The following is a 51,389-nucleotide window of genomic DNA, read 5'->3' as shown; positions in this document are numbered from 1 at the left end:
GCACGACCGCACCGCCGACACGGCCTTCGCCGTGCGCGTGTCCGGCGCTGTCGCCCAGCTTTACGATCATGATCGCCAGGCATGGAGCGCCTACACCGCGGACCTCATCGCCGCCGCGTTCTGAATTGGCTCCGGATCGGTGCGAATACGGCACAAAGGCCGTTTCGGCGGTGCAATTACGGCAACCTTGCCGCCTTCCCTCCGTTTTTGGACTTAAATGGATCAAGCCGCTGCGGCGGCGGAGGATGCAGACGATGACGCGCAACAGGCAGAGCGAGAGGAGCGAGAGGGCGGCAAAGCGCCTCGAGCGCGGCCTCGTTCGCAGCCGCGCCGTCGTCGCCGACTATCGCGCCCGGCTTCTCCTCCTGCGCGAGGCGTTGCAGCGCCGCCCCCAGCCGGCGCTACGGCCGGTACGGAGTTCCAACGGCGATTGACGCCGATACCGGGGACCGTTCCGAACCGTTTCCAGAATTGAGTAACCGCCCTGCCGCGATTCATGCTATCGCACCCGCGGGGGCAGAGTTTTCGAACTCTGGCGCTGGGGTCGAAGGAGAGCGTGGGGGCTCACCTTCGGCTTCCCGCCGGAGCAAGTGGTCAGGGCCGGCGGCGCTTGGGAGCGCCGCCCGCCACGGCGGGCGCGGTGCCGTTCGCGGGCGCGATCGTCACCGTCGCCGTATTTCCAGACATCTGGTTGAGCAGAGCGTCCGCCTCGTTGTCATAGGGCGCGGCCGCCGACTCGGCGCCGTTCTCCGCCTCCGAGTGAAGCTGGTTGTAGCGTTCCTCGAGCGCGCGCGAGGCTTTCTCCGACTGCACCTCGACATTCTCCTCCGGCGTCTTCTTGCAGCCGGCGAGGAGCAGGGCGGCACTGGCCGCGGCGAGGAGGGGCGCGCGCAGGATCATGCACGTGTCATCGCAGGAGCAGGCGCGCGGGAAAAGGGGGAAGGTGAGGGGCTTTCCGCTGCCCGGCGCGGCGGCGCACTGGGCGAGAGGCGCACTGGGCAAGAAAGGTCCGGGGGGTTCTGTTGCCCGGCCCCCCCGGCGGCCGCTGGTGTCTGCTTCTGTTGCCCGGTGCAGCCCGACCGCGCTTTTGTCCTTAGTAACTCAACCCGTGAGGGTCAGGTTACGCGGCAATTGCGAGTGCTACGTTATCGTTGGCACTTGTGTAATGGGCCGTCGCGGTGGTCCCATTCCGGGCGAAAGCTGCGCGTTTCAACACACGTCGATCCTGGTTCGGCCCCATCAGCTGAGCCGCAGGGGCGGCACGCGGTCCACGCGTGTCGCTCTTGCGGCGAAGATGGTGGAGCCGCCGGGTACTGCCCCCGGGTCCGCTGCATCTATTGAACGCAACATTTTATCGCCATAGCCGGCAAGCCGGCAGGGGCTGATATAGGCGCCCCGCCGCGAAAATTGAAGGGGCAACCCGTTGCGGCGGCGGACCGGACCGCCTACCTATGCACGTAATACACCCAAGGGAGGGGACTTCTCGATGAACCGCAAACGCCTTGCCGCCCTGCTGCTCGCCCCCGTCGCCGCCGCGTCGCTGTCGGGCTGCGGGATCAACTCGATCCCCACCGCCGAGGAGAATGTGAAGGCCCGCTGGGCCGACGTCGAGGCCGACTTCCAGCGCCGCGCCAACCTCATTCCGAACATCGTCGCGACGGTCCAGGGCGCAGCCGCGTCCGAAAAGGGCATCCTGGTCGGCGTCACCCAGGCTCGTGCGGACGCGACCAAGATCCAGGTCACCGGCGACCAGCTTTCCGATCCGGCGGCGATGCAGCGTTTCTCCGAGGCGCAGAACCGCCTCACTTTGTCGCTCCAGCGGCTCCAGGAAGCCTATCCGCAGCTCCAGAGCCAGGGCAATTTCAAGGCGCTGATCACCGAGCTCGAGGGCACGGAGAACCGCATCGCCATCGCCATTCGCGATTACAATTCGGCCGTGCAGGGCTACAACACCCGCATCCGCACCTTCCCGGACGTGATCGGCGCGAAGGTCTTCTATGGTGCCAAGCCGAAGGTGACCTACCAGGCGAAGACTCAGAACGCGGAGGTCGCGCCGCCCGTCAGCTTCGACACCAACACGGCTGGTCACTGACCCGCGTGCCGGTGCGCGGCGCCGCTTTCCTTCTCCTGATCGTGCTCCCCGCCGCGCCCGCGGCGGCGGGGGGCGGCGACGCGGTCGACGCCGTGCGCTGCAGGGCGGGAGCCCCGGCGGCGGCGACCGCAAGTGCCGCGTCCATACGCATACCGCGGCTCACGGGCCGCGTCGTCGACGAGGCGCACATCCTCTCGCCGGCAACTCGCGATGCCCTCACGCGCCGCTCGGCGGGGCTGGAGCGCAGGACGCGGGACCAGCTCGTCGTCGTCACGCTGCCGGACCTCAAGGGGCGGGCGATCGAAGCCTGGGGGCTCGCCCTCGGCAACGGCTGGCACATCGGCCAGAAGGGCTTGAACAACGGCGTGCTGCTCGTCGTCGCGCCGAACCAGCGCAAGGTTCGGATCGAGGTCGGCTGCGGCCTCGAAGGCCTGGTGACCAACGCCCGCAGCGCTGCGATTATCCGCGACCCGCTCCTCCCCCTGCTAAAGTCTAAGCGATACAACGCGGCCGCGGAGGCCGGCGTTGCGCGGATCGCGGCCATCCTCGAACGCGACACACGGCGGCCGCAGCCGCGCCGGGAGCCTCAACGATGAAACGAGTCTGGGCCTTCCTGCTTCTCCTCCTCGCGTTCGCCGCTTCGCCCGCGGCCGCGCAGAAATTCCCGCCGCTGACCGGCCGGGTGGTCGATACCGCCGGCCTTCTCAGCCCCGCCCAGCAGCAGGCGCTGACCCAGAAGCTCGCGGCGCTGGAGAAGGCGAGCAGCCGCCAGCTCGTCGTCGCGACGGTGCCGGACCTGCAGGGCTATCCGATCGAGGATTATGGCTACAAGCTCGGCCGCGCCTGGAGCATCGGCCAAAAGGGGGCGAACAATGGCGCGATCCTGCTGGTGTCGAAGGGCGATCGCCGGGTCCGAATCGAATCCGGCTACGGCCTCGAGCCGATCCTCACCGACGCCTTCAACCTCTCGGTGATCGACGAGAAGATCGTCCCCGCCTTCAAGAACAACGATTATCCCGGCGGCATCAATGCCGGCGTCGATGCCCTCATCGAGCAGCTCCAAGCCCCGCAGGAGGCGGCCGAGAAGCGGGCTGCCGCGGCGACGCAGAAGGTCCACCAGGTCCGCCAGCAGAGCCACAGCTTCGTGCCGCTGATCGTCTGGGCCGTGATCATCTTCGCGTTCGTCATCCCGATGTTCCGCAAGCGGCGGAAGGTCTATGGCCGGCGCTACGGCCGCGGCGGCGGCGGCGGCGTGTTCCTCTGGGGTCCGGGCCTGGGCGGCTGGGGCGGCGGCGGCGGCGGCGGCTGGGGAAGCGGCGGCGGCGGCGGCGGCTTCAGCGACGGCGGGGGTTTCTCGGGCGGCGGCGGCTCGTTCGGCGGCGGGGGAGCATCGGGATCATGGTGAGCTTCACGGACGAGGACCGCGCTCGCATCGCCGCGGCGGTGGCGGAAGCCGAGCGCGGCACGGACGCCGAAATCGTCACCATCGTGGCACCCAAGTCCGACGCCTATCACGATGTCGGCCTCCATTATGCCGTGCTGGCGATGCTGCTCGTGCCGGTCGGGCTGGGGCTGGTGCCGCAGGCGTGGATCGACTGGGCGGTGGCGCACATCCTCGGCTGGGGCGCGACGCTGACCCGCGGCGAGGTCATGCTCTACCTCTTCGTCAAGCTCGCGCTGGCCTTCCTGATCGTCCGCTACGCGCTCGCCTGGATGCCGCTCCGCATGGCGCTGACTCCCCACGCGACCAAGACCCGCCGCGTCCGCCGCCGCGCCACCGAATTGTTCAAGGCGGCCTGCCTCGGCCGCACGAACCGCAAGACCGCGATCCTCCTCTATTTGTCGATCGCTGAGCGCCGCGCCGAGATCGTCGCTGACGAGACCATCCATTCGAAAGTCGATCCCTCCCAATGGGGCGAGGCGATGGCCGCGCTCGTCACCGAGGTGAAGGCAGGGCGGCCCGGCGAGGGAATGGCACAGGCCGTCGAACGGATCGGCCGCCTGCTTGCCGAGCATGTCCCGGCGCTTCAGGACAATCCCAACGAGATACCCGACGGAGTCATCGAGCTTTGACCGAGGCAAGCGACGCGCCGAAGGAACAGGTCTGGGAAGGCAAATATATCAAGGTGACGAAGCAGGGAACGTGGGAATATGTCTCCCGCACCCGCGGCGTCGGCGCGGCGGTGATCGTCGCCATCCATGAAGGCCATGTCATCCTCGTCGAGCAATATCGCGTGCCGGTCGGCGCGCGCTGCATCGAGCTTCCCGCCGGCCTGGTCGGCGACGAGACGGCGGGGGAGGGGGTCGAGACCGCCGCCATCCGCGAGCTGGAGGAGGAGACCGGCTATACGGCGGAACGGATGGTCGACCTCGGCCGCTATCATTCGTCGGCGGGCATGTCCTCGGAGGCCTTCACCCTGCTGCGCGCCGAAGGGCTGACCAAGATCGGCGAAGGCGGCGGCGTCGATGCGCACGAGCAGATCGAGGTGCATCGGGTGGCGCTCGCGGCCGTCCCCGCCTTCGTCAAAGCCAAGCGTGCCGAGGGCGCCTGCGTCGATGTGAAGCTCCTGCTGCTGCTCGCCGGGGACCTCTTGCGCTGACGCGGCGCTTGGCGCGCGGCCGGAACTGACATATGTGTCAGTTGTTGCCGCTCAGTCCTCTCGTCAGCGAGTTCCCCCATGTACAAATGCAGTCTCGCCATCGCGCCATCCGACATCGACCACATGGGTCACGTCAACAATGCGGTGTACCTGCGCTGGGTGCAGGATTCGGTGGTGCGCTATTGGGAGGCGATCGCGCCCGCCGAAGCGGTGGCGCGGCACCTGTGGGTCGCGCTGAAGCACGAGATCACCTACCGCCGGCCCGCCTTCCTCGAGGATGGCGTGGTGGCGGAAGTCGTCGCCGAGCACGTCCAGGGCGCGCGCTCCTTCTTCAGCACCGTGTTCCTGCGCGGCGAGGAGGTGCTGGCGGAGGTGAAGAGCTGCTGGTGCTGCCTCGACGCGGCGACCAAGCGGCCGGTGCGGCTGGCCCGCGACGTGGTCGAGCGCTTCCTGCCGCGCTGAGCCGCGGCCGCCGCCGGCGGGTTATTTGAAATTGTCGGCGTAGCTCTGGAGGCGCAGCTTCGCGGCCGGCGCGGCGGGCGTGACGTGGTAGGCGATGCCGTGGCGCTCGGCATAGGCCTTGGCGGCGTCGAGATCGGGAAAGCCTATGGTGACCTGGCTCTGCGTGTCGGCGCCGCCGGACCAGCCGGTGAGCGGATCGGGACTGTGCGGCCGGTGCGATTCGTACTGGAGGATCCACTCCCCCGCCCGCGCCTGGCCGGACTGCATCGCATTTTTCGACCGCTGGAAGATCCGCGCCGCCGCCATCTCACTTGCTCCTCAGGTTCCGCCGCGCCGCTTGCCGGAGGATGCGCCGCAAATCAACGCCTGCGCGCATCGGCGTTCTTGGTGCGCAGCGTCGGATCCGCGCGTGCGGGATCGTCCGGCCACGGATGGCGGGGGTAGCGGCCGCGCATCTCCTTGGCGACCGCCGCCCAGCTTCCGGCCCAGAAGCCCGGTAGATCGCGGGTGGTCTGGATCGGCCGTCCCGCAGGCGAGGTGAGGCTGAGGACGAGCGGGATGGCGCCCCCGCCGACTGTGGGATGCTCGGCGAGGCCGAAAAAGACTTGGGGCCGGGCGGTGACGGTGGGGCCCGCCTCGGCCTCATAGTCGATGGCGTGGCTGCTCCCGGCGGGCGTCTCGAAGGCATGGGGGGCGAGCCGATCCACCGCCTTGCGCCCCTCCCACCCAAGGATCGCGTCCAGCGTGCCGGAGAGGGGCGCGGGATCGACGGCGCGCAGGCTGGCTTTCCCCGCGACGAGGAAGGGGAGCCAGTCGTCCGCCCTCGCCAGCAATGCCTCATCGGAGATGTCCGGCAGCGACGGATCGATGCGGCGGGCGAAGCTCGCCCGGCGGCGCAGGGAACGGGCGCCGTCGCTCCACGGCAGCAGATCAAGTCCGTGGGTGCGCACGCCTTCAACCAAGGCTGCGGCGATCTGTTCGGGAAACGCCTTGGCGTCGCGCCCCTCCGAGAGGGTGATGGCGCCGAGGCGGCGTCCGCTGCGGGCGCGGACGGTGCCGGTCGCAGGATCGAACGTGAGCTGGGCGCCCGTTTCGACGCGATCCGCGAACAGCGCAAGCACGTCCGCTTCGTCGAGAGCGGCGGCGGAAAGGATGCGCGCGCCCGCGGCGGTGCCGGACACCTCCGCCACCGCCAGCCACTCCGCCCGCGCCAGCGGCGACGTCGCGTCGAGCCGGAAGCCGCGCCCTCCCACCGATAGCCACTCCTCCCCGGACGCCGAGCGGCGCCGGGACAGGCGGTCGGGGTATGCAAGGGCGATGCAGGCAGCGATCTCCCTCTCTCCTTCAGAAGAGAGGGGGAGTCCGGAACGCTCCGACTGCCCCTCCCCCAACCCTCTCCCCTGAACGGGAGAGGGCTTTTGGGTGAGTTGCAACCACCGCCGGGCCAGCCCGCGCGCCGCCTCCGCGCGCTTGACCCTGTCGCCGCGCCAGCGCCGCAGCCTGATCTCCAAGTCGGCGTCGTTCCCGCCGAGGCCCCGTTCCGACAGCAAAACCGCCACCTCAGCCGCCGTCCGGCCCCAGCCGCGCGCGGCGGCTTCGATCAGCATGTGCGCAAGCCGCGGCGGGAGGGGGAGGCTGGCGATGGCGCGGCCGTGCCCGGTCGGGCGGCCCTCAGCCTCGATCGCACCCAAGGCGAGCAGGCGCCTCTTCGCCTCGGCAACGGCGGCGGCCGGCGGCGGGTCGAGCCAACGCAGCTGGCGCGGGTCCGTCACACCCCACAAAGCGCAGTCGAGGACGAGCGCCGACAGGTCCGCCTCCAGGATCTCCGGCGGGTCGAAGCGTGGGAGGGCGGCGGTCGCCGCTTCCTCCCATAGCCGGTAGACGATTCCCGGCGCCTGCCGTCCGGCGCGTCCCGCCCGCTGGGTGACGGCCGCCTGGCTGGCGCGCTCGGTGACGAGGCGGGTGATGCCGGCGGCGCGGTCGTAGCGGGGCCGGCGGGCGAGGCCGGAATCCACCACCACGCGCACCCCGTCGAGGGTGAGGCTGGTCTCGGCGATCGACGTCGCCAGCACCAGCTTGCGCACCCCCACCGGCGGCGCCCCGATGGCAGCGCGTTGCTGCCCGAGCTCCAGGCTGCCGTGGAGGCGGTGGAGCTCGGTGCCCGGCGGAAGGGGCTCGACCCGCTCCGCCGTCCGCTCGATCTCCGCCACTCCCGGAAGAAAGGCGAGGATGCTGCCTTCCGTCTCGGCGAGGGCGCGGCGGATCGCCGGCGCCATCTCGTCCTCAATCCGCCGCTCCGCCGCGCGGCCGAGGTGGCGGAGCTCGATCGGATGGGAACGGCCCTCGCTGGCGATGACCGGCGCACCGTCCATCAACGCCGCGAACCGCTCTCCGTCCAGGGTCGCCGACATGGCAAGGAGGCGAAGATCGGGCCGCAGCGCCGCCTGCGCGTCGAGGGCGAGGGCAAGGCCGAAATCGCTGTCGAGGCTGCGCTCGTGCACTTCGTCGAACAGCACGGCGGAAACGCCGGGCAGCTCCGGGTCGGTCTGGATGCGGTTGCGGAAGATGCCCTCGGTGAGAACGAGGATGCGGGTGCGCGCCGACCGCCTGGTATCAAGCCGCGTCGCATAGCCGATCGTCTCCCCCACCCGCTCCCCCGCCAGCTCCGCCATCCGCTCGGCCGCGGCACGGGCGGCAAGGCGGCGCGGCGAGAGGAGGAGGATCTCGCCGGTGCACCATGGTTCGCCGAGCAGGGCGGGGGCGACGGCGGTGGTCTTTCCAGCCCCCGGCGGCGCGACGAGCACCGCCGAGGAGCGCTCCCGCAGCGCGGCGAGGAGGTCGGGGAGGGCGTCGTGGATGGGGAGTTGGGTCACGCGGCGCCGTTTCTCGTCATCCCGGACTTGATCCGGCATCCATCATCGTGTGTCCAACGGGGGAAAACAAAGGTGGACCCCGGATCAAGTCCGGAGTGACGGCTCTCCGGCGCCCGACTCGGGCTCAATAAGCCCGCGCGATGGCGAAGGCGACGGCTTCGGTCAGCGCCGCCTTGGCCTTGCCCGCCGGGAACGGCCCGAGCGCATCGATCGCGCGCTGGCCGTAGGTGCGGGCGCGGGCGAGCGTGTCGGCGAGGGCGCCGCTCTGCTCTATGAGGCGGCCGGCGCGGGCGAGGGCTTCCTCGTCATTCTGCCCTTCCTCGATCGCCTGGCGCCAGAAGCGGCGGTCGGCCTCCGAACCGCGCGCGTAGGCGAGGATGACGGGGAGGGTGACCTTGCCGTCCCGAAAGTCGTCGCCGGCGTCCTTGCCCATCGTCGCTTCGTCGGACGCATAGTCGATCGCGTCGTCGACGAGCTGGAAGGCGATGCCGAGATTGCGCCCATAGCTGTCGAGCGCCTCCTCGACCCCCTCGTCGCGCTCGGCGACCACCGCGGCGATGCGGCAGGCGGCGGCGAACAACGCCGCGGTCTTGGCGCCGATGATCGAGAGATAATGGTCCTCGCCGGTCTCGACCCGGCGTTGGGCGGTGAGCTGGTCGACCTCGCCCTCGGCGATGATCGCCGAGGCGCGCGAGAGAATCTTGAGAACGCGCAAGGAGCCGTCCTCGACCATCAGTTCGAAGGCGCGGGAGAAGAGGAAGTCGCCGACCAGCACGCTCGCCGGATTGCCCCAGATGACGTTGGCGGTGCGGCGCCCACGCCGCAGGCCCGAGCCGTCGACGACGTCGTCGTGGAGGAGGGTCGCGGTGTGGATGAACTCGACGGCCGCGGATAGCTTGTGGTGGCGCGAGCCCGAATAATCGAGCAGCCGCGCCGAGGCGAGCGTCAGCATCGGCCGCATCCGCTTGCCGCCGCCGGCTATGAGATGGCCGGCAAGCTCGGGGATCAAAGCGACCGGGCTCTGCATCCGCTCGAGGATCACCGAATTGACGTGATTGAGGTCGGCGGAGACCAGCTGGATCATCGGCTCGAGCGAAGGCGCACGGGCCGGGCCGACGGCGTGGAGGGTGGCGCTCATGTCGCGCGGGCTGTGCGACGGAGGCGGGCGAAAGGCAAGGGCGCGCTACGTGCCTCTAAGCGCAGAGCGGCAGCTTCAGCCGTGCCAGGAGCCCGCCGAGATCCTCGCTCTCCTCCAGCGTCACCGAGCCGCCGTAAATGTGGGCGACGTCGCGGACGATGGCGAGGCCGAGGCCGGTGCCGGGCTTGCCCGTGTCGAGGCGGGCGCCCCGGTCGAAGATCGAGGCGCGCTCACTCTCGGGGATGCCGCGGCCGTCATCCTCCACCTCGATCTCGACGCATTCAGGCGTGTTGTGAACGGTCACGAACACGCGGCCGCCGCCATATTTCGCAGCATTTTCGATGAGATTGCCGACCATTTCGTCCAGATCCTGCCGCTCGACCCGAACCCAGGCATCCTTGTCGCCGGCCAGGTCCACCGTCGCATTCTCGTACAGCCGCGACACGGCGCGCTCCACCGACTCGAGCGACGGCCAGACCGGTGAGCGCGCCTGTGCCGACGAGCGCCGGCCGATGGCGCGGGCGCGGGCGAGATGATGGTCGACCTGGCGGCGCATCGTCGTCGCCTCTCGGCAGACGGTGTCGGCGAGGTCGGGCGCGTCCGCCGTCGCGGCGTTGGTGATGACGGTGAGCGGTGTCTTCAGCGCATGAGCGAGGTTGCCGGCATGACGCCGCGCCTCCTCGGCCTGGGTCTCGTTATGGGCGAGGAGGTCGTTCAGCTCCTCGGTCAGCGGCTCGATCTCGCGCGGGAAGGCATCCTCGATCCGCGACGCGCGGCCGGACCGGATCGCGGCGATCGCACGGCGGACGCGGCGCAGCGGCCAAAGGCCGTAGAATGCCTGGAGGGCGGCGAGCACGACCAGCCCCAGGCCGAGCACGACGAACGAATAGATCATCGTCCGTTCGATGACCGAAATCTGGGCATCGAGCTCCTCGCGGCTCTGCGCGACCTGGAAGCGCCATCGCACCTTCGATCCGGGCAGCCGCACGTCCCGCTCCATGATGCGCAGCTTCTCGGAGGTACCGAACTCCGTGCTGTCGTAGGAGTGGACGCCGTAATCGTTATGGCCGCCCTGCACCTTCAGCCGCCGGTCCCACAAAGATTGCGACGGGAGATCGAGCTCGGGCCGCGCCTTTTCGCCCCGATTGCGGATCGCGGTGATCTGGAAATAGGCGCCGGAATTGGGCTCGAGGAAGCGCTGGTCGGCGAGCGTGCGGTTGAGATAGGCCCCGCCCTGCGGATCGATCTCCGCCGAGCCGATCAAAGCCGTCATCACATAGCCGATCTGGGCGTCGAAATTGCGGGTGAGGGCGGAGGTCAGGACCCTGTCGAGGGCATAGCCGCCGGCGCCGAGCAACAGCAGAATCCACACCGCCGAGATGAAGATCAGGCGGCCGGTCAGCGAGCCTCCGCCGCGGCGCCGGCGCTTTTGGGGCGGGGCCATTACCCCCGCCGTGGCGGTTCGGCCGCCGCGCTCAACCCCGCGGCTCTTCCAGCGAATAGCCGAGGCCGCGGATGGTGGTGATGACGTCGGGGCCGAGCTTCTTGCGGATGCGGGTGACGAACACTTCGATCGTGTTCGAATCGCGGTCGAAATCCTGGTCGTAAATATGCTCGATCAGCTCGGTGCGGCTGACCACCTTGCCCTTGTGGTGCATCAGGTAGGAGAGCAATTTATATTCCTGCGCAGTGAGCTTCACTGGCTCGCCGTTCAGCGTCACCTTGCCCGAGCGGGTGTCGAGGCGGACGTCGCCCGCGGTCAGCTCCGAAGAGGCGTTGCCCGAGGCGCGGCGGATGAGGGCGCGGAGGCGGGCGATCAACTCCTCCGTCTGGAACGGTTTGGCGAGATAGTCGTCGGCGCCGGCGTCGAGGCCGGCGACCTTGTCCGACCAGCTGTCGCGGGCGGTGAGGACCAGGACGGGCATTGTCTTGCCCTCCTTGCGCCAGCGGTCGAGGACGGTGAGGCCGTCTATCTCCGGGAGACCGAGATCGAGGACGATGGCGTCGTAATTTTCGGTGGAGCCGAGATAATGGCCGTCCTCGCCGTCGGTGGCGAGATCGATGGCGTAGCCGGCGCCTTCCAGCGTCGCGCGGAGCTGGCGTCCGAGGTTGGGCTCGTCTTCGACGATCAGAACGCGCATCCTATTCCCCTCTCGATCTCGCGGGCGATGAATTTAGCGCCCAACCGCCCGCGCGCGCCAATGGTTTCATTGCGCAGCCGTTCTACGGATCGCTCTGCCCGCGGCTCCGCTTGCTGTCAAAAGCCGCTGCGGGCGACGATCTCTCCGGTGCGGGCGTCGACGTCGATCCACACGACCTGCTCGCCGCGCATGAACTTGAGGCGGTAGCGGGCCGCCGCGAAGTTCAATTCGGGGCCGAGATAGTCGAAACCGCGCATCCGCGGCACGATCCGATTCTCGATGGCGCGAAGGGGCATGAACCGGCCCTGCTCGCGGCCGCGGTAGACCTCGTCCTGGACGCGCGCGTGCGGGGGGTGCGCCGCCGCGACCAGCGGCAAGACGCTCCCGCCCGCAAGGGCGGCGAGGAGAAGGCCAAGCTTGTACTCGTTACGCATGCGGCCTGTGATAGGGATCGGCCAATGAATAGGCCATGAAGGCCCTGAGCGGGGGTTCGGAGGCCGTGGGGGCGGGAACTTTCCGCCGCCGGCGGGCTTGCCGGGAAGCGCCGAGAGGAGACACGGATGCGCGGCACAGGATGGTGGGCGGGAAGCGCGGCGCTGCTGCTGGCCGGGTGCGCGACGGCGCCCCGTGCGCCGGCCGTTGCGCCAGCCCCGCCGCCGCCGGCGGTACAGCCCGAACCGGCTCCGCTGCCGCCGCCGCCGCCGCCGACAGGATGGGAGGACAAGGCGCTCACCGCCGGCGACTGGCGCTATGCGCAAGCGCCTACGCCGCAAGCGGATTATGGCAACGGTAATGAAGCCGCCTTCACGCTGCGCTGCGACGTGTCGCAGCGGCGCGTGTCGCTGCTCCGCGCCGGTGCCCCCGCCGGCACCGCGCTAACCCTGCGCACGACCTACGGCGTCCGGCAACTACCGGTGGGGCAGGGGGGCGCCGCATCGCTTGCCGCGTCCGATCCGATCCTCGACGAAATCGCCTTCAGCCGCGGCCGTGTCGCCGTCGAGGCACCGGACGTCCCCACGCTCACCCTTCCCACCTGGCCGGAGCCGGCGCGGGTTATCGAGGAGTGCCGGCCTTAGCCTGTCCGGCCGCCGCGGGGGCAAGCTGGTCGAGCACGTGGCGCACGAACGCCGAGGCAAGCTTCTCCCGCACCCCGCCGCCGCGGACGATGAGGCCGATGAGACCGGGGAAATGCTGGTCGACATCGACATAGAAGCTGCCGAGCGCCTGCCCGGTGCGCGAATCCTCGACGCGCACCTGGCCGGCCAGACGGTCGTGGCGCCCGACGAGCGAGGAGCCGGCGCCCGGCACGTTCAGATGGTCGACCTCGACGGTGAGCGTCAGCGCGCGGCCGTCCTTCATGCCGCGCTGCGCGGCGGCGTCCTTGAGGAGCTGCGGCAGCAAAGTCGCAAACGGCATGCCGACATAGCTCGGCGCCGGCTTCACCTTGGCGTCGGCGGCGGCGACCTCCCGTTTGGCATCGGGCCCCAGGCTCAGGTCCACCGCATGGATGTAGGACGCGCCGCGCAGCGCGGCGGGCGGCGCCTGCATCACCTCGACAGTCCTGGGCGAGCAGCCGCCTGCCAGCAGCAGAAGCAGAGCGAAGAGGAGAAACCGCATCGTCTCAGCCGCCCAACAGGAGGTGGAGGCGCGGCCGCCGGGCCGGCGCGAAGCGGCGAATCTTATCCACAAAAAAGTTGAAAACAAGGCTTGCGGGGGAATTGCGGATGATTCATCTTCCTCCTTGCCAATCAACAAGCGAAAGGAGGTGATCCGATGTCTCATGGTTCAGCGATGAGGTCGGTTCTGCTCGTTCGGGGGATGGAAGGCTAAGCTTTCGGCGGTCTCCCGGGCTGGAGCTTCCGGCCGCTGACCATGTTCGGAGGGTCGTCGCGCGCAGGCGCGGCGGCCCTTCAACGTGTCTGGGATTCGGCTTGCGCGAAGGCTGCAGAGAAGAAAGTATCTGTCTATGCCGATCATGATCCTGATCTTGGCCGTCGCGGCCGCCCAGCAAAGCCTTCCGCTCCATCCGCCGCGCCCCGCGCCGGCGGAGACCCGAACGCCGATCGGCACGCGCCTGCCGCAGCCGATGCCCGAGGAGACTCTCGAGACCCAGCAGCGGGCGGTGGAGGTGCTTCAGAAATTCGCCGGCTGCGTCGTCGATAGCGAGCCTCTCCGCGCAGAGGCCGCCGTCGATCTGCCGCTGGGGACGCCGGGCAATGTTCGTCTCGCCGCCTTTCGCCGCCTGGACGACCGGATGAGCTTCTGCCTGGGCAAGCTCAACGGCGACAGGATGAACGCCGGAATGTCGGCCTTCGTCGGATCCTTTGCCGGGCAGCTCTACCGGCGCAAATGGGCGACGCTGCCCGCGCTCGGCAGGAGCGAAGTGCCGCCCGCAGACGAGTCCGGCGAGCGCGCCGTGCGCACCACTCTCAGTTTCGCCGATTGCCTCATCGACCGGGCCCCTGCCGCGGCGGACGCGCTCGTCCGCTCGAATGCCAGATCGCCTGAGGAGGCGACGGCGCTCGCCCAGCTTGCGCCGCGCTACGGCAGCTGCCTCAACGCCGGAACCACATTGGCGGCGTCGCGCCTAGCGCTTCGCGACGCCCTTTCAGGGCAACTCTACCGCCGCGCCCTCGCCAGCGGCGCCCCGGCCGCGCCGTTCACGCGTTAGCAGCCCGTTGACTCTTAGTTGATCATTCAACTAAGAAGCTGCATGGCGAGAGGCGACACCCGTGAGAAGATCGTCCGGACGGCGATGGAGCTGTTCTGGGCAAAGGGATACGGATCGACCTCAATCGCCGACATCCTGAGCCGCACCCAGCTCAACAGCGGCAGTCTCTACCACTTCTTCCCGGCCAAGCAGGACCTGCTTGTCGCCGTGCTCGACGCCTATCGCGACGGCATCGCGCCGATGCTGCTCGATCCCGCCTGGCGGGGCGTCGACGATCCCGTGGAGCGCGTATTCAGCCTCCTTGCCACCTATCGCGCCGCGCTGGTGAGCACCGACTGCACCTATGGCTGCCCGATCGGCAGCCTCGCTTTGGAGCTGCATGAGGCGGACCCAGTGGTCCGGGAAAGGCTGGCGCAGAATTTCGCGGCGTGGGTCGAGGCGGTGCGCGGCTGCTATGAGGAAGCGGAGGCGAGGTTCCCGGCCGGGACGGACTTCCACGCGCTCGCCGAGCTGACGCTGACGATCATGGAAGGCGGCGTGATGCAGGCGCGGACGCACCGCAACGTCGGCCACTTTGAGCGCGGCGTCGAGCAGCTGCGCCGCCACATCTCGTTACTGACACAGGCCCACTAAGAGAGGAGTGCCGCATGATCCTTGTCCTTGCGCTCGCCACCGCCGCTGCGCCCCAACTCGCGGCGCCGCTCGCGCCGATGGCGCCGCTCGTCGGCCATTGCTGGACCGCCGAGGTCGCCGCCGGCCAGCGCGATACCCATTGCTTCGAGGCGATGTACGACGGCCATTTCGTCCGCGATCGCCACGAGGTCAGTGGCCGCGGGGTGAGCTACAAGGGCGAGACGATCTACGGGATTGAAGGAACGCCCGCGCGGGTGGCCTACACCTATTGGAGCAGCGACGGCGAGACGACGCGCGGTCATGCGCGGCGACGGCAAAAGGCTCGAGTTCGGAGAAACCGTCACCCGCGACGCGGTGGGGCAGGAGGTGCGTTTCGGGGTCGAATGGGCGCTGGCGGACGGCAGCTACGATGCACGGTGGATCAGCCCGAATCCGCGCTTCAGCCGCTCCATGCACTATGTGCGGAACGATCCCGCGCCAGGGAAATAGGGGCGGCCGTCATCGGGCCGCCCCCCGTCCCGTAGATCAGGTGGCGGCGCTGAGGCTCTTGTTGAGCTGCTCCCACTGCATGCGGCCTTCGCGCACGGAGCCGTAGCAAGACTGGATGACTTCGCGGGTCTCCGGCGAAAGCTCGTTGTCGTTGAGCGCCGTCTGCCATTTGTCGTCGAGATAGCTCTCGCCGCGGTCGACTTCGGCGATCACCGCCTGGTCGTCGGTGCCCGTCACCTTGTCGCGGAGCGAGAGGAACTGGCGGTGCATTGCGGCCAGGATGCCGCCGTCATGCTCCGGCGTCCCGCCCAGCGCGCGGACGCGGTCGCGCAGCTTCGTCACCACCTGCTCGCGGTCCTGCGCCCAGCTGCGGAAGGAGTCGCTGAAGCGGCTGTTCGTCGCCTCGTTTGCCGAGTGCCGGTAGCCGTCGACGCTGTCGATCGTCGTTTCGATGAGGCTGTTAAGGACAGAAATATCGTGGCTCTGGTCGAACATGAAAGGCTCCTTACTGGGGGTACGGGGCTGCAACGCGCGGCAAGCCGGAACGGGTACGTAACCCCGGCGCGGGAACGCCTCCGTCCGGCGCGACGTTCAGAAGGCGAGAGGAGCATCGACCATGGACGAGAGCGAGCGCGGCAAGCCCGCAACCTTCGACCGCAAGACCGGCGCGGTGCACGGCAGCGGATCGGGCGCCGGCGGCGGCGGCAACCCGGACGAGGATTACGACCAGGATCCCGAGAATGGCAGCGGCAAGGAGGATTTCGGCCGGCCGCGCCCGTTCGAAAAAGGCGTCGAGCGGCCCATCGACCCGGACGAGGGAGTGTGACCATGGCCGACGCACGCGAAGGCCATCCGCTGCCCGATAGCGACGAAGCGCGGCACAACGAGATCCCCGAGATGCTCGAGGAGGAGAAAGGCCGCGGCGACGATTCCAGGCCGGTGGTCACGCCGGGGCGGGTCGCGGTCAATCCCGACGGGGAACCCTATCGCTACGACGATGCCGGCCGCGGCGAACAGATCGACGAGGAGAGTTCGAAATGACCAAGGACAATTTCGACAAGATGACCGGCAGCGAACTGCAGGAATCGCAGTCCGGCGGCGGCAGCGGCCGCTTCGGCGGCAATATGGACGAGATGCAGCGCTCCGGCCAGGCCGGCGGCGGGGCTGACGCGGCCGACGTCTCCAATGCCGCCGGATCGAGCGGCACCGGCGGCTATGGCTCCTCGCAGAACGTCGCCAACCATCAGGGCCAGCAGCAGAAGGGCGGCGCCCAGAGCGGCCTCGCCGGCTCGGACCGCGAGTCCGCAACCGGGCAGGGCATTTCCCGCGGCGAGCGTTATGACGAGGAAGCGAATGGCGGCCGCGGTGCCGACGATGTCTCGCCCTCGTCCGACGAGCTCGAATTCGCCGAGGACCAGCGCATCCACCAGGACCGCGGCCAGTCAGAAGCCGACGACGACTTCAACCGCGAAGCCTGATCGGCCCCTGAAAGGGGACAGTCACTTTCCCATGACGGTCGGCGGCCTCGCGGTGCCGTGCGTGAAAGTGACTGTCCCCACTCCCGCCGTCCGAAGGGAACCCTTCGCAGCGCCGAACCGTTTCGCCCCAGTTACAACGTCGGAGACGGACATGGCCAAAGAGGGATCGAAATCGGGCGGCCAGGGCGGCTCGAAGAAGAATGAGGGCGGCTTCGCGGGCGCCGTTCCCGACGCGCTGAAGGAAGCCGGCGCCCGCGCCGCCGAGCTCGCGCAGAACCCGATCGCGCGCTCGATGCTGGCGGCCGGGCTGGTCAGCGCAGCCGCGGCGCTCACCGCCAATGCGCGGGTCAGGAAGACGGTCTCCGACGCCAGCCGCGACGCGCTCGACACGGCGGAAGCCGCTGCAAGCAGCGCGGCGACGGTTGGCGCGGCGATCGTCACGGCGGCGACCGACGCTGTGCGCCGCATGCTCGGCGGCGAAGGCGGCGGGGCCGCGGCCTCGTCGGGCGGCGGAACGGGCAGCGGCGCGAAATCCGGCAGCGGTGGGCGCAAGGCAGCCTCGGCCAAGCCGGCCTCTCGCGCCAAAGCCGCCAGCGGCGGTGGCCGTGCGAAGAAGGCGGCCGGCGGATCCCCCGGGCCCAAGCCGGCAACGCGCGCCAAGGCAGCCGCGTCCGGCGGCACCCGTGCCAAGGCAGCATCGACGGGCGGCACCCGCTCGAAAGCGGGCGGCGCGACTTCCGGCGGCCGTGGCCGCTCCGGCGCGAGCGGCTCGACGGGCAGCTCCGGCAAGAGCGCCTCGTCCGGGTCGAAGAGCGGCGGCGCGGCGAAGAAGACCGGCGGCGGCCGCAAGAAGGCCGGCGACGGCGCCGGCGCTTCCGCATCGACGGGGTCGAGCGGCGAAGGCGCCTGATCTGCCTAGCCTCCCCATCCTCGCGGATGGGGAGGCGCTAGAGCGGTCTCCCGGCCTGGCAGGCTTCCAGCTCGACGACGTCGTGGGCGCAGACCATGCGCACCTCGCCGGCCCGCTCCAGCGACAGCTTGCGCAGCCGCGCCTGGTTCGAAAGGCGCGCGGCGCGGTCTACCTCCATCATGTTCTGATAGCCCCGGAGGCCGGGCGTGCACTGGCGCTTCGCTTGGCGGACCTCATTGCGGTAGAAATAGGCGTCGCCGGCATGGAGCATCCACCCGCTTCCTGTGTCGATGGCGACGCCGGCATGGCCCCAGGTGTGGCCGGGAAGCGGAACCAGCAGGATCTCCGGCGGCAGGCCCTCCAGGCCGCGCACGGCGGGGAAGCCCATCCAGCTCTCTCCCCGGCCGGTGTAGCGTTTCCAGGCGTGGACCTCGTCGAACTGGCTTGGCCGGTAGCGGTTGCGCGGCACGAACCCGTTGCGGGGGCCGGTGGCGGCGCTGAATTCGGCGTCCATCAGGTGGACGGTGGCCTGCGGGAAATCCTCGAGCCCCCCGGCATGGTCGAAATCGAGGTGGGTGAGGACGATGTGGCGCACGTCCGCCGCGCGGAAGCCAAGTGCCTCGATCTGCCGCACAGCCGTCTCCTCCTCGCACAGGCGGATGTTGAGCATCGTGCGCATCGCCTTGGTGATCCGCGGCTGCGGGCGGCGGTGGGGGTGGTCGACGTCGCGCAGGCCATAACCGGTGTCGACCAGCACCAGCCCCTCGTTCGTCTCGAGGAGCCAGCAATGGCAGACGAGATGGCCGAGCGGCCCCTTGCTGCGCCCGTCGAACAGCGCGCCGCCCAGGGGGCAGTCGGTTCCGCAGTTGAGATGATGGATCCGCATTGGCTCGCCTCCTGGTCGAAGCCAGCCAACGCGGCGATGCCGCCTCGGCTCCGGCGGCAACTCCCTTTGCTGATCCAGATCAGGAACTTAGCGCGGCGCCGGCAGCCTCGTCATGCGTTCACGGGACAAAGGAGACGAGGCATGAGCAACAAGCACCCCCGCCCCGACGAGCAGCCGGTCAAGCTCCAGGACGATCTCGAACTCAACCCGGGCATCGGCAGCTCCAAGGGGCTGTTCGCCCGCACCGATTCGTCGGACGCCGAGCTGATCGAGGGCGAAAGCACCTTCGAAGGCGACACCGACAATGACGGCGGCAATGCCGGCGGCGTCAACCCGGAGTTCGGGCGGGATCATTGAAGTGCCTTCTGCCTCCCCATCGCAAGATGGGGAGGGGGACCAAGCTCTGCTTGGTGGAGGGGTATTCTCCATGCCCGTCAGGAGGGCGCGAATACCCCTCCACCAGCTAAGCTGGTCCTCCCCGCTGCCCGCGGGGAGGCAGAATTACAGCACGTACTTGGAGAGGTCGGTGTCCCGGGCGATGCTCGCCAGTTGCGCTTCGACGTAGGCGGCGTCCACCGTCACCGTCTCGCCGCGCCGGTCCTCGGCGTCGAAGCTGACGTCCTCGAGCAATTTCTCCATCACCGTCTGGAGGCGGCGGGCGCCGATATTCTCGAGCTGGCCGTTCACCTCCGCGGCAATGCGGGCGACGGCGCGGATGCCGTCGTCGGTGAAATTCACCTCGACCCCTTCGGTGGCGATGAGGGCGCGATACTGGTCGGTGAGGCTGGCGCGGGTGTCGGAGAGGATGCGGACGAAATCCTCCTCGGTCAGCGCCTTGAGTTCCACCCGGATCGGCAGGCGGCCCTGCAGCTCGGGCAGCAGGTCCGACGGCTTAGCGACGTGGAAGGCGCCCGAGGCGATGAAGAGGACGTGGTCGGTCTTCATCGGCCCATATTTGGTCGCCACCGTAGTGCCCTCGATCAGCGGCAGCAGGTCGCGCTGGACGCCTTCGCGGCTGACCGAGCCACCGCGCACGTCGCTGACCGCAATCTTGTCGATCTCGTCCAAAAAGACGATGCCGTTGGCCTCGGCATCGGCCAGCGCCACGCGGTTGACGTCGTCCTGGTCGAGGCGCTTGTCGGCTTCCTCCTCGACCAGCCGCGTCCACGCCTCGCGCACCTTCAGCCGGCGGCGCTTCTTGGGCTGCTGGCCCATCGCCTTGGCCATCATGTCGGACAGGTTGATCATGCCGACCTGCCCGCCCATGCCCGGAACCTCGAAGGGCGCGGCCGGCGCGTCGCTGACCTCGATTTCGACTTCCGCGTCATTGAGATGGCCATCCCGGAAACGCTGGCGGAAGCTCTCGCGGGTGGCCTCGCTCGATCCCTTGCCCGTCAGCGCCTCGAGCAGCCGGTCCATCGCCGCCTCCTCGGCCGCGTCCTTGACGGCGATCCGCCGCCGCTCCTTTTCCAGCCGCACCGCCTCCTCGACGAGGTCGCGGGCGATCTGCTCGACGTCGCGGCCGACATAGCCCACTTCGGTGAACTTGGTCGCCTCGACCTTCACGAAGGGCGCATCCGCAAGCTTGGCGAGGCGCCGGCTGATCTCGGTCTTGCCGCAGCCGGTCGGGCCGATCATCAGGATGTTCTTCGGCGTCACCTCGTCGCGCAGATCGTCGCCGAGCCGCTGCCGCCGCCAGCGGTTGCGAAGGGCCACCGCGACGGCGCGCTTGGCGTCATTTTGGCCGATGATATGGGCGTCGAGCGCGGCGACCACCGCCTTGGGGGTGAGGCTGTCGTTCATCGATCCCGCCGCTCTCGCATTCTGCTGGTCCGGCCCCGGCGCCGGAATGGAAGTGTGATAGTTCATCGCGCCAAAGATTGGACGGCGGCAAGCCCAGTTCAAGCGGCGCCCGCCGCGGCGGCCTCCCGCAAATCGCACCGCCGATGCAGCGAAGCCGGGCTATGGTCGTTGCCCCGCTGGAACGAGGAGGGTCATCGATGACGCCTGAGGAACTGGTGAAGCGGGTGCGGGAGGGCGATCCCGCCTGCGCCAAGATCGGCCTGTTCGACATCGACGGGGTGATGCGCGGAAAGTATCTCAGCGCCGGCAAGTTGGCCTCCGCGATCGAGAGCGGCGCCGCCTTTTGCGACGTCGTGCTCGGCTGGGATTCGGGCGACCAGCTGGTCGAAGGCCTGAGCTTCACCGGCTGGCACACCGCCTATCCCGACGCCGAAATCCGCCTGCTCCCGGAGACGATGCGCGAGATGCCGTTCGAGGGCGGCATGCCGCTGATCCTCGCCGAATTCGCCGGCCGGGCGGAGGCGGTCTGCCCGCGCAACCTGTTGAAGCGGGTGCTGGCACGCGCGGCGGACGCCGGCTTCACTGTCAAGGCGGCCGCCGAGTTCGAATTCTTCGTGTTCGAGGAGACACCGCAGTCGGTGCGCGACAAGGGCTATCGCGACCTGAAGCCGATCACGCCCGGCAATTTCGGCTATTCGATGCTTCGCTCGGGCGTGCACGCGGATTTCTACCACGAATTGTGGACGACCTGCGATGCGATGCGGATCGAGATCGAGGGGCTGCATACCGAGACCGGTCCCGGCGTCCTCGAGGCGGCGATCGGCGTCGACGAGGCGCTGGAGGCGGCGGACAAGGCGGCCTTGTTCAAGACGGTGGCCAAGATCCTCGCCCAGCGGCGCGGCTGGATGGCGACGTTCATGGCCAAATGGTCGCGCGACTGGCCGGGCCAGTCCGGGCACCTCCACATGTCGCTGCTCGACGCGAAGAGCGGGGAGGGGGTGTTCTTCGACAAGGCCAAGCCGCTCGCCATGTCGGATGCGATGCGCTGGTTCGTCGGCGGCCAGCAGGCGCTGATGCCCGAATTGCTCGCGATGATCGCGCCGACCGTCAACAGCTACACCCGCATGATCCCGGGCTATTGGGCGCCGACGGCGGCGAGCTGGGGCTATGAGAACCGCACCTGCGCGCTTCGCGTCATCGGCGGCTCGGAGAAGTCGCAGCGCGTCGAGGTCCGGATCGGCGCGGCGGACCTCAATCCGTACATCGCGTTGGCGGCGGCGATCGGCTCGGGGCTGTGGGGGATCGAGAATCGCATCGAGCCCGACGCGCCGATCGAGGGCAATGCCTATGCGGTGGAGATGCCGCCGGAGCGGGCGCTCCCGGCCACCTTGTGGGACGCGGCGCAGCGCCTCAAGGGCTCGGAGGCGGCGCGGACGCTGTTCGGCGCGGAGTTCGTCGACCATTACGCCGCCACCCGCGAATGGGAGGAGCGCGAGGCGCGCAAGGCGATTACCGACTGGCAGCTCGCCCGCTATTTCGAGATCATCTGATGGACGACCTCGTCTGCATCTCGCCCGTCGACGGCCGCGAGCTCGCGCGCCGGCCGCTCGCCTCGACGGCGGAGGCCGATCGCGCGGTCGCGCGGGCACGGCAGGCGCAGCGCCAGTGGCGGGAGGCGCCGCTCGCCGAGCGTAGCGCGGCCGTTGCCGGCTTTCTCCAGGCGATGGAGCGGCTCGATGGAGAGATCGTGCCGGAGCTTGCCTGGCAGATGGGCCGCCCAATCCGCTACGGTGGGGAGCTGAGGTCGCTGAAGGAGCGGGTGGAGGCGATGCTGGCGCTGGCCCCCGAGGCCCTGGCGCCGGAGGAACACGGCCCCGGCCGCCGCGTCGTTCGAGTGCCGGCGGGCGTGGTGCTCGTGATCGCGCCATGGAACTACCCGTTCCTCACCGCGGCCAACACGATCGTCCCGGCTTTGCTCGCGGGCAATGCCGTGATCCTCAAGCATTCGGCGCAGACGCTGCTCGCCGGTGAGCGCTTCGCGGAGGCCTTCGCGGCCGCCGGACTGCCGGACGGCATATTCGCCAACCTCTTCCTCAGCCACGAGGAAACCGCCCGCCTGCTCGCCGCCGGCCTCGTCGACCACGCCACCTTCACCGGCTCGGTCGAAGGCGGCCGGGCGGTCGAGCGGGCGGCGGCGGGCTCGTTCACGACGCTGACGCTGGAGCTTGGCGGCAAGGACCCGGCCTATGTCCGCGCCGATGCCGACCTGGCGGCGGCGGTGGCCGGGATCGCCGACGGCGCCTTCTACAATAGCGGCCAATCCTGCTGCGGCGTCGAGCGCGTCTACGTCCACGAGGCGGTGTGGCAGCCCTTCCTCGATGGCTTCGTCGAGGCGGCACGGGCTTACCGGCTGGGCGACCCGCTCGATCCGGAGACCAGCCTCGGCCCGATGGCGAGCGCCCGCGGGGCGGAGCAGGTGCGGCGGCAGGTCGAGGCGGCGCGGCGGGCGGGGGCACAGGCGCATGTCGAGCCCCAGCTCTTCCCCGCCGACGCGGGCGATGGGCCGTATTTGATGCCGCAGGTGCTGACCGGCGTAGACCACAGCATGGGCGTGATGCGCGAGGAGACGTTTGGGCCGGTCGCCGGTCTCATGCGCGTCCCGGACGACGAAGAGGCGGTGCGGCTGATGAACGACAGCGCCTACGGCCTCACCGCCTCGCTCTGGACCCGCGACCTCGAAGCCGGCGAGCGGCTCCTGGCGGGCGTCGAGGCGGGGACGACGTTCGTCAATCGCTGCGACTATCTCGATCCGCTGCTCGCCTGGACGGGCGTCAAGGACAGCGGCCGCGGCGCCTCGCTCGGCCGCTACGGCTTCGACGCCGTCACGCGGCCCAAATCCCTCCACGCACGGAGCGCCTGAATGACCCTAACGTCGGCCAACTGGAACTATCCGACCGCGATCCGCTTCGGTGCCGGCCGCATCGCCGAGCTTCCCGACGCCTGCCGCACCCTCGGCATCGCCCGACCGTTGCTCGTCACCGACCCGGCGCTGGCGGAGATGCCGATGGTGAAGGAGGCGCGCACCGCCACCGGCGCCGGCCTGTTCAGCGCGATCCATGCCAATCCCGTGGGCGGCGACGTCGAAACGGGCCTCGCCGCCTATCGCGCCGGCGGCCATGACGGCGTCATCGCCTTCGGCGGCGGCAGCGCGCTGGATGTCGGCAAGACCATCGCCTTCATGGCGGGGCAAAGCCGCCCGCTGTGGGATTTCGAGGACAAGGAGGATTGGTGGACCCGCGCCGACGCGGACGCCATCGCGCCGGTGATCGCCGTCCCCACCACCGCAGGCACCGGCTCGGAAGTCGGCCGCGCCGGCGTCATCCTCGACGCGGAAGCGGGGGTGAAGAAGATCATCTTCCACCCCAGGATGATGCCCGTCCTCGTCATCCTCGATCCGGCGCTGACGGTCGGCCTCCCGCCCCACGTCACGGCCGCCACGGGGATGGACGCGCTCTCCCACTGCCTCGAAGCCTGGTGCGCCCCCGGCTTCCACCCGATGGCCGACGGCATCGCGGCCGAAGGCATCGCCCTCATCGCCAAATGGCTGTCGGTGGCGGTCGAGGACGGCGCCAACTTGGAGGCGCGCGGCAACATGCTCGTCGCCGCAGCGATGGGCGCCACTGCCTTCCAGAAGGGGCTCGGCGGCATGCACGCTTTGTCGCACCCGATCGGGGCCCTCGCCGGCACCCATCACGGTCTCACCAACGCCGTGCTGATGCCCTACATGCTCGCATACAATCGCCCCGCCATCGAGGAACGCTGCGCTCGCCTCGCCGGCTTCATCGGCCTGGAACCCTCGTTCGGCGCCCTGCTGGCCTGGGTCCTGGACCTCCGCCGCCGCCTCGCCATCCCGCACACGCTGGGCGAACTCGGCATCGAGGAAGCCGACATCGGCCGCATCGCCCACATGGCGGAGGAGGATCCGTCCGCGGGCGGCAACCCGCGCCCCTTCGGCGCCGAGGAGGCGCGTCAGGTGCTGGAGGCTGCCGCGGCGGGGCGCGTGTAGCGGCGCGTGCAGGCGTGCTGAGCGGCTGCTATGGCGGAGGAGGGGGAACAGGCATGGCAGGAACGCTCATTAGATCTTTGGTGCCGCTCGCGCACGTCCGCGACGTCGCTGCATCCATTGCGTTCTATGCGCATCTCGGCTTTGCGGTGGAGAACCAGGTCACGCCGGACGGCGAGGAGAGTCCGAACTGGGTCTGGCTCCGCGCGGAGCGGGCGGAGCTGATGCTGGCGCGGGCGAGCGCGCCCGTCATCGCCGCCGAGCAGGCGGTTCTTTTCTACACCTATTGCGACGACGTCGCGGCCACGCACGCCGCCTTCATCGAAGCGGGCCTGGAGCCGGGGCCGGTCGCCACGCCCTTCTACAATCCCGGCGGCGAGTTCCGCCTCGCCGATCCGGACGGTTACACGATCTTCGTCGCCCAGATCTGAACGCGGAGCCGGTCAGGCCGCCGCAGCCTCGATCGTCTCCACGGTCAGATTGCCGTTGGTGTAGACGCAAATCTCCGCCGCGATTGCCATCGCCTTCCGGGCGATCGTCTCGGCATCGTCCTCATAATCGTAGAGGGCAGTGGCGGCGGCGAGGGCATAATTGCCGCCCGAGCCGATCGCCGCGACCCCGGCGCCGGGCTCCAGCACGTCGCCATTCCCGGTGAGGACGAGGGTCACGTCCTTGTCGGCGACGATCATCATCGCTTCCAAATTGCGCAGGAACTTGTCCGTCCGCCAGTCCTTGGCGAGCTCGACCGCGGCGCGCATCAGCTGGCCGTGATGCTGTTCGAGCTTCCGCTCCAGCCGCTCGAACAGGGTGAAGGCGTCGGCGGTGGCGCCGGCGAAGCCGCCGATCACACTGCCGTCGCCGAGCCGCCGCACCTTGCGGGCATTGGGCTTGATGACGGTCTGGCCGAGCGTCACCTGGCCGTCGCCGGCGATCACCGCCTTGCCATTCTTGCGCACGCCGAGGATCGTCGTGCCGTGCCAGCTTTCCATCGTCACACTCCCGCTCGTCTCTTGCCCGCCATGTGGGTAGGCGCGCGCGGCGGCGCAACGTTCGCCTCCCCTCAGGGTCCCGTCATCCGCCGTTCGATGCGGCTGTCGGGCACCAGCCACATCGCCGAGACCGCGAGGTAGAGCGCGATCGCTGCGGCGGGGAGGAGAAACGCGATGCCCGCGCCGGCCAGATACAGCAGGATCGACAGCCAGCCCTTCAAGTCCCGCCCGAGCGCCTCCTTCAGCAGCGATCCGCCGCCCTCGCCGGCGATGATCGCCCGCTCGGTGAGGCTGTAGCTGACCGCCGACATGAACAGGATGAAGCCGTAGGCGGCGACCGGCAGCGGCGCGAGGCCCTGCTCGTCGATCCAGCGGATGACGAACGGGACCAGCGAAAGCCAGAAGAGCAATGACAGATTGGCCCACAGCACCCGTCCGCTGACGTGCCGGGCAGCCTGCATCATATGGTGGTGGTTGGCCCAGAAGATGCCGACGTTGACGAAGCTCAGCGCGTAGGCGAGCAGCACCGGCGCCGCCGCTGCGAGCGCCGCGGGTGTCGCCGCCGCGGGCACCTTCATCTCCAGCACGGTGATGGTGATGACGATCGCCAGCACCCCGTCGGTAAACGCTTCGAGCCTCTGCGCCTTCATCCCAACCCCCGTGTTCAGATCCGGTTAGCACCGAAGCGCGGCTTCCCGCCACTCGGGCGGAAAGCCGCGCCGGTTCAGGCCGCCGGTGCCTTCGGCGTCTCCGGCGTCTTCGGTGCCTTCTTCACCGCCTTGGCGACATCCTTTACCGCGCCGATCACCGCCGGCGCGTTCGCCAGCACGGCCGGCAAGGCCTTCCCCAAGGTCTTCAAAAGCGATTTCAACGACATTGCCTTCTCCTCTCTCACCCTCGGCCCGCAGCCCCCCGCGAATCGGTCTGCGAGCCAGGTAGGAACATAGCACGAACACACTTTGAAGGAAAATGGTTTGTGCCGGCTGCCGGTGCCTGTAGGTTCCGGCGCATGGAGATGCTCCTCCTCATTCTCGTCCTCGGCGGCTTCGGCCTCCTAGTTGCCCATTCGCAGCTCGCGGCGCGGGTGAGAGGGCTCGAGCGGGAGGTTGAGGCGCTGCGCTGGAGCATCGGCGGCGAGGTCAAAGTCGCCGAGCGGCCGCCAACGGCAGCACCGCTGGACGCGGCACCGGTTGGCGCGCCGCTGCAGCCCGCCCCGATCGCCGCGTCCCACGCGGCGCCTTCGCCGGCGGCTGCGCTTCTGGCCGGCGGCGCTGCACCTGAGGCCGAGCAGGCAACTCCCGTCCGCGAGACGCTCGCCGCCCTCTTCGAACGCTATGTCGGCGGCCGGCTGCTGATCTGGGCGGGCGGCATCGCGCTGGCCGTGGCCGGCATCTTCCTCGTCCGCTTCTCGATCCAGATCGGCCTCGTCAGTCCGCCGGTGCAGATGGCGTTCGCGGCCTTGTTCGGCTTCCTCCTCATCGGTCTCGCCGAATGGGCGTATCGCAAGCCCGGCGCGCTGCCCGATCCGCGGGTGGGCCAGTCGCTCGCCGGCGCGGGCATCTTCGTCCTCTACGCCGCCGCCTATGGGAGCCTCGTCCTCCACCATCTGTTCGGCCACGGCACGGCGATGGTGCTGATGATCGGCATCACCGGCATCGCCCTCGCGCTGGCGCTGCGCCACGGCGCGCCGACGGCGGTGATGGGCCTCGCCGGCGGTTTCGCCACGCCTTTGCTGGTCGGCGAGCGGCACGGCCAGATCATCCCCTTGCTCTTCTACCTCGGCCTGCTCGACGCGGCTTTGTTCGGCCTCGCCGCCCGCCGCGGCTGGACCTGGCTTGCCGCCGCCGCCGCCCTGCTGAGCTTCGCCTGGTCGGCGGCCTTGCTGTTCTCGGACCCGAACGACGCGCTCGCCACCGGACTTTTCGTCCTCGTTCTCGCCATCGGCGCCTCGCTGCCCCGCGCGGGGGAGGAGGGCTCGGGTGAGCGCGAGGCGAGGGGAGGCCGCCAGCTCGCCTTCCTCCGCCCCGCCGCGCTGGGCATTATCCAGCTCGCCGTGCTCGTGGGGCGAACGGATCTCGGTCTCTCCGCCTGGGGGCTGTTCGCGCTCCTCTCGCTCGCCAGCTTCTTCCTTGCCGGCCGAAGCGTCGAATATCGGCCGATCCCGGCGCTCGCCCTGGCGGCGGCGCTCGTCCTGCTCGCCGTCAAGTCGATCGCGCCGGTCGACCCGCACCTCGGTGCAATCGGCGTCGGCGTGACCCTGCTGTTCGCCGCCGGCGCCATCGCCGCGTTGATGCGCCGTCCAGGCGAGGCCCTGCTTTGGACGATCGTCGCGGCCGTCGCCTTTGCGGGCCCGCCGATCATTCTCGGCTCACTCCACCCGGAGTGGATGTCGTCAGGGCAATGGGGTCTCGTCTTCGCCGCCGCTGCGCTGGGCCCGCTCGCGCTGACCTTGCTCCGGGGCAGGGCAGGGGAGGCCGACCGGCCGCGCCTCGTCGCCGCCGAGGCGGCCTTGCTCCTCCTCGGCATCGCCGCCTACGACCTGGTGCCGGAGGCCTTCCTTCCCGCAGCCTGGCTCGTCCTCGCCGCCGGCGCCGCCTTCGCCGCGGCGCGGCTCAAGGACCGTGACTTGACCCTCCTCACCTACGCCGTCGCCGCGGTGGCGGTGGTGGCGAGCATCGTGCTCGTGCCGAAGCTTTGGGACGGCCTCGGCAACGCCATCTTCGGCGAAGCCGTCCTCGCGCCGAACTTGCCCGGGACGCTCAGGGCGGCGGAGGTGCTGCTCCTCCCAGCCGCCTTGCTCCTCCTCGTCTGGTGGCTCGCCCCGCGCCGGTTGCCGCGCCTCGGCCTCGCCTTGCCGGGCGCCGCCGTCGGGCTTGCCGTGGCCGGGCTCTACATCCTCTTCAAACAGGCCTGGGGGCTGGCGAGCTGGGACGATTATCTCGCCCGCGGCTTTGCCGAGCGGTTGCTCATCACCCAGTTCCTGTTCGCCGCCGGCTGGATCGTATGCAGCGGCCGCCTCCCCCTCGGCCGGCTCGAGGAAAACCAGCGCCGGACGCTCGGCACGGCGCTTACCGCTATGGCCGCGGCGCGCTTCGCCTGGTTCGACCTCCTCGTCGCCAGCCCCCTTGTCTCGGCGCTCCGGGTCGGATCGCTGCCGCTCCTCAACCTGCTGCTTCCGGCCTACATCCTCACCGCCTTCTGGCTCTACCGCGCAAGGCAAGGCGCGCGCGACAAGGCGCGCTCGGGCCTGTGGCTGACCCTGTCGCTGGTCGCACTGGTCGCGGGAACGTTACTGCTGGTGCGGCAGGGCTTCCAGGGCTCCGTGTTGAACAGCGCCGACGTTCCGGCGAGCGAATCCTACGCCCACTCGCTGGCGGCGCTGCTGCTCTCGATCGGCCTGCTCGTCGCCGGCGTACGCATCCCCGATAAGGCGCTACGCCTCGCCGGCCTCATCCTGCTCACGGCGACCACCGCGAAGGTGTTCTTGATCGACGCGGCCAAGCTGGAGGGGCTGCTGCGCATCCTCTCCTTCCTCGGCCTCGGCATCGCCCTCATCGGCATCGGTAAGCTCTACGGCGCGGTGCTCAATGCCGAGGCGCGGCCCGCCGGCAGGGAGAGCGAGCCGCCTGACGTGCAGGTCTAGCCCGTGCAGACCTTGTTGAGGACTTCGCCGGCGATCGACGTCGCGGTCGCCGTGCGCCGTTCCTCCTCGCCCGTCGTCCGCAGCACCTGACCGGCCTTCATGTAGTCGGTGGTGAGGTCTTTGTAGGAGCGGTCGCTGCAGTCGGCGCGGCGGAAGGCCACATAGCCGTCCGACTCGCCCTTGGGGCCGTCGGGGCCGTAGCGGACGCGCAGCTTGAAAGTAACGATGGCGCCGCTTCGCGACACGCTGTCCGAATCATATTCGTACACGCTTCCGTACGAATTCTTGCCGATATAGACCCAGCTCGCGGCGAAGGCCGGCGTCGTGCCCACAATCAGGGCAGCGGCGAAAGTCAGTTTCCTCCACATTGGTTTTTTCCTCCCCGCCCGCCTTCTGACTCCGCGTTTCGCGAATGGCAAGTGCCGCCCGCTCGCCACCAGCTCGCCCGGCGCCCTTGCGGCGCGTGCCGAGGAGGCCCAGAGAGCACGAAATGTGCATCGCGGCCCATACGGCGGCGCCGGCTTCCCCTAGGGAATCATGGCCGTTCTGGATCCCCCACGAGCAGGACGGCCGGGTCCGCCGTGCCCTGACGCCGGCGGGCCCGTCTCCGGGGGGCGCTACGACCTGCGACGTAGGGTCGCGTCCGTGCAACTCGTAGTCGACCCCGCCGCTGCGGACGGCAACAGTCGCGTCACCGCGATCCGGCTCGCCATCCTCGTCACCCGGCTGATGGAGCAATGGCGGCTCGGGCGGTACGATGCGGACAATGCGCTGATCATCGTCGCGGTGATCGCCATCACCTCCGAAAAGCTGGTGCGCGCCGGCCTTACGCCCGACCAGCGCTCGCTCGAGGAATTCCTGCCGCTGTCCAATCTGCAGGGCTGCAACGTCAGCTCGATCGCCGCCGCCACCGCCATCAACCGCGAGACCGTCCGCCGCCGCGTCGCCAGACTGATGGACGACGGCTCGCTGATCCGCACCGACGCCGGCGAGATCGCGCTGCCGCCCGACCGCGTCAACGACGACACCGCCCTCGACCTCGTCCGCCGCCAGCTCGAAGCGGTCACACGCTTCATGAACGAAACGCTTAGGGACGGGGTGGTGGTGGAGAGCTGAGGGGAGGGGGCGTCACCGCCCGGACCGCCCTTGGGACGGGTCTCCCGCCGGGCAAAAAATGGTCGGGGCGAGAGGATTCGAACCTCCGACCCCCACACCCCCAGTGTGATGCGCTACCAGGCTGCGCTACGCCCCGACCGGACCCGCGCGCGGCGCTGCCGCGGCGAGAGGCGGGCGATGTAGAACCGGGGGGCGGGGAAGGCAAGCGGCTTGACTTGGTCATCGCCGAGTCTAGTTTCGGATTGAAACTGATTAGGAGGAGTCCGACCATGGCCGCCACCCGCCGCTACGGCGTTGCTACGCCGGAGGAGGTCGCCGGGAGGTCCGGCATCGAGATGCTTCGCGCCCTAATCGCGGGGGAACTGCCGGCGCCGACGATGGGACGGACGCTCGGTTTCCGCCTCGTCGCGGTGGAGCCGGGGCTCGCAACGTTCGAAGGCGAGCCGTCGGACGCTTTGCTCAACCCGCTGGGCAGCGTCCACGGCGGCTGGGCGCTGGCGCTGATCGACAGCGCCGCCGGCTGCGCTCTCCACACCGAGCTTCCCGCCGGCACCGGCTATACCAGCGTCGAGACGAAGGTGAACTTCACCCGCGCCATCCGCCCCGACGCGGGGATTGTACGCTGCGAGGGGAGGGTGGTGACACGCGGCCGCACCGTCGCCACCGCCGAGGCGCGCCTGACCGACGGCAAGGGGCGGGTGCTCGCCCACGGAACGTCCACCCTGCTGATCCTAACGCCGCGCGGATAAAGACGCTTTTAGAACACAGTCGGGCCCGAGCGCCGCTCCGCCGCTTGACCGCGCCCGCCCGCTTCCCCAACTTGCGTTATGGCGGGGCGGCGTGATAGTCGCGCCGCTTTCCCGGCCCCGCCGCCGCGCGGGCCGCCATCAGGTATATCGTCCATGCAAGCTTCCGCTCCCGCCGCCACCGGCGCCGCGTCGTCCGGCTTCGACAGCATCATCAGCTTCGCGCCGCTGCTCCTCGTCTTCGTCATCATGTATTTGCTCGTGCTCCGCCCGCAGCAGCAGCAGGTGAAGAAGCTCAGGCAGAAGATCGCCGACGTGAAGCGCAATGACGTGGTCGTTACCGGCGGCGGCATCGTCGGCAAGGTGACCAAGGTCGACGAGGCGGAGATCGAGCTCGAGATCGCCCAAGGCGTCCGCATCAAGGTGGTGCGCGGCACGCTCTCGGACGTGCGTCCCCTGAACGCCAAGCCCGCGAACGACTGACATGCTCGATTTTCCCCGCTGGAAGCGCATTTCGATCTGGCTGGCGCTGCTGCTCGGCGTCGTCCTCGCCGTCCCGAGCCTGATCGGCGAGACCTATTCGAACCAGATCGGCATGGGCGGCTTCCCGCGCATCAGCCTCGGCCTCGATCTCGCCGGCGGCAGCCACGTCCTCTACGAAGCGGACGTCAACGACGTCGCCAAGACCCGCGTCGCGGCGATGGAAGACGCGATGACACAGGCCTTCAAGCGTGAAGCGACGCCGATCGATGTCGGCGACGTCTCGACCAACAACGGCCAGCTGAGCTTCCTCGTCCGCGATCCCGCCAGGCTCGATGCGGCGATGGAGATCGCCCGCCGCCAGACCAACGGCGTCGCGACCAGCGGCCAGCGCGACTGGGACGTCAGGGTGATCGACGGCACCCGCATCGTCATGACCCCGACCGCGGTCGGCCTCAAAAGCTTCATCAGCGAAGCGATGAAGGGCGCACACGACGTCGTCACCAAGCGCATCGACGCGCTCGGCACGCGCGAGCCGAACATCGTCCTGCAGGGCTCAGACCGCATCCTCGTCGAAGTGCCCGGCTTCCAGGATCCGGCGGCGCTGAAGGCGCTGGTCGGCAAGACCGCCAAGCTCGAATTCAAGCTGGTCGACGAGACCGTCAGCCCCGCCGACCTCGCCGCCGGCCGCGCGCCGATCGGCAGCCAGGTCCTGCGCACCGAGGCCGGCCGGCCGATCGCGGTGCGGCGCCAGGCGATCATCACTGGTTCGCAGCTTACCAAGGCGCAGCAGGGCTACGGCCAGCAGAACGAGCCGGACGTCGAGATCCAGTTCAACTCCGAAGGCGGCAAGCGCTTCGCCCAGGTCACCCGCGACAATGTCGGCAAGCCCTTCGCCATCATCCTCGACAATATCGTCATTTCGGCGCCGAACATCGAGACGGCGATCCTCGGCGGCTCCGCCTCGATTCATGGCAGCTTTACCGTCGAGTCCGCCCAGCAGCTCGCCATCGCCCTGCAGTCCGGCGCCCTGCCGGTGAACTTGAAGGTGGTAGAGGAGCGCACCGTCTCCGCGTCGCTCGGCAAGGATTCGATCCACGCCGGCGTCACCGCCTCGATCATCGCCGCGGCGGCGATCATCCTCTTCATGCTGGTGACCTACGGCCGCTACGGCGTCTATGCGAACATCGCCGTGGTGCTGAACATCTTCGTCATCCTCGCGGTGATGGCGATGCTCCACGGCACCTTGACCCTGCCCGGCATCGCGGGCTTCGTGCTCACCATCGGCACCGCGGTCGACGCCAACGTGCTGATCAACGAGCGTATCCGGGAGGAATTGCGGCGGGGCCGCAACGTCGTGATGGCCGTCGAATTGGGCTACAAGGAAGCGAGCCGCACGATCTTCGAGGCGAACGCGACCCACGGCATTTCGGGCATCATCATGCTGCTGCTCGGCTCCGGGCCGATCAAGGGGTTCGCCGTCGTGCTGCTGATCGGCATTATGACCTCGGTGTTCACCGCCGTTACCTTCACGCGGATGCTCACCGCGGGCTATATCAAGCGGCACCGCCCTGCCGCGCTGAACATCTGATCCGGGACCGATCGACATGCGCCTCCTGAAGCTCGTCCCCGACAATACCAATATCGGCTTCGTGTCGCTGCGCGGCTGGGCGTTCGGCCTCACCGCCTTGCTTACCGTGGTCGCCGTGTTCGCGACCCTGACGCGTGGCCTTGAACTCGGCGTCGATTTCGTCGGCGGCCTCTCCATCGAGGCGACCTTCCCGCAGCCGCCCAAGATGGACGATCTGCGGGGGGTCGTCGACCATCTCGGCGCCGGCGAGGCCAATCTTGCGCAATATGCCGACAATCCCAAGACCGTCTCGATCCGCGTTCCGCCGCCCAAGAGCAACGATCCGGCCGCGACCAACGCGGTCGTCACGAAGGTTCAGCAGGCGGTGACCGCAAAGTTCCCCGGCGTCCATTTCGGCAAGACCGACAGCGTCTCCGGCAAGGTGTCGGACGAGCTGATCAAGAAGGGCATCCTCGCCGTCGTCCTCGCCGTCTTCGCGATCGCTTTGTTCGGCTGGTTCCGTTTCGAATGGCAGTTCGGCCTCTCGACCTTCGTCGCGATCGGCCACGACGTGCTGATGACCCTGGGCTTCTTCGCGGTCACCCGCTTCGAGGTCGATCTCACCACCGTCGCGGCGGTGCTGACCGTCGTCGGCTATTCGATCAACGACAAGATCGTCATCGACGACCGCATCCGCGAGAACATGCGCAAATACCGCCAGATGGACATGCGCGGCATCGTCGACCTGTCGGTCAACGAGACGCTGCCGCGCACGGTGATGACCTCGCTGACCGTGCTCCTTGCCCTCGGCGCGCTGCTCATCTTCGGCGGCCACGTGCTGATGAGCTTTACGGCAGCGATGATGCTCGGCGTTCTCGTCGGCACCTATTCGTCCATCTACGTTTCCTCCTCGCTCCTCATCACCTTGGGCCTGAAGCCGCAGCCGCCGGGCGCGGCGCCGCGCGCCAAGGGTCCGCAATCGGGCGCCGAGCGGATCACCCGCGAGGGCGCGTGACGGCGGGCGGAGCGGACTGATGGCGCGGCTCACCCCGGACGAGCCGGCGCCAGGCCCGATCGTGCAGGGCTTCTCCGGCACCGGCTTCTCGGTCGACGGCCGCGTCTATCCCGCGGTCCTGCTCACGCCGGATTCGGCCTCCAGCTGGTCGCCGCCCGCAACGGCGTCGGGCCTCATCCTCGATCAACTCCAACCGCTCCTGGCGCTCGAGCGGCCCCCCGAATTTCTCCTGCTCGGAACCGGCCCTGCGCTGGCCTTTCCGCCGCGCCCGCTCGTCCGCGCGCTGGAGGCGCAGGGCATCGGCGTCGAGGCGATGGACAGCCGCGCCGCCGCCCGCACCTGGGGCCTGCTGCGCGGCGAAGGCCGCTGGATCGCCGCCGCCCTCATGCCCCTCGCCTGAGCGCGCGCGTGCCTGTACATACTGCCCGGTGATCGCCGCCGTCTTCGCCGCTGCCCTGCTTCTTCAGGCGCCGGTGCCCGCCAAGGGTTCGCCCGAGCAGCGCGCGCTGTTCGATGCGGCTGTGCAAAGGCAGCATGACTTCGAGGACAGCCTGTTCGCCGAGCAAGGGTTCGAGCCGCTGTCAAGAGTCGCGGCAGAGGGCCGCGTCGTGCGCCGGACTCTCTTGAGCGATCCCTACATGATCCTTCCCGTTCCGGGCGTGGAGATCGAGAAGAAGCCGGACGGGCAGCTCATCCTGCGCGTCATCGGCCGCGGTGTGGCGACCCACGAGGCGAAGCTCGACGCCTCCCAATGGGAGCGTCTGGCAAAACTCGAGGCCGGTACTTTTCCGGAGCGCACCTACGTCCCCTGGGAGCCGGTGCCGCCCGGTGCGGCGACCCCACCGCCGCCGCCGCCGCCCATCTGCCACGGATGGATCGTCCGTTTCGGCGCAGCCGAAAGCGGCCGGCGCCGGAACGGGAGCTGGTCCGTGTGCGGTGGCGCGGAAGCGGACCTGGAGTTTGCCTACGCGGCGGAAGTGGCACGTCTCGCCGTCGCCACCGCACCCGCCTGCAGTTTCGAGCCGAAGAACCCCTTCTGGTCCTTCTCCACCTGTTTTTCGCCGAAGCCTGGGCCGGCGGCCCCCGCGCCGAGGTAATCGCTGCCGCGCGCCTGCGCTCAGTTCCGCAGGCTGTCCGGCACCACGCCGCCATTTTCCGCGAGCTTGTCCATCACCGCGCGGTGGAGGGCGATATTCTCCTCGGCGCTGCCGTCGGCGCCGGCATGGACGCCGAGCTCCTCGGCGAGCTGCTTGCGCGCCGACAGGCTCGAATCGAGGTCGAGCAGCTTCAGCAGGTCGACGATCGAGCTTTGGTAATTGCCGCCGCCGCCCTTGGTCGCGGCCATCTCGCCCAGCACCGCGCCGACATCCACGGCTTGCTGCGCCGGCGCCTCGGCTATCACGGTGTCGCCCTGTGCCTGGCAGGAGCGGCCTGCGCCTGCGGCGCCTGTTGCTCCGCGGGCGCGGCCGCCGCTTGCGTGCCGCTGTGGAATATCTTGTTCATTATGCTGCCGAAAATGCCCACCTTACTCTCCGTTCACGCGACCGCCGGGGGGCGGCGGGCAGCTGAACGGACCGCACCGGCAAAGGCTCCCCAGGGAACGCGGCGCACCGGCGGAAGTTTGTTACGCCGCGCGATCCACCGCGCCTTGAGGAGAGATCGATGCGCCATTCCACCCTTGCCTTGCTGTCGGCGGCCACGCTCGCGCTCGGCGCCTGCGGCCACAAGTCGGACGACGCGTCTACCAACAGCGACGCCACCGCCACCAACATGGACGTCACCGAAGTCGGCGGGAATGTCGGCACCGGCAATGCGGGAGCGGGCAATGCGGTGGGCAGCACCCCGATGGCGACCGGCGGCCAAGGCTTCGCCAACACGGCGGCGGCGAGCGACGCGTTCGAGATCGCCTCCTCGCAGCTCGCCAAGACCGCCGCCAAGGCGCCGGCGGTCAAGGCCTTCGCAGCCCACATGATCGAGGCCCACACCGCCTCGACCGCTTCGCTCAAGACGGCGGCGGCGGGCGCGAACCCGCCGATCACGCCGGACCCGACCTTGAGCCCGGACCAGCAGCAGATGCTCGACGGCCTCAAGGGCAAGACCGGCGCCGACTTCGACAAGGCCTATGCCGACGTGCAGGTCACCGCCCACCAGAAAACGCTGGACGCCCTCAAATCCTATTCGGCGAACGGCGACGTTCCGCAATTGAAGGCGCTGGCGACGAAGATGATCCCGACGGTGACGGCGCACCTCAACACCGCCAAGGGCCTCGCCCGCTAAGGCGGGGCGGCTCTCTACAAAGCCGGAGCCCGCGCGATGGCGGCGAGGTGCGCGTGGAGCGCCTCGCCGTTGACCTTCCAGCTGAACCGCTCCGCAGCCGACCGGACGGCGGCCGCTTCGGGCGGGTGATCGAGGATGTCGCGGACGGCAGCCGCGATGGCTGCGGGCTCCCGGGCGACGATGCGTCCGGCCTCGGGCCGGTCCAGCACCTCGCGGGCGCCGCCGACGTCGGGGATGACGAGCGGCACGCCGCAGGCCAGCGCTTCGAGCCAGGCATTGGCGAGGCCCTCCCGCTCCGACGGCAGCACCATGATGTCGGCGGCGGCGAGCAGCGCCGGGAGCTCCCCATGCGGCACCGCTCTTGCGAAACGGACGCGGGCGGCGACGCCCATGGCCCGCGCAGCCGCCTCCAGCCGTGCGCGCTCCGGCCCGTCGCCGACCAGGACAAGGCTCGCGTCCGGCAGCTGTGCTAGGGCCGCGATGGCGAGCGCCTGGCCCTTCACCGGCACCAGCGCGCCGACGCTGACGAGGAGCGGACCGGAAATCCCGAGCCGCGCCTTGGCCGCCTCTTTGTCGATGGGGCGAAAGCGGTTGAGGTCGATGCCGGTGTAATGAACCGCGATCTTCTCGGCCGGCATCCCGAGAGCCGCCATATCGCGCTTCAGCGCTTCGCTGACCGCGAGGAGCCCGTCGGCTGCGGCCGCCGCTTCGAGCATCTGCGACAACACCTTGGGCCTGGTGCTCCAATAAGCGATGTCGCTCCCGCGCGCCTTGATCGAAAAAGGCACGCCGAGCGCGGCGGCGAGGTGCATCGCCGCGATCCCGTCCGGCCAGAAGAATTCGGCATCGATCACGTCGGGCCGGAAAGCCCTCGCGACCGGCAGCGCGGCGCGCGCCATCGCCTTGGCCCCGCCCGCCTCGCCGATCCGCGGCAGGGTGCGGAATCGCGGACGGTGGACGCGCAGCCCTTCGACTGCATCGCGTGCCGGCAGCCGCGCCCGCCCCGCATAATGCGGGTGCAGGCTGAGCGGCCAGGGCGGTAGCGCGACCGGCGCCACCACCTCCACATCCACCCCCTCGCGCGCCGCCAGCGCCTGCGTCTGGCGCAGCACGAAGCGGCCGAAATCCGGGCGTCCGGCGTCGGGAAACAGGGTCGCGAGGGTCAGCACGCGCAGCATCCACGCCCCCATAAGGCCAAGTCATTAAACCGCCGTTCATCGGCCCTGGGCTGATGTCCCGTCTCTTCGCTTGGCCTTCCCCAAACCCTCCGCTAAGAAGCCGTCCATGCCCTTTCGCTTTACCCGTCCGCTTGCCGCCGCCCTCCTCGTCGGAATCGTCTTCACCCTCCCGGCCTGCGCCGGCCGGGGCAAGCACACCCGCTCCGACACCCAATATGTCGCCCGCGACGTCGCCACCCTCTACAACCTCGCGCGCCAGCAGCTGGGGCAGGGGAATTACGCTGCGGCGGCCGCGATCTTCGACGAGGTCGAACGCCAGCATCCCTATTCGATCTGGGCCCGCCGCGCCCAGCTGATGAGTGCGTTCAGCTATTATGCCGCGCGCGATTATACCAAATCGACGGAATCGTCCCGCCGCTTCCTCTCCATCCACCCGGGCAACCGCGACGCGCCTTATGCTTACTACCTGATCGCGCTCAGCTATTACGAGCAGATCACCGACGTTGAGCGCGATCAGACGACCAGCAAGCAGGCGCTCGACGCGCTCGGCGAGCTGGTCCGGCGCTATCCCGACACGCGCTACGCCGCCGATGCGCGCCTCAAGATCGACCTGGTGCGCGATCACCTCGCCGGCAAGGAGATGGAGGTCGGCCGGTTCTACGAGCGGCGCAACCAGTGGCTCGCCGCCGTTACCCGCTTCCGCGCCGTCATCGAGGAATATCAGACCACCAGCCACACGCCCGAGGCGCTGATGCGGCTCACCGAATGCTATCTTGCGCTCGGTGTGCCGGAGGAGGCGCGCCGGTCGGCCGCCGTGCTCGGCGCCAATTATCCCGGCACCAAATGGTATCAGCGCGCCTACGAGCTGATGCAGCGCCACCCCGGCAATGCGGTGACGCCCGCCGCGGCCCCCGCGCCAACTCCCGCCGCAGCCCCGGCGACGGCGCCGAAGCCGGCCGGCTGAGCCATGCCCGCCCGTCATCCCGGCGGCAGCCGGGGGTATGTGACGGACAGGCGGGGACGGCGCTATTCTCCCGTCTTCCAGGCGAAAGCCGGGATCTCCCCGCGGAAAAGGCACGGGCGCTTTTCACCCGACGGAATCCCGGCCTTCGCCGATGACGGTGTTTGCAGGATGACGGCCCGCAAATGCTGACCGCCCTCTCCATCCGCGACGTCGTGCTGATCGAGAGCCTCGATCTCGAATTCGGCCCCGGCCTCGGCGTTCTCACCGGTGAGACGGGGGCGGGGAAGTCGATCCTGCTCGATGCGCTCGGCCTCGCGCTCGGCGCCCGTGCCGACAGCGGCCTCGTCCGCCAGGGGCAGGCGCAGGCGGTGGTGTCGGTGAGCTTCGACCTTCCCGCCGCCCACCCGGCGCTCGGTCTCCTCGGCGACAATGGCCTCGCCGGCGAGGCGGGGGAGCCGCTCGTCATCCGCCGCATCGTCAAGGCCGACGGCGGCAGCCGCGCCCTCGTCAACGATCAATCCGCCTCGGTGGCGCTGCTGCGCGATCTCGGCGCCTTGCTCGTCGAAATCCACGGCCAGCATGACGATCGCGGGCTGCTCAACCCGCGCGGCCACCGCGCCCTTCTCGACGCCTTCGCCGGCCTCTCCACCGCCGCCGCCGAAGCCGCCTTCCGGTCCTGGGGCGAGGCCGAAGCCGCGCTCGCCGCCGCGCGCGACCAGCTCGACGCCGCCGCCCGCGACCGCGAATGGCTGGAGCACAGCGTCGCCGAACTTACCAAGCTCGCTCCGGAGCCGGGCGAGGAGGAGGCGCTCGCTGACGTGCGCGCCACGATGCAGAAGGGCGCGCGCCTCGCCGAGGATATCGGCACCGTCGGCCAATTGCTCGACGGCTCCGAGGGCGGCCTGTCCCTGCTGCGCCAGGCGGCGCGGCGGATGGAGCGGATCGCCGGCGAGCATGAGAAACTGGAAGAGGCGCTCGCCGCGCTCGACCGCGCCCTCGTCGAAGCCTCCGACGCCGAGGACCGCCTCGCCGCCGCCGCCGAAGCGCTGGCCTACGATCCCGCCCGCCTCGAGGAGGCGGAGACGCGCCTGTTCGAAATCCGCGCCGTCGCCCGCAAGCACCGCGTGGAGCCGGACGCGCTGCCGGCGCTGGCACAGGACCTCGCCGCCCGCCTCGCGGCCCTCGACGCGGGGGAGCAGGGGCTCGGCCGCCTCGAAGCGCGCGTTGCCGAGACCCGCGCCGCCTACGAAGCCGATGCCGCCGCCCTCACCGCCGCTCGCACCGCCGCGGCCGCGCGGCTCGACGCGGCGGTCGCTCGCGAGCTCGCGCCGCTGAAGCTCGACGCCGCCAAATTTCGCACGATCGTGGAGCCGCTGCCGGAGACCCAATGGGGCGCTCGCGGCCGCGACCGGGTCGAGTTCGAAGTCTCGACCAACCCCGGCGCGCCTTTCGCCCCCCTCGTCCGCATCGCCAGCGGCGGCGAGCTCTCACGTTTCATCCTCGCGCTGAAGGTGGCGCTCGCCGAGCGCGGGACGGCGCGCACCATGATCTTCGACGAGATCGACCGCGGCGTCGGCGGCGCCGTCGCCTCGGCGATCGGCGAGCGCCTCCACCGCCTCGCGGAGGGCGCCCAGCTCCTCGTCGTCACCCACAGCCCCCAGGTCGCCGCCCGCGGCCGCACCCACCTTCTCATCGAAAAAAGCCACGCCGGCCTCGTCACCCGCACCGGCGTCCACGCCCTCGACGAAGCCCGCCGCCGCGAAGAGATCGCCCGCATGCTCTCCGGCGCCCAGGTCACCGACGAGGCCCGTGCCCAAGCGCTGCGGCTGCTGGAGGCGGCATGAGCTTCGCCCTCGCTTTCCTCCTCGCCGCTGCGGCGCCACCTCTCCTCACGGAGCCGGACCTGCCGCCGTGCACGCAGGAGATAGCCGCCAAGCCGACGGCCTGCGACGCCGCCATAGCCGGCGAGAAAGACTCAAAGCTCAAGGCGCGCTTGCTGCTGCATCGTGCCTACCAACACAACGAGAAGCACGATTACGACGCCGCGTTGGGAGATCTCAGTGCGGCGATCGAGGCCGATCCAGCATCGGGCATGGCCTGGCACGAGCGCTCCTACACCTATTCGGAGCTGCGCGAATTCGCGCGCGCCGCCGCCGATTCCGACCATGACGTGGCGCTTCGCCCCGGAGAGGCGGACGCCTATCGCGAGCGGGCCTTCGCCCGCCACGGCCTAGGCGACCTCAAGGGCGCCTGGGAGGATCGGGCCAAGGCCGCAGCGCTCGAGCCGAGCAGCGCCGGTGCCCGCATCGCCCGCGGCAAAGCGGCCTTGTGGCTGGGTCGCTTCGACGAAGCACGTGCCGACACGCAGGCCGCCCTCGCGTTGGCGGAGAAAGGGGGCGGCGCCGAGGCTGCGGCGGAGGCGCGCGCGCAGCTGGCGATCATCGCATTGTGGACGACCCGGTCCCCGGCGGCCTCGCCCGAAGCTGCCTGCCGCGCTGCGGAGAAGCGGCAATTGCTCAGCACCAAGGAGGCGATCGGCGACTGCACCGCCGCCTTCCTCGCCGCCCGAACCCCTCACGCGAAAGCCGAGATGCTGACCTTGCGCTCCCTAGCCTTCCTGGTGGCGGTGCAGGACCAGGGTTCCGCGGTGGCCGACCAAGCGATGGCGGTGGCCCTCGACCCAGGCGACAGCCAGTGGCACGCCAATCTCGGCGGCTCCTACGTCATGGTGAGTCACAGCTGGGCCGGCCGCCGCGAGCTCGACATCGCGATCCGCTTGAAGGACGGCTGGGTGGCCCGGGCGGAGCGTGCCGCGGCCCGCTACAATCTCAGCGATTTCGACGGCGCTTTGGACGACGCGAAGACGTCGATGGGAATGCGTCCGAACGAAGTCGCCCTAATTGTCCTGGGCGACCTCTCGCACGACCGCGCCGACGACAAAGCCGCGAAGCTTTACTGGCTGGCCGCGTGGCACCTTGGCAGCCGGGACGACCGTCTCAGGGAGCGGCTCAAACGGGCCGGGGTCGCCGATCCGGACAAGGAACCGAAGAGTTGACCACCGCGGCCGCTCCGGCAAGGGGAGGGGCATGAGCGACACCCGTCCCGTCACCCTCCGCCATGCCGAGGCCTCCCTCGAAGCCCAGCTCGTCCCCGGCGCCGGCCTTGGGCCTCGTCCGGGCGTCCTCATCTTCCCGACCATCATGGGCCGCTCCGAGCTTGAGCTCGGCTTCGCGCGCCGCCTCGCCGCGCTCGGCTACAGCGCGATGGTCGCGGATCTCTACGGCGCCGTCGGCCTGCCGCGGGAGGAGTGCCGCGCCCGCATGATGGGCCTCCTCGGCGACCGTGCTTTGCTCCAGGACCGGCTCCTCGCAATTCTTGCCGCCTTTCGCGCCCAGCCGGAGGTCGAGGCCGGGCGGGTCGCCGCCATCGGCTATTGCTTCGGCGGCCTATGCGCGCTCGATCTCGCCCGCACCGGCGAGGATTTGCGCGGCGTCGCCAGCTTCCACGGACTGTTCACCCCCCCCGGCAATTGGGATGGCACGGCGATCCGAGCAAAAGTCATCGCCTTCCACGGCTGGGACGATCCGATGGCGCCGCCTGCCGCGGTCACCGCGCTTGGGGAAGAGCTGACCCGCACCGGCGCCGACTGGCAGCTCCACGCTTATGGCCGCGTCATGCACGGCTTCACCAACCCCGCCGCCGCCGATCCGGAGCGCGGCGTTCAGTACGACGCCGCCGCCGACCGCCGTTCCTGGACGGCGCTCGAGGCCTTTCTCGCTGAGGCGCTGGCGTGACCGAGGCCGAAGCCGCCGCCGAGCTCGAACGGCTCGCACAGGAGATCGCGCACCACAATCGCCTCTACCATCGCGACGACGCGCCCGAGATCAGCGACGCCGACTACGACGCGCTCGTGTGCCGCAACCAGGACATCGAGGCGCAATTCCCCCACCTCGTCCGCCCCGACAGCCCCTCGCGCGCCGTCGGCGCCGCGCCGGAAGGCCCGCTCGCCAAGGTCCGCCACGCGCTGCCGATGCTCAGCCTCGACAACGCTTTCTCGGACGACGAGGTGGCCGATTTCGTCGCCCGCATCCGCCGCTTCCTGAGGCTCGGCGACGACGAGCCGGTCGCGCTCACCGCCGAGCCCAAGATCGACGGCCTGTCCTGCTCGCTTCGCTACGAGAAGGGCGCCTTGGTGCTCGCCGCCACCCGCGGCGACGGCACCACCGGCGAAGACGTCACCCCCAACGCCCGCACCATCGCCGACATCCCGCCCCGCCTGCCCGAAGGCGCCCCCGACCTCTTCGAGATCCGCGGCGAGGTCTACATGTCGAAGGCCGACTTCGCCGCCTTGAACGCCCGCCAGGCCGAGGCCGGCGGCAAGATCTTCGCCAACCCCCGGAACGCCGCCGCCGGTTCGCTGCGCCAGAAGGACGCCGCCGTCACCCGCGCCAGGCCGCTGCGTTTCTACGCCCATGGGTGGGGCGAGGTGTCGCAGCTTCCCGCCGACACCCAGCTCGGCGTCATGCGCGCGATCGAAGGCTGGGGCGTGCCGCTCTCCAAGGACCTAGAGGTCTTCACCGACATCGCACCCTTGCTCGCTTTCTACCGCGGCATCGAGGCCAAGCGCGCCGACCTGCCGTTCGACATCGACGGCGTCGTCTACAAGGTCGACCGATTGGACTGGCAGCGCCGCCTCGGCCAGGTCGCGCGCGCCCCGCGCTGGGCGCTCGCCCACAAATTCCCCGCCGAGCGCGCCGAGACGACGCTCGAAGCCATCGACATCCAGGTCGGCCGCACCGGCAAGCTCACCCCCGTCGCCCGCCTCACCCCCGTCAGCGTCGGCGGAGTCACCGTCACCAACGCCACCCTCCACAATGCCGACGAGATCGCCCGCCTCGGCGTCCGCCCCGGCGACCGCGTCCGCATCCAGCGCGCCGGCGACGTCATCCCCCAGATCCTCGAAAACCTGACGCCCGACGCCGACCGGCCCGCCTACGACTTCCCCGACCATTGCCCGCAATGCGGCTCCGAGGCGGTGCGCGACGAGGGTGAAGTCGACGTCCGCTGCACCGGCGGCCTCGTCTGCCCCGCCCAGCGGGTCGAGCGCCTCCGCCATTTCGTTTCCCGCCACGCCCTCGACATCGAAGGCCTCGGCCTCGTCCACATCGAGAGCTTCTTCCGGGACGGCCTCCTCGAATCGCCCGCGGACATCTTCCGCCTCCACGAGAAGCGCGAGGCGCTGGTCGGCCGCGAGCGCTGGGCCGAAACCTCGGTGGAGAACCTCCTCGCCGCCATCGACGCCAAGCGCCAGCCGCCGCTCGACCGCTTTCTCTTCGCCCTCGGCATCCGCCACATCGGCGAGGTGACCGCCCGCGATCTCGCCCGCCTTTACCGGAGCTGGAGCGCGCTCACCGCGACGATCGACCGCGCCGTCGACGTCCGCGCCACTTTCGAGCCGGCGCTTGGCGAGCCGGAGAAGAAGACCCGCCAGCGCCGCGACGCCGCCGTCGTCGCCGCCATCGAAACGCCGAACATCGGCCCCGAGGTCGCCAACGCCCTCCTCGATTTCTTCGAGGAGCCGCACAATCGCGAGGTCCTCGCCGCGATCTTCGCCGCCGGCGTCGAGCCGGCCGACGTGGTCTGGGAGACCAAGGACTCGCCGGTGACGGGCAAGACCCTGGTCTTCACCGGAACCCTGGAAACCCTCTCTCGCGACGAAGCCAAGGCCCAGGCCGAAGCACTCGGCGCCAAGGTGGCCGGATCGGTGTCCGCCAAGACCGACCTCCTCATCGCCGGCCCCGGTGCCGGCTCCAAGCTCAGGAAAGCACAGGAGCTGGGGGTGGAGACGATCGACGAAGCGGGCTGGAACGCACTCGTGGCGGGCACGCGCTGAACCGATCTGCCCCGCGCGCGTAAGGGCTTGATAGCGCTACCATCCTGTAGTCTCATCCTGCCAAACCGACTCGACGGGGGAGAGATGCAATGAGAGCCATGTTCGCAGCAGCCGCGTGCCTTGCGGTGGCCGCTTCGCCAATCGCGGGAGCGCTGGCGCAGCCGGCGGCCGGCGGCGACATCGCCTCCAAGATCGTCAACGATCCCGGCGCACCCGAGGTGCAGGGTGCGAAGGCGTCCCTGCGCGACGATCCCGTCGTGCAGGGCGGCAAGGCGCTCCGCATCGAGGTGCCGCGCAAGGGCGCCAACACGTGGGATTCGACCGTCGGCGGTGCGATCAAGAAGCCGGTCAAGGCCGGCGACACCTTGCTGCTGGCTTTTTACGCGCGGTTGGAGCGCGGCGAGAATGGCGCCACCAAGACGGTGCTCCCGTTCGCCGGCGTCCAGCTCGTCGATGCGCCCTGGACCCCCTTGTTTCAGGAGCCGGTGGAGATCGGTCCCGAATGGAAGCTGCTCAAGGTGAAGGGCAAGGTCGACAAGAGCTATGCCGCCGGCAAGCTCAAGGTCACCGTCCAGCTCGCCACCGCCAAGCAGGCCGTTGACATCGGCCCGCTCATCGTCCTCAATCAGGGGCCGGAATAGGGGGCACTTCTCTCTCCAGGAGGCTGAGGTCAAGCGAGCCTGGGGTCGGCCCCCAACCGATCCGCGCGAAGTTTCGCATCCGCGGGCTAGGCCCGCGGCAACCCATCCTTAGCGATTGCAGGCGCAAGGGGGGCGGGGCAGGAGGTGCGCGGCAATGGGTTCGAATCTGGTGGTGCGGCTCTTGAAGAGCGTGCTGCGCGGCGACCGGCGGCGCGCGACTCGCTATTCGGTCGACCTGGCCGACGGCTGCGTGGGTGCCGAAAACGGTCTCGGCGTGGCGATTTTCGATTTGTCTGCGACCGGCGCGCTGATCGGCGGGGCCGATCTTCCGCAGCCCGGCGCCTTCGTCACGCTGACGCGCGGATCGCTCTCGGCGGCGGCCACGGTGGCGTGGCGCGAGGAGGCACGCGCGGGTCTGCAATTCCACCGGCCGTTGCCGGTCGAGCAGCTCTTCACCATCGTCCATTCCGCGCAATATCGCCGCGGCACGGGCGTCCCGGCGGCGCTGGCCGCCTAGGGAGCTTCGGTCGGGGACAGTCGTATACGACTGTCCCCTCCCCAAGCTATGTCAGCTCAGCAGCGGCGGGGGCTGCTGTGGCGCTCGATGTGGCGGCCGGCGAGAGCGCCCGCGGCGCCGCCGACCAACGGCCCGGCGAGGCCGTGGCCGGTCACCGCATGGCCGACGAGAGCGCCGCCGACTCCGCCGACGACCGCGCCGGTGGTGCCGCCATGGTGGTGGCACCGGGCCGCATAATGGCGATAATGGCGGGTCCGCCGCGCGTCGGCCGCCGTCGGGACGGCGATGGTGGGAAGCGCAACGGCGACGGCCGAAAGCGCGAGAATGAGTTTACGCATGATACCTCCTGGATCCTTGGAGAAGGGGGAACACATCACCTTACGGTTCCGTTCCAATCGTTCCGCACGGAGCGCGGCTCCAGCCGCGCGCCTTGCCGCTCCGGCGGCCCCATGCCAGACCTGCGGCTGGACTCTCAGGGGGTAATATCATGAAGCCGAAGCCGATCCTCGCCCTCGCGCTGTTGCCGCTCGTCGCGCTCGCCGCCGCAGCAATCGCCGCGCCGCCGCAGTCCCCACCGCTCGCCGCGCAGAAACCCTATCCGGTGAAGGGGCCGGACGGCCTCACCCGCACCGACCCTTATTATTGGCTGCGCGACGACACCCGCAAGAATCCGGACATGCTCGCCTATCTGAAGGACGAGAACAGCTATGCCGACGCGGTGCTGGCGCCGCTCAAGCCGCTCGAGGACCGGCTCTACGGAGAGTTCGTCGGCCGCATCAAGCAGGACGACACGTCGGTGCCGGCGCGCCAGCGCGGCTATTTCTATTACACGCGCTACGAAACGGGGCAGGATTATCCGATCGTCGCCCGCCGCCAAGGCTCGATGCAGGCGCCGGAGGAAGTGCTGCTCGACGAGCCCGCGATGGGGAAAGGGCGCGGTTATTTCCAGGTCGGCACCTATGAAGTGAGCCCCGGCAACCGCCTCCTCGCTTATGCCGAGGACATCGTCGGCCGCCGCCAATATGTGCTGCGCGTCAAGGATCTCGCCACCGGCAAGCTGCTCGCGGACGAGGTCGCGAACGTCGAGCCCGATGTCGTCTGGGCCGACGACAACCGCACCCTCTTCTACATCGAGAAGGACCCCGTCACCCTCCTCCCACGGCGGGTGAAGGCGCACGTCCTCGGCACGCCGGTCTCCGCCGATCGCCTCGTGTATGAGGAGAAGGATGAGAGCTTCTATCTGTCGATCAGCCGCACGTCGGACGAGAAGTTCATCTGCATTGCGCTCGGCTCCACCGTCTCCAGCGAGGCGCGCTGCGCCCCCGCGGCGGCGCCGGCGGCCTTTGCCGTCCTCACGCCGCGGCAGCGCGAGTTCCTCTACGACGCCGATCATATGGGCGCGCAATGGATCGTGCGGACCAACTGGAACGCGCCCAATTACAAGCTGATGCGCGTCTCGGACGCCGCCGCGCCGGGCGGCCGCGCCGCCTGGACCGACCTCGTGCCCCATCGCGCCGATGTCTTCATCGAAGACTTCAAACCGATGGCGAGCTTCATCGCCATCGCCGAGCGGTCGGGCGGCAACAAGCGCCTGCGCCTCGTCCAGGGCGCCCAGCCCGGCGGCCGGAGCAGCTTCGTCGCCTCGGACGAGCCGGCCTATGCAATGGCGATCGGCGCCAATCTCGAGGCCGACACCGAATGGCTGCGCTATACCTATAACAGCCTCACAACGCCGAGCCGCGTCTACGAGGTGAGCGCCCGCACGGGCGAGCGTCGGCTCCTCAAGCAGAATCCGGCGCCCGGCTACGATCCGGCGCGCTACGTCACCGAACGGGTCTGGGCGACGGCGCGCGACGGCACGAAGATCCCAGTGTCGCTCGTCTACCGGAAGGGCTTCCGCAAGGACGGCACCGCGGCGATGCTGCAATATGGCTATGGCAGCTATGGCCTCTCGCAGGATCCGAGCTGGTCGACGACCACAACCAGCCTGCTCGACCGCGGCATGGTCTACGCGCTCGCCCATATCCGCGGCGGGCAGGACATGGGCCGCGCCTGGTATGACAAGGGGCACTTGCTCAACAAGAAGAACAGCTTCACCGACTTCATCGACGTTACCCGCTGGCTGACCGCCCATGGCTATGCCGCCAAGGGGCGGGTCGCGGCGATGGGCGGCAGCGCCGGCGGGCTGCTGATGGGCGCGGTCGCCAACATGGCGCCGCAGGATTACAAGGTGATGGTCGCGCAGGTGCCGTTCGTCGACGTCGTCACCACCATGCTCGACGCCTCGATCCCGCTCACCACCAACGAATATGACGAATGGGGCAACCCGGCGCAGCGCAAATATTACGACTACATGCTGTCCTACTCGCCCTACGACAATGTGCGGCCGCAGAGCTATCCGGCGCTGTTCGTCGGCACCGGCCTGTGGGACAGCCAGGTGCAATATTACGAGCCGGCCAAGTGGGTCGCGAAGCTGCGCGCGACCAAGGCGGACCGCAACCCTTTGGTATTCCGCATCAACATGGAGGCCGGCCATGGCGGCAAGTCCGGCCGCTTCCGGCGCTACCGCGACACGGCCGAATATTATGCCTTCATACTCAGTCAGTTGGGGGTCGAGAAATAGCCGGGGTGCTCTCCACGAAGCGCTTGAGGCGGCCGAGCGCGTCCTCCCACTGGCGGGCGGCCTCGTCGAGACAGGCCCTGGCAGCCGCCACCGCGTCCGGGCGGAAGGCGAAGCGGCTCTCCCTGCCGGCGCGGACGCTCTCGACCAGCCCCGCCCGCTCGAGCACCCGCAGATGCTTGGTCAGCGCCTGGCGGGACATAGCGGCATCTATCGACAGCCGCGCGATCGAACGGGTCTGGCCGTCGCTCAGCGTCATCACCAGCGACAGCCGGGTGGGATCGCCGAGCGCGGCGAAGACCTCGGCGGGCGCGCGCTCAGCTTTCGACATAGGCCTTCACATTCTGGACCTGCGCCGCCCAGCCTCGCTCGTTCATCCGGAGCGCATCGGGCAGCCGGTGGGCTGGCAGCGCCTCGAACCCCGTCTCCGTGACGGTGAGACGGGTGCCGGATCCCGCCGGCTCCAGCCGGAACTCGACGAGCGTCCTGGGCTCGGCGGAATAGTCGATCTCCGGATCGAGCGCATAGGGATGCCAGCGGTAGGAGAAGAGGGAAGGGGCCTCCATCCGTTCGACCGTGGCGTTCCAGCTTATATGTTCGTAGCCTGGCACGGTCATCTGGCCGGTCGAGGCGGCGCCGGGGGCGAAGGGCTGGTCGAGCTTCACCCGAAACCAGGTGCCGAATTCCTCATGGTCGGTCAGCGCCTGCCACACCCGGTCGAGCGGGGCGGCGATTTCGATGCTCTTGTCGATACGGTTCGTCATGTGCAACCTCCTGGTTGCGCATCATATGGCACGGGTCGGAGAAACATGCAACCATTAGGTTGCACTTAGCGCCAGCCCAAGGCCTTGCGCTTGCGCATCACCAGTGTCGGCCACTCGCCCGTCGCCACCCTCCCCGTCAGCATCAGCCCTTGCCGCCGATACGCCGCGGCGACCGCCTCCGCCTGTCCTTCGAGCAAGCCCGCCAAGATCAGCCGCCCGCCCGCGGCCAGTCCTTCGGACACCGACGGGGCGAGGTCGATCAGCGGCCCGGCGAGGATGTTGGCGATGATGAGGTCGTACGGCGCCCGCGCCTTGAGACGCCCGTGGGCCATGCCCTCGGCCACGGCCAGCTCGAGCTGCCCCGGTCCCCGCCCGTTCGGCACCCCATTGATGGCCGCATTCTCCTCCGCCACCTCGATCGAAACCGGATCGATGTCCGACGCGATCGCCCGGGCCGCCGGCCACAGCCTGAGCGCCGCAAAGGCGAGGAGGCCGGTGCCGGTGCCGAGGTCGAGGAGGTTCTTGAACCGGGCGCCGCGGTCGCGCAGCTGGCTCAGCGCGACGAGGCAGCCGCTGGTCGTCTCATGCTGACCGGTCCCGAAGGCCCGCCCGGCGTCGATCTCCAGGGCGATGGCGTCGCTCGGCACCTGGTCGCGGTGCACAGGCGTGTGGACGAAGAAGCGGCCGGCCCGGATCGGCTCCAGGCCCTGCTGGCTCAATGTCACCCAATCCCGGTCCTCGACCTTCTCGACCGTCGGCGGCGCGGCGCCGGCGCTCGGCGCCAGCGCCTGCAGCAGCCGCAGCATCTCGGGCGTCGGCTCCTCGGCGAAATAACCGTCCAGCCGCCACTCGTCGGGCTGCGCCGGGTCCGGTTCGCTGGTCATCAGCACCGGCGGGAAATCGAGGAGCGCGAGGGGGCTGATATCCTCCTTCAGCGCCTCCGCCTCCGCCTTGGTGCAGGGCAGGCTGACCTTCCAGCTGTCGGCCATCAGTCGATCACGATCCGGCGGGACTGCACCACCTTCAGCGAGGGGATGTCGACGACGCGGTAATAGAGGCCCAGGCGCTCGCGGACGAGGAGGCCGATCTGCGTCGGGCCCTGCATCCAGACATTGTCGACGCCGTCGAGGCCCTCCATGACGACGCCCTGGCGCCCGCCGGCGAGGGTGCCGACGAGGATCTGCTGGAGCTCCGATCCTTTGCCCTGTTCGAGCACCAGCATGTAGTAAGCGATGGGCGCGGTCTTCGAAGGCGCCGGCTTGCCCATCAGCGCGGCGTCGCCGTCGTCGCGCGGCTTGTCGGAGACTTCGGCCTTCGCGGGGAGGAAGTGCTCGCTGACGATGCGGTGCGCGTTGTCGGGGAGGATCCTGCGGCTTGCGCCGCTCAGTTTGTCGATCAGCAGCACGTTGCGCTGGTCGTCGCGGCTGCCCGAAGACATCGAGCCGCCGCCGCGGCCGACGCTGGCGCTGACGGGGAGGTGCATGAGGTTGGTGCCGGCGAGGTCTTCGGGGCCGCCGACCACGAACACCGTCTCGTTCTTCTGGTCGGCGACCTTCGCCGTCTCGCGCGGCCGGTCGAGGCCAATGATTATGACGGTGAGGGCGATGATGCAGAGGATGCCGGTTAGGCCGACGGCGGCAAACAGCCAGACCAGCCAATGCGCGCGAAGCAGGCGAGGGCGCTTCCGCGGTTCTGCCGGACCGGGCCCACCGGGCTCCGGATCAGCGGACATAGCTGGCGCCGTTGACGTCGATGACGGCGCCGGTCGCGGAAGCGGGGGCGTCGACAGCGAGCCAGCGCACCGTCTCGGCGACTTCGGCGGCGGTGGCGACGCGGCCCAAAGGGATGTCGGCGAGGATCTGCTGGCCGCCGCGGCTCGACATATAGTCGTCGATCATCTCGGAGGCGGTGAAGCCGGGGCAGACGGCGAAGGCGAGGATGTTCTCGGCCGCATAGCCCCGCGCGATCGACTTGGTCATGCCGATCATGCCGGCCTTTGAGGCGGCATAATGCCAATGCTGGGGCGAGTCGCCGCGATAGGCGGCGCGGCTGGAGACATTGACGATGCGGCCCCCGCCTTCCTCGCGGAAGTGGAGGACGGCGAGGCGGGAGAGCTCGGCGGAGGCGGTGAGGTTGACCCGCATGGTCCGCTCCCACTGGGCGACCCAGTCGGCGGAGGGGAGGTCGACGGGAGCGGCTTCGAATATGCCGGCATTGTTGACGAGGATGTCGATGCGGCCGCCGAGCCGCTCCAGGGCCTGGCGCCAGAGGCTCTCCGCGGCGCCCGGCGTGTCGAGGTCGGCGGCGAGGAGGCCCTCGGCGCCGCGGGTCGAGTGGCCGACGGCGCTGTGGCCCTTCAGGGCTTCGAGGATGGCCTTGCCGATGCCCCGGCTGGACCCGGTGACGAGGATGTTGCGCTGGGTGCTCATGCACCCGCGGCTAATCACTTATGCGGCGAAGGTCGAGAGGAAGGCGCTGGCGCTGGCGGCGAAGCGGGTAAGTTGGTCGTCGACGCGGGCGAAGCCGTTCTCGAGCTGGTCGATCTCGCCGGCGACGGTCTCGGTGTCGGCGCGGATCGCGGCGATGGTCGAGGACATCGAATCGGCGGCCAGCGCGGTTTCGTCGACCGCCGCTTCGACTTCGGCGCGGACGTCTTCAATGGCTCGAAGCAGCCCGGTCGATGTCTGTGCGGCCGCGCGCATGGCCAGTGCCAATCTGGTCGTTGTCTTGTGCGGCC

61 protein-coding genes, 1 tRNA gene, 1 other RNA gene and 2 pseudogenes (1 of these 65 running past the window's edge) are annotated in these 51,389 nt (G+C 69.5%); 38 read left to right on the top strand and 27 right to left on the bottom strand.

Annotation, left to right across the window (positions count from 1 at the left end; genetic code table 11):
• Together VGC56_RS09110 and VGC56_RS09105 are read left to right on the top strand one after the other, a co-directional pair.
• Positions 1-124, top strand: the end of a protein-coding gene (locus VGC56_RS09110) for a hypothetical protein (RefSeq protein WP_464124579.1). 251 nt of this gene lie to the left of the window's left edge; only the last 124 of its 375 coding nucleotides appear in the window; its start codon lies off the left edge, out of view; it ends in the stop codon at positions 122-124.
• A gap of 130 nt (positions 125-254) precedes the next feature.
• Positions 255-434 (top strand): hypothetical protein, encoded by a 180-nt coding sequence (locus VGC56_RS09105; RefSeq protein WP_464124578.1) that lies wholly within the window; start codon positions 255-257, stop codon positions 432-434.
• Positions 435-594: 160 nt separating this feature from the next.
• Here VGC56_RS09105 and VGC56_RS09100 read toward each other — a convergent pair whose 3' ends face one another.
• Both VGC56_RS09100 and ssrA read right to left on the bottom strand, forming a co-directional pair.
• Complete coding sequence (locus VGC56_RS09100; protein ID WP_464124577.1) at positions 595-900, bottom strand: hypothetical protein; 306 nt, start codon at positions 898-900, stop codon at positions 595-597.
• 147 nt (positions 901-1,047) lie between these two features.
• Positions 1,048-1,416: a transfer-messenger RNA gene (gene ssrA / locus VGC56_RS09095) on the bottom strand.
• Positions 1,417-1,486: 70 nt separating this feature from the next.
• On the opposite strand from ssrA, the gene VGC56_RS09090 reads away from it, so the two are divergent.
• From VGC56_RS09090 to VGC56_RS09065, 6 genes are all read left to right on the top strand, one after another.
• A complete protein-coding gene (locus VGC56_RS09090) occupies positions 1,487-2,092 on the top strand; it encodes a LemA family protein (protein WP_464124576.1) in 606 nt (201 codons plus the stop codon).
• 11 nt (positions 2,093-2,103) lie between these two features.
• Positions 2,104-2,688, top strand: coding sequence for a TPM domain-containing protein (locus VGC56_RS09085; RefSeq protein ID WP_464124575.1), 585 nt, complete (start codon positions 2,104-2,106; stop codon positions 2,686-2,688).
• Positions 2,685-3,497, top strand: a complete 813-nt coding sequence (locus VGC56_RS09080) for a TPM domain-containing protein (protein WP_464124574.1) — start codon at positions 2,685-2,687, stop codon at positions 3,495-3,497. The genes VGC56_RS09085 and VGC56_RS09080 overlap by 4 nt, the downstream gene beginning before the upstream one ends.
• Positions 3,491-4,165, top strand: coding sequence for a TPM domain-containing protein (locus VGC56_RS09075; RefSeq protein WP_464124573.1), 675 nt, complete (start codon positions 3,491-3,493; stop codon positions 4,163-4,165). The genes VGC56_RS09080 and VGC56_RS09075 overlap by 7 nt, the downstream gene beginning before the upstream one ends.
• Positions 4,162-4,692, top strand: a complete 531-nt coding sequence (locus tag VGC56_RS09070) for an NUDIX hydrolase (RefSeq protein ID WP_464124572.1) — start codon at positions 4,162-4,164, stop codon at positions 4,690-4,692. The genes VGC56_RS09075 and VGC56_RS09070 overlap by 4 nt, the downstream gene beginning before the upstream one ends.
• Before the next feature lie 78 nt (positions 4,693-4,770).
• Positions 4,771-5,154: an acyl-CoA thioesterase gene (locus tag VGC56_RS09065; RefSeq protein ID WP_464124571.1), complete on the top strand. Its 384-nt coding sequence runs from the start codon at positions 4,771-4,773 to the stop codon at positions 5,152-5,154.
• A 21-nt stretch (positions 5,155-5,175) separates the two neighbouring features.
• Here the strand turns inward: VGC56_RS09065 and VGC56_RS09060 are convergent, their stop codons facing one another.
• The 6 genes from VGC56_RS09060 to VGC56_RS09035 form a co-directional block, all read right to left on the bottom strand.
• On the bottom strand, positions 5,176-5,460 hold the full coding sequence (locus VGC56_RS09060) for an NADH dehydrogenase ubiquinone Fe-S protein 4 (protein ID WP_464124570.1): 285 nt from the start codon (positions 5,458-5,460) through the stop codon (positions 5,176-5,178).
• 53 nt (positions 5,461-5,513) lie between these two features.
• Positions 5,514-8,066 (bottom strand): ATP-dependent helicase HrpB, encoded by a 2,553-nt coding sequence (hrpB, locus tag VGC56_RS09055; RefSeq protein ID WP_464124569.1) that lies wholly within the window; start codon positions 8,064-8,066, stop codon positions 5,514-5,516.
• Between the two features lie 85 nt (positions 8,067-8,151).
• Complete coding sequence (locus tag VGC56_RS09050) at positions 8,152-9,165, bottom strand: polyprenyl synthetase family protein (protein WP_464124568.1); 1,014 nt, start codon at positions 9,163-9,165, stop codon at positions 8,152-8,154.
• A 55-nt stretch (positions 9,166-9,220) separates the two neighbouring features.
• Positions 9,221-10,609 (bottom strand): sensor histidine kinase, encoded by a 1,389-nt coding sequence (locus VGC56_RS09045; RefSeq protein WP_464124567.1) that lies wholly within the window; start codon positions 10,607-10,609, stop codon positions 9,221-9,223.
• A 31-nt stretch (positions 10,610-10,640) separates the two neighbouring features.
• On the bottom strand, positions 10,641-11,306 hold the full coding sequence (locus tag VGC56_RS09040) for a response regulator transcription factor (protein WP_464124566.1): 666 nt from the start codon (positions 11,304-11,306) through the stop codon (positions 10,641-10,643).
• 116 nt (positions 11,307-11,422) lie between these two features.
• Positions 11,423-11,740: a hypothetical protein gene (locus VGC56_RS09035; RefSeq protein WP_464124565.1), complete on the bottom strand. Its 318-nt coding sequence runs from the start codon at positions 11,738-11,740 to the stop codon at positions 11,423-11,425.
• Between the two features lie 126 nt (positions 11,741-11,866).
• Between VGC56_RS09035 and VGC56_RS09030 the strand changes: the two genes are divergently transcribed.
• Positions 11,867-12,382 carry a hypothetical protein gene (locus VGC56_RS09030; protein ID WP_464124564.1) on the top strand — a complete coding sequence of 172 codons (516 nt, stop codon included), beginning with the start codon at positions 11,867-11,869 and terminating at the stop codon, positions 12,380-12,382.
• On the opposite strand, the gene VGC56_RS09025 is transcribed toward VGC56_RS09030, so the two are convergent.
• Entirely contained in the window at positions 12,360-12,923 is a 564-nt protein-coding gene (locus tag VGC56_RS09025; protein ID WP_464124563.1) for a hypothetical protein, read from the bottom strand. The two genes, VGC56_RS09030 and VGC56_RS09025, sit on opposite strands and share 23 nt — an antisense overlap.
• Before the next feature lie 358 nt (positions 12,924-13,281).
• Between VGC56_RS09025 and VGC56_RS09020 the strand changes: the two genes are divergently transcribed.
• Together VGC56_RS09020 and VGC56_RS09015 are read left to right on the top strand one after the other, a co-directional pair.
• A complete protein-coding gene (locus VGC56_RS09020) occupies positions 13,282-13,977 on the top strand; it encodes a hypothetical protein (RefSeq protein WP_464124562.1) in 696 nt (231 codons plus the stop codon).
• A 42-nt stretch (positions 13,978-14,019) separates the two neighbouring features.
• Positions 14,020-14,610 (top strand): TetR/AcrR family transcriptional regulator, encoded by a 591-nt coding sequence (locus VGC56_RS09015; protein WP_464124561.1) that lies wholly within the window; start codon positions 14,020-14,022, stop codon positions 14,608-14,610.
• On the opposite strand, the gene VGC56_RS09010 is transcribed toward VGC56_RS09015, so the two are convergent.
• Positions 14,607-14,777, bottom strand: coding sequence for a hypothetical protein (locus tag VGC56_RS09010; RefSeq protein ID WP_464124560.1), 171 nt, complete (start codon positions 14,775-14,777; stop codon positions 14,607-14,609). The genes VGC56_RS09015 and VGC56_RS09010 overlap by 4 nt on opposite strands.
• Before the next feature lie 133 nt (positions 14,778-14,910).
• Here VGC56_RS09010 and VGC56_RS09005 point away from each other — a divergent pair, with 133 nt between their 5' ends.
• The gene (locus VGC56_RS09005; protein ID WP_464124559.1) at positions 14,911-15,099 is read left to right on the top strand and encodes a hypothetical protein; all 189 of its coding nucleotides are present in this window, start codon (positions 14,911-14,913) and stop codon (positions 15,097-15,099) included.
• Between the two features lie 36 nt (positions 15,100-15,135).
• Here VGC56_RS09005 and VGC56_RS09000 read toward each other — a convergent pair whose 3' ends face one another.
• Entirely contained in the window at positions 15,136-15,594 is a 459-nt protein-coding gene (locus VGC56_RS09000) for a ferritin-like domain-containing protein (protein WP_464124558.1), read from the bottom strand.
• 121 nt (positions 15,595-15,715) lie between these two features.
• Here VGC56_RS09000 and VGC56_RS08995 point away from each other — a divergent pair, with 121 nt between their 5' ends.
• The 4 genes from VGC56_RS08995 (at position 15,716) to VGC56_RS08980 (ending at position 17,487) form a co-directional block, all read left to right on the top strand.
• Positions 15,716-15,925, top strand: a complete 210-nt coding sequence (locus VGC56_RS08995; RefSeq protein ID WP_464124557.1) for a hypothetical protein — start codon at positions 15,716-15,718, stop codon at positions 15,923-15,925.
• 2 nt (positions 15,926-15,927) lie between these two features.
• The gene (locus VGC56_RS08990; protein WP_464124556.1) at positions 15,928-16,140 is read left to right on the top strand and encodes a hypothetical protein; all 213 of its coding nucleotides are present in this window, start codon (positions 15,928-15,930) and stop codon (positions 16,138-16,140) included.
• Positions 16,137-16,577 carry a hypothetical protein gene (locus VGC56_RS08985; protein WP_464124555.1) on the top strand — a complete coding sequence of 147 codons (441 nt, stop codon included), beginning with the start codon at positions 16,137-16,139 and terminating at the stop codon, positions 16,575-16,577. The genes VGC56_RS08990 and VGC56_RS08985 overlap by 4 nt, the downstream gene beginning before the upstream one ends.
• A gap of 151 nt (positions 16,578-16,728) precedes the next feature.
• Positions 16,729-17,487, top strand: coding sequence for a hypothetical protein (locus tag VGC56_RS08980; RefSeq protein ID WP_464124554.1), 759 nt, complete (start codon positions 16,729-16,731; stop codon positions 17,485-17,487).
• 37 nt (positions 17,488-17,524) lie between these two features.
• On the opposite strand, the gene VGC56_RS08975 is transcribed toward VGC56_RS08980, so the two are convergent.
• Entirely contained in the window at positions 17,525-18,373 is an 849-nt protein-coding gene (locus VGC56_RS08975) for an MBL fold metallo-hydrolase (RefSeq protein WP_464124553.1), read from the bottom strand.
• A gap of 141 nt (positions 18,374-18,514) precedes the next feature.
• Between VGC56_RS08975 and VGC56_RS08970 the strand changes: the two genes are divergently transcribed.
• Positions 18,515-18,730, top strand: coding sequence for a hypothetical protein (locus tag VGC56_RS08970; RefSeq protein ID WP_464124552.1), 216 nt, complete (start codon positions 18,515-18,517; stop codon positions 18,728-18,730).
• 144 nt (positions 18,731-18,874) lie between these two features.
• Here the strand turns inward: VGC56_RS08970 and hslU are convergent, their stop codons facing one another.
• Entirely contained in the window at positions 18,875-20,176 is a 1,302-nt protein-coding gene (gene hslU / locus VGC56_RS08965; protein ID WP_464124625.1) for an ATP-dependent protease ATPase subunit HslU, read from the bottom strand.
• Positions 20,177-20,373: 197 nt separating this feature from the next.
• On the opposite strand from hslU, the gene VGC56_RS08960 reads away from it, so the two are divergent.
• Genes VGC56_RS08960 through VGC56_RS08945 form a run of 4 tightly spaced genes read left to right on the top strand, consistent with a single transcriptional unit; the run spans position 20,374 to position 24,670 of the window.
• Positions 20,374-21,726 (top strand): glutamine synthetase family protein, encoded by a 1,353-nt coding sequence (locus tag VGC56_RS08960; RefSeq protein WP_464124551.1) that lies wholly within the window; start codon positions 20,374-20,376, stop codon positions 21,724-21,726.
• Entirely contained in the window at positions 21,726-23,096 is a 1,371-nt protein-coding gene (locus tag VGC56_RS08955; protein ID WP_464124550.1) for an aldehyde dehydrogenase family protein, read from the top strand. The genes VGC56_RS08960 and VGC56_RS08955 overlap by 1 nt, the downstream gene beginning before the upstream one ends.
• Entirely contained in the window at positions 23,097-24,242 is a 1,146-nt protein-coding gene (locus VGC56_RS08950; RefSeq protein WP_464124549.1) for an iron-containing alcohol dehydrogenase, read from the top strand. It abuts the gene before it with no gap.
• A gap of 53 nt (positions 24,243-24,295) precedes the next feature.
• Entirely contained in the window at positions 24,296-24,670 is a 375-nt protein-coding gene (locus VGC56_RS08945) for a VOC family protein (RefSeq protein WP_464124548.1), read from the top strand.
• Between the two features lie 12 nt (positions 24,671-24,682).
• Here VGC56_RS08945 and hslV read toward each other — a convergent pair whose 3' ends face one another.
• The 3 genes from hslV to VGC56_RS08930 form a co-directional block, all read right to left on the bottom strand.
• Positions 24,683-25,228 carry an ATP-dependent protease subunit HslV gene (gene hslV, locus VGC56_RS08940; protein WP_464124547.1) on the bottom strand — a complete coding sequence of 182 codons (546 nt, stop codon included), beginning with the start codon at positions 25,226-25,228 and terminating at the stop codon, positions 24,683-24,685.
• A gap of 71 nt (positions 25,229-25,299) precedes the next feature.
• Positions 25,300-25,878, bottom strand: a complete 579-nt coding sequence (locus VGC56_RS08935; RefSeq protein ID WP_464124546.1) for a TMEM175 family protein — start codon at positions 25,876-25,878, stop codon at positions 25,300-25,302.
• Positions 25,879-25,952: 74 nt separating this feature from the next.
• Positions 25,953-26,105, bottom strand: a complete 153-nt coding sequence (locus tag VGC56_RS08930; RefSeq protein ID WP_464124545.1) for a hypothetical protein — start codon at positions 26,103-26,105, stop codon at positions 25,953-25,955.
• A gap of 132 nt (positions 26,106-26,237) precedes the next feature.
• Between VGC56_RS08930 and VGC56_RS08925 the strand changes: the two genes are divergently transcribed.
• Positions 26,238-28,871 carry a DUF2339 domain-containing protein gene (locus VGC56_RS08925; RefSeq protein WP_464124544.1) on the top strand — a complete coding sequence of 878 codons (2,634 nt, stop codon included), beginning with the start codon at positions 26,238-26,240 and terminating at the stop codon, positions 28,869-28,871.
• Here VGC56_RS08925 and VGC56_RS08920 read toward each other — a convergent pair.
• A complete protein-coding gene (locus VGC56_RS08920) occupies positions 28,868-29,239 on the bottom strand; it encodes a surface-adhesin E family protein (RefSeq protein WP_464124543.1) in 372 nt (123 codons plus the stop codon). The genes VGC56_RS08925 and VGC56_RS08920 overlap by 4 nt on opposite strands.
• A 277-nt stretch (positions 29,240-29,516) precedes the next feature.
• Here VGC56_RS08920 and VGC56_RS08915 point away from each other — a divergent pair, with 277 nt between their 5' ends.
• On the top strand, positions 29,517-29,987 hold the full coding sequence (locus tag VGC56_RS08915; RefSeq protein WP_464124542.1) for a hypothetical protein: 471 nt from the start codon (positions 29,517-29,519) through the stop codon (positions 29,985-29,987).
• Positions 29,988-30,046: 59 nt separating this feature from the next.
• Here the strand turns inward: VGC56_RS08915 and VGC56_RS08910 are convergent.
• Positions 30,047-30,123: transfer RNA gene (locus VGC56_RS08910), tRNA-Pro, on the bottom strand.
• A gap of 133 nt (positions 30,124-30,256) precedes the next feature.
• Here VGC56_RS08910 and VGC56_RS08905 point away from each other — a divergent pair.
• From VGC56_RS08905 to VGC56_RS08880, 6 genes are all read left to right on the top strand, one after another.
• Positions 30,257-30,736: a PaaI family thioesterase gene (locus tag VGC56_RS08905; RefSeq protein WP_464124541.1), complete on the top strand. Its 480-nt coding sequence runs from the start codon at positions 30,257-30,259 to the stop codon at positions 30,734-30,736.
• Positions 30,737-30,889: 153 nt separating this feature from the next.
• The gene (gene yajC / locus VGC56_RS08900; protein WP_464124540.1) at positions 30,890-31,216 is read left to right on the top strand and encodes a preprotein translocase subunit YajC; all 327 of its coding nucleotides are present in this window, start codon (positions 30,890-30,892) and stop codon (positions 31,214-31,216) included.
• A gap of 1 nt (position 31,217) precedes the next feature.
• Entirely contained in the window at positions 31,218-32,804 is a 1,587-nt protein-coding gene (gene secD / locus VGC56_RS08895) for a protein translocase subunit SecD (protein WP_464124539.1), read from the top strand.
• Positions 32,805-32,820: 16 nt separating this feature from the next.
• Positions 32,821-33,798, top strand: coding sequence for a protein translocase subunit SecF (secF, locus tag VGC56_RS08890; RefSeq protein ID WP_464124538.1), 978 nt, complete (start codon positions 32,821-32,823; stop codon positions 33,796-33,798).
• A 19-nt stretch (positions 33,799-33,817) separates the two neighbouring features.
• Positions 33,818-34,198: an Mth938-like domain-containing protein gene (locus VGC56_RS08885; RefSeq protein WP_464124537.1), complete on the top strand. Its 381-nt coding sequence runs from the start codon at positions 33,818-33,820 to the stop codon at positions 34,196-34,198.
• Between the two features lie 28 nt (positions 34,199-34,226).
• A complete protein-coding gene (locus VGC56_RS08880; RefSeq protein WP_464124536.1) occupies positions 34,227-34,895 on the top strand; it encodes a hypothetical protein in 669 nt (222 codons plus the stop codon).
• A 20-nt stretch (positions 34,896-34,915) separates the two neighbouring features.
• On the opposite strand, the pseudogene VGC56_RS08875 reads toward VGC56_RS08880, so the two are convergent.
• Positions 34,916-35,322, bottom strand: a pseudogene (locus tag VGC56_RS08875) (DUF3597 domain-containing protein).
• A gap of 138 nt (positions 35,323-35,460) precedes the next feature.
• Here VGC56_RS08875 and VGC56_RS08870 point away from each other — a divergent pair.
• The gene (locus tag VGC56_RS08870) at positions 35,461-36,075 is read left to right on the top strand and encodes a DUF4142 domain-containing protein (RefSeq protein WP_464124535.1); all 615 of its coding nucleotides are present in this window, start codon (positions 35,461-35,463) and stop codon (positions 36,073-36,075) included.
• A gap of 14 nt (positions 36,076-36,089) precedes the next feature.
• On the opposite strand, the gene VGC56_RS08865 is transcribed toward VGC56_RS08870, so the two are convergent.
• Positions 36,090-37,253: a glycosyltransferase gene (locus VGC56_RS08865; RefSeq protein WP_464124534.1), complete on the bottom strand. Its 1,164-nt coding sequence runs from the start codon at positions 37,251-37,253 to the stop codon at positions 36,090-36,092.
• 106 nt (positions 37,254-37,359) lie between these two features.
• Between VGC56_RS08865 and VGC56_RS08860 the strand changes: the two genes are divergently transcribed.
• The 7 genes from VGC56_RS08860 (at position 37,360) to VGC56_RS08830 (ending at position 45,268) form a co-directional block, all read left to right on the top strand.
• Positions 37,360-38,217 (top strand): outer membrane protein assembly factor BamD, encoded by an 858-nt coding sequence (locus VGC56_RS08860; protein WP_464124533.1) that lies wholly within the window; start codon positions 37,360-37,362, stop codon positions 38,215-38,217.
• A gap of 182 nt (positions 38,218-38,399) precedes the next feature.
• Positions 38,400-40,061: a DNA repair protein RecN gene (gene recN / locus VGC56_RS08855; protein WP_464124532.1), complete on the top strand. Its 1,662-nt coding sequence runs from the start codon at positions 38,400-38,402 to the stop codon at positions 40,059-40,061.
• Positions 40,058-41,272, top strand: coding sequence for a tetratricopeptide repeat protein (locus VGC56_RS08850; RefSeq protein ID WP_464124531.1), 1,215 nt, complete (start codon positions 40,058-40,060; stop codon positions 41,270-41,272). Before recN ends, VGC56_RS08850 begins: the two co-directional genes overlap by 4 nt.
• A 31-nt stretch (positions 41,273-41,303) precedes the next feature.
• Entirely contained in the window at positions 41,304-42,011 is a 708-nt protein-coding gene (locus tag VGC56_RS08845; protein WP_464124530.1) for a dienelactone hydrolase family protein, read from the top strand.
• Positions 42,008-44,110, top strand: coding sequence for an NAD-dependent DNA ligase LigA (ligA, locus tag VGC56_RS08840; RefSeq protein WP_464124529.1), 2,103 nt, complete (start codon positions 42,008-42,010; stop codon positions 44,108-44,110). The genes VGC56_RS08845 and ligA overlap by 4 nt, the downstream gene beginning before the upstream one ends.
• An 89-nt stretch (positions 44,111-44,199) precedes the next feature.
• Entirely contained in the window at positions 44,200-44,751 is a 552-nt protein-coding gene (locus VGC56_RS08835; RefSeq protein ID WP_464124528.1) for a hypothetical protein, read from the top strand.
• Positions 44,752-44,905: 154 nt separating this feature from the next.
• A complete protein-coding gene (locus VGC56_RS08830; RefSeq protein WP_464124527.1) occupies positions 44,906-45,268 on the top strand; it encodes a PilZ domain-containing protein in 363 nt (120 codons plus the stop codon).
• A 56-nt stretch (positions 45,269-45,324) separates the two neighbouring features.
• On the opposite strand, the gene VGC56_RS08825 is transcribed toward VGC56_RS08830, so the two are convergent.
• Positions 45,325-45,606: a hypothetical protein gene (locus VGC56_RS08825; RefSeq protein WP_464124526.1), complete on the bottom strand. Its 282-nt coding sequence runs from the start codon at positions 45,604-45,606 to the stop codon at positions 45,325-45,327.
• A 149-nt stretch (positions 45,607-45,755) separates the two neighbouring features.
• On the opposite strand from VGC56_RS08825, the gene VGC56_RS08820 reads away from it, so the two are divergent.
• On the top strand, positions 45,756-47,891 hold the full coding sequence (locus tag VGC56_RS08820; RefSeq protein WP_464124525.1) for a S9 family peptidase: 2,136 nt from the start codon (positions 45,756-45,758) through the stop codon (positions 47,889-47,891).
• Here the strand turns inward: VGC56_RS08820 and VGC56_RS08815 are convergent.
• The 6 genes and pseudogenes from VGC56_RS08815 to VGC56_RS08790 form a co-directional block, all read right to left on the bottom strand.
• The gene (locus tag VGC56_RS08815) at positions 47,866-48,219 is read right to left on the bottom strand and encodes an ArsR/SmtB family transcription factor (protein ID WP_464124524.1); all 354 of its coding nucleotides are present in this window, start codon (positions 48,217-48,219) and stop codon (positions 47,866-47,868) included. The two genes, VGC56_RS08820 and VGC56_RS08815, sit on opposite strands and share 26 nt — an antisense overlap.
• Positions 48,206-48,652, bottom strand: coding sequence for an SRPBCC family protein (locus tag VGC56_RS08810; protein ID WP_464124523.1), 447 nt, complete (start codon positions 48,650-48,652; stop codon positions 48,206-48,208). The genes VGC56_RS08815 and VGC56_RS08810 overlap by 14 nt, the downstream gene beginning before the upstream one ends.
• Positions 48,653-48,717: 65 nt before the next feature.
• Positions 48,718-49,641, bottom strand: coding sequence for a 50S ribosomal protein L11 methyltransferase (locus VGC56_RS08805; protein ID WP_464124522.1), 924 nt, complete (start codon positions 49,639-49,641; stop codon positions 48,718-48,720).
• The gene (locus VGC56_RS08800; protein ID WP_464124521.1) at positions 49,641-50,384 is read right to left on the bottom strand and encodes a hypothetical protein; all 744 of its coding nucleotides are present in this window, start codon (positions 50,382-50,384) and stop codon (positions 49,641-49,643) included. The genes VGC56_RS08805 and VGC56_RS08800 overlap by 1 nt, the downstream gene beginning before the upstream one ends.
• Positions 50,374-51,081 (bottom strand): SDR family NAD(P)-dependent oxidoreductase, encoded by a 708-nt coding sequence (locus VGC56_RS08795; RefSeq protein WP_464124520.1) that lies wholly within the window; start codon positions 51,079-51,081, stop codon positions 50,374-50,376. The genes VGC56_RS08800 and VGC56_RS08795 overlap by 11 nt, the downstream gene beginning before the upstream one ends.
• Before the next feature lie 18 nt (positions 51,082-51,099).
• Positions 51,100-51,389 (bottom strand): annotated as a pseudogene (locus tag VGC56_RS08790) (hypothetical protein); the annotation flags it as partial.

This window comes from Allosphingosinicella sp. (assembly GCF_036403745.1).
Lineage (GTDB): Bacteria > Pseudomonadota > Alphaproteobacteria > Sphingomonadales > Sphingomonadaceae > Allosphingosinicella.
The sequence above is the reverse complement of the archived record's forward strand: the minus strand, read 5'-3'. Positions and strand labels throughout refer to the sequence as shown.

Excerpts from the sequence above, each read along its gene's own strand:
- hslU (WP_464124625.1), bottom strand. The coding sequence starts at position 20,176 with ATGAACGACAGCCTCACCCCCAAGGCGGTGGTCGCCGCGCTCGACGCC.
- recN (WP_464124532.1), top strand. The coding sequence starts at position 38,400 with ATGCTGACCGCCCTCTCCATCCGCGACGTCGTGCTGATCGAGAGCCTC.
- VGC56_RS09090 (WP_464124576.1), top strand. The coding sequence starts at position 1,487 with ATGAACCGCAAACGCCTTGCCGCCCTGCTGCTCGCCCCCGTCGCCGCC.
- VGC56_RS08805 (WP_464124522.1), bottom strand. The coding sequence starts at position 49,641 with ATGGCCGACAGCTGGAAGGTCAGCCTGCCCTGCACCAAGGCGGAGGCG.
- VGC56_RS09075 (WP_464124573.1), top strand. The coding sequence starts at position 3,491 with ATGGTGAGCTTCACGGACGAGGACCGCGCTCGCATCGCCGCGGCGGTG.
- yajC (WP_464124540.1), top strand. The coding sequence starts at position 30,890 with ATGCAAGCTTCCGCTCCCGCCGCCACCGGCGCCGCGTCGTCCGGCTTC.
- VGC56_RS09065 (WP_464124571.1), top strand. The coding sequence starts at position 4,771 with ATGTACAAATGCAGTCTCGCCATCGCGCCATCCGACATCGACCACATG.
- VGC56_RS08970 (WP_464124552.1), top strand. The coding sequence starts at position 18,515 with ATGAGCAACAAGCACCCCCGCCCCGACGAGCAGCCGGTCAAGCTCCAG.
- VGC56_RS08995 (WP_464124557.1), top strand. The coding sequence starts at position 15,716 with ATGGACGAGAGCGAGCGCGGCAAGCCCGCAACCTTCGACCGCAAGACC.
- VGC56_RS08985 (WP_464124555.1), top strand. The coding sequence starts at position 16,137 with ATGACCAAGGACAATTTCGACAAGATGACCGGCAGCGAACTGCAGGAA.
- VGC56_RS08815 (WP_464124524.1), bottom strand. The coding sequence starts at position 48,219 with ATGTCGAAAGCTGAGCGCGCGCCCGCCGAGGTCTTCGCCGCGCTCGGC.
- VGC56_RS09015 (WP_464124561.1), top strand. The coding sequence starts at position 14,020 with ATGGCGAGAGGCGACACCCGTGAGAAGATCGTCCGGACGGCGATGGAG.
- VGC56_RS08955 (WP_464124550.1), top strand. The coding sequence starts at position 21,726 with ATGGACGACCTCGTCTGCATCTCGCCCGTCGACGGCCGCGAGCTCGCG.
- VGC56_RS08990 (WP_464124556.1), top strand. The coding sequence starts at position 15,928 with ATGGCCGACGCACGCGAAGGCCATCCGCTGCCCGATAGCGACGAAGCG.
- VGC56_RS08825 (WP_464124526.1), bottom strand. The coding sequence starts at position 45,606 with ATGCGTAAACTCATTCTCGCGCTTTCGGCCGTCGCCGTTGCGCTTCCC.
- VGC56_RS09080 (WP_464124574.1), top strand. The coding sequence starts at position 2,685 with ATGAAACGAGTCTGGGCCTTCCTGCTTCTCCTCCTCGCGTTCGCCGCT.
- VGC56_RS08945 (WP_464124548.1), top strand. The coding sequence starts at position 24,296 with ATGGCAGGAACGCTCATTAGATCTTTGGTGCCGCTCGCGCACGTCCGC.
- VGC56_RS08795 (WP_464124520.1), bottom strand. The coding sequence starts at position 51,081 with ATGAGCACCCAGCGCAACATCCTCGTCACCGGGTCCAGCCGGGGCATC.
- VGC56_RS09010 (WP_464124560.1), bottom strand. The coding sequence starts at position 14,777 with ATGGCCGTCGTACATCGCCTCGAAGCAATGGGTATCGCGCTGGCCGGC.
- VGC56_RS08820 (WP_464124525.1), top strand. The coding sequence starts at position 45,756 with ATGAAGCCGAAGCCGATCCTCGCCCTCGCGCTGTTGCCGCTCGTCGCG.
- VGC56_RS08950 (WP_464124549.1), top strand. The coding sequence starts at position 23,097 with ATGACCCTAACGTCGGCCAACTGGAACTATCCGACCGCGATCCGCTTC.
- VGC56_RS09045 (WP_464124567.1), bottom strand. The coding sequence starts at position 10,609 with ATGGCCCCGCCCCAAAAGCGCCGGCGCCGCGGCGGAGGCTCGCTGACC.
- secD (WP_464124539.1), top strand. The coding sequence starts at position 31,218 with ATGCTCGATTTTCCCCGCTGGAAGCGCATTTCGATCTGGCTGGCGCTG.
- VGC56_RS09060 (WP_464124570.1), bottom strand. The coding sequence starts at position 5,460 with ATGGCGGCGGCGCGGATCTTCCAGCGGTCGAAAAATGCGATGCAGTCC.
- VGC56_RS08810 (WP_464124523.1), bottom strand. The coding sequence starts at position 48,652 with ATGACGAACCGTATCGACAAGAGCATCGAAATCGCCGCCCCGCTCGAC.
- VGC56_RS09040 (WP_464124566.1), bottom strand. The coding sequence starts at position 11,306 with ATGCGCGTTCTGATCGTCGAAGACGAGCCCAACCTCGGACGCCAGCTC.
- VGC56_RS09105 (WP_464124578.1), top strand. The coding sequence starts at position 255 with ATGACGCGCAACAGGCAGAGCGAGAGGAGCGAGAGGGCGGCAAAGCGC.
- VGC56_RS08835 (WP_464124528.1), top strand. The coding sequence starts at position 44,200 with ATGAGAGCCATGTTCGCAGCAGCCGCGTGCCTTGCGGTGGCCGCTTCG.
- VGC56_RS08860 (WP_464124533.1), top strand. The coding sequence starts at position 37,360 with ATGCCCTTTCGCTTTACCCGTCCGCTTGCCGCCGCCCTCCTCGTCGGA.
- VGC56_RS08870 (WP_464124535.1), top strand. The coding sequence starts at position 35,461 with ATGCGCCATTCCACCCTTGCCTTGCTGTCGGCGGCCACGCTCGCGCTC.
- VGC56_RS08930 (WP_464124545.1), bottom strand. The coding sequence starts at position 26,105 with ATGTCGTTGAAATCGCTTTTGAAGACCTTGGGGAAGGCCTTGCCGGCC.
- VGC56_RS08845 (WP_464124530.1), top strand. The coding sequence starts at position 41,304 with ATGAGCGACACCCGTCCCGTCACCCTCCGCCATGCCGAGGCCTCCCTC.
- VGC56_RS09035 (WP_464124565.1), bottom strand. The coding sequence starts at position 11,740 with ATGCGTAACGAGTACAAGCTTGGCCTTCTCCTCGCCGCCCTTGCGGGC.
- hrpB (WP_464124569.1), bottom strand. The coding sequence starts at position 8,066 with ATGCCGGATCAAGTCCGGGATGACGAGAAACGGCGCCGCGTGACCCAA.
- VGC56_RS09100 (WP_464124577.1), bottom strand. The coding sequence starts at position 900 with ATGATCCTGCGCGCGCCCCTCCTCGCCGCGGCCAGTGCCGCCCTGCTC.
- VGC56_RS09005 (WP_464124559.1), top strand. The coding sequence starts at position 14,911 with ATGCGCGGCGACGGCAAAAGGCTCGAGTTCGGAGAAACCGTCACCCGC.
- VGC56_RS08920 (WP_464124543.1), bottom strand. The coding sequence starts at position 29,239 with ATGTGGAGGAAACTGACTTTCGCCGCTGCCCTGATTGTGGGCACGACG.
- VGC56_RS08935 (WP_464124546.1), bottom strand. The coding sequence starts at position 25,878 with ATGAAGGCGCAGAGGCTCGAAGCGTTTACCGACGGGGTGCTGGCGATC.
- VGC56_RS09025 (WP_464124563.1), bottom strand. The coding sequence starts at position 12,923 with ATGCGGTTTCTCCTCTTCGCTCTGCTTCTGCTGCTGGCAGGCGGCTGC.
- VGC56_RS08905 (WP_464124541.1), top strand. The coding sequence starts at position 30,257 with ATGGCCGCCACCCGCCGCTACGGCGTTGCTACGCCGGAGGAGGTCGCC.
- VGC56_RS08850 (WP_464124531.1), top strand. The coding sequence starts at position 40,058 with ATGAGCTTCGCCCTCGCTTTCCTCCTCGCCGCTGCGGCGCCACCTCTC.
- VGC56_RS08865 (WP_464124534.1), bottom strand. The coding sequence starts at position 37,253 with ATGCTGCGCGTGCTGACCCTCGCGACCCTGTTTCCCGACGCCGGACGC.
- VGC56_RS08885 (WP_464124537.1), top strand. The coding sequence starts at position 33,818 with ATGGCGCGGCTCACCCCGGACGAGCCGGCGCCAGGCCCGATCGTGCAG.
- secF (WP_464124538.1), top strand. The coding sequence starts at position 32,821 with ATGCGCCTCCTGAAGCTCGTCCCCGACAATACCAATATCGGCTTCGTG.
- VGC56_RS08980 (WP_464124554.1), top strand. The coding sequence starts at position 16,729 with ATGGCCAAAGAGGGATCGAAATCGGGCGGCCAGGGCGGCTCGAAGAAG.
- VGC56_RS08960 (WP_464124551.1), top strand. The coding sequence starts at position 20,374 with ATGACGCCTGAGGAACTGGTGAAGCGGGTGCGGGAGGGCGATCCCGCC.
- VGC56_RS08975 (WP_464124553.1), bottom strand. The coding sequence starts at position 18,373 with ATGCGGATCCATCATCTCAACTGCGGAACCGACTGCCCCCTGGGCGGC.
- VGC56_RS09000 (WP_464124558.1), bottom strand. The coding sequence starts at position 15,594 with ATGTTCGACCAGAGCCACGATATTTCTGTCCTTAACAGCCTCATCGAA.
- VGC56_RS08830 (WP_464124527.1), top strand. The coding sequence starts at position 44,906 with ATGGGTTCGAATCTGGTGGTGCGGCTCTTGAAGAGCGTGCTGCGCGGC.
- VGC56_RS09030 (WP_464124564.1), top strand. The coding sequence starts at position 11,867 with ATGCGCGGCACAGGATGGTGGGCGGGAAGCGCGGCGCTGCTGCTGGCC.
- VGC56_RS08800 (WP_464124521.1), bottom strand. The coding sequence starts at position 50,384 with ATGTCCGCTGATCCGGAGCCCGGTGGGCCCGGTCCGGCAGAACCGCGG.
- hslV (WP_464124547.1), bottom strand. The coding sequence starts at position 25,228 with ATGGAAAGCTGGCACGGCACGACGATCCTCGGCGTGCGCAAGAATGGC.
- VGC56_RS08925 (WP_464124544.1), top strand. The coding sequence starts at position 26,238 with ATGGAGATGCTCCTCCTCATTCTCGTCCTCGGCGGCTTCGGCCTCCTA.
- VGC56_RS09020 (WP_464124562.1), top strand. The coding sequence starts at position 13,282 with ATGATCCTGATCTTGGCCGTCGCGGCCGCCCAGCAAAGCCTTCCGCTC.
- VGC56_RS09050 (WP_464124568.1), bottom strand. The coding sequence starts at position 9,165 with ATGAGCGCCACCCTCCACGCCGTCGGCCCGGCCCGTGCGCCTTCGCTC.